Origin of the sequence: Kitasatospora sp. NPDC088351, assembly GCF_040685575.1 — a bacterium.
Taxonomy (GTDB): Bacteria; Actinomycetota; Actinomycetes; order Streptomycetales; family Streptomycetaceae; genus Kitasatospora.
In genome coordinates, this window is the sequence record NZ_JBFBIL010000054.1 from 1 (window position 1) to 53,975 (window position 53,975).

A 53,975-nucleotide genomic window follows, 5' to 3' on the forward strand; every position below is an offset into this window, starting at 1 on the left:
GCTCCCTCAAACCCGAAAGATCATCGCGTCCAACAGCCACGGCCCTCGCAACTCCCACAGATCGCGGGTGTTGCGAGGACCGTTAGAACCCAAGCGGGAGCCGGGGGCCTTCGGAGGACCGGGTGCTCAGGCGCTGGTCGCGGACCGGGTGGTCTCGGTGGCCTTGGTCACGGTGGTCGGGTTGACGGCGGCAGGGCGGGGCTGCTCGGCGGCCGGCGGCTGGGGGGCGGCGGTGCTCTGCGCCGTACCCGGAGCGGCGGCAGCGGCGGCGGCGTCGGCCGGGGCGTCGTCCTCGCGCAGAGCCTTGGTCTCCGCCTTGAGGATGCGCATCGACTTGCCGAGGCCGCGGGCCATCTCCGGCAGCTTCTTCGATCCGAACAGCAGGACAACGACAGCCAGCACCACGAGGAGGTGCCAGGGCTCAAGACCGTTCCGCAGCATCCCTGGCCACCGGTCCCTTCTTGTCTAGAGTCTCAGCAGGGCAAACCGCCCGACCTCGCCAGTATGCCTGTCCGCGGCGACGAACGTATACACCGGCTGGGAAACGCTGGTCAAAAACCAGGTGTTGCTCAAGCGGATCCCGAGCAGTGGTCTGGACCACATGATCGCCCCCGGCCGGACGGCACCCGCGGCCACGTGCGCGTCCTGTCCCGAGTCGTCGGCGACCCGCCGGGCCCGTCCTAATAGACGAACGGGATCAGCCGCTTCGAGCCCCGCCGGTAGGTCGCGTACTCGTCGCCGAACGCGGTCAGCAGCAGCCGCTCCTCGGCGCCGATCCGCCAGGTGTACGCGACCAGCAGCAGCGCGGCGACGATCAGCGTCGCCGGCCAGCTGCCCAGGCCGAGTGCGTAGCCCGTCCAGACCAGCAGGCTGCCGCAGTAGCCGGGGTGCCGGATCAGCCGGTACGGGCCCTCCCGGACGACCCGCTGGGCGTCGACGGTCCGCAGGGTGCGGGTGTAGTAGCGGCCGAGGGTGTGCATCCCCCAGGCCCGCAGGGCGAGCCCGGCGGCGAGCAGGACCACCCCGAACCAGCGCGCCCACCCGGGGAGTTCGCCGATCGACGCCCGGCCGAAGAGCACCACGACGGCCACCGAGGCGGCGTAGCAGGAGAGCAGCAGCCGGGTGGAACCCCGGTCGCGGCCGTCCGCCCGCCAGGTGCCGGCGGCGGCATCCTCGCGGCGGCGCAGCAGCAGCTCGTAGCCCACCCAGCAGAGGATGCCGAGAAGGGCGAGCAGGCTCGGCAGGGACATGGGGGGACTCCTGACGCTCGACGCCGGATCCGGGTACCCCACCAAGCTCCCGCACCCCCGCCCGGAACACACCCGCCCGGGGGTGGACACCGCCACCTCCACCCCCGGGTGGACCGCCCGCGGCCCAGCCGCCGGGCTGGCCGGTGCCCGCGTCGAGTCGGCGCTTCCTGCGGATAGTTGGCCCGCTCCAGCCGCGCCTCTACCGCGAGCCGGGCGCCCGCCGGCTTGCTCGGACCGCTCGGGCCCTTCGTTCGCTGACATGAAATCAGCTTGGCCTGCCGCGGGTGTTCGATCAGGCGAATGTGTTAGCGGGCGCCTGGTAGTGCGGTCGCCACTCGTTGGCAGGGTGTTCATCGCTTAGTGCTTTCTGACTCGGTCCTCCTCAATAGGCTTTAAGCGGTGCCACAAGTGCCTGGCCGACTGCTTGCTCCCCGCATGTGCGGGGTTGGTCCCGACGTAGAGGTGTGGCGACCGTGCTCCCCGCACCTGCGGGGTTCTGTTGTTGGGTGGCGACCCGCCCGCTGTGACGTGCTGGTCGGTCCGTGACCGCCCGAAGTCTTCATGCTTCAGGCGGTCATCCGCCTTCGCGGCGTGTGACCTTCAGACCTCGACGTCGTTAACCCCGGTGATCGCGCCCAGCGATCGTCTGATCCGAACGGATCCCTTGCGGGGAGGACGTAGCCATGTCAAGGCGTTGCGGGAGTGCTTTCAGGCCTCGGGTTTCAGTGTCCAACTGCGCCTGGTGTCACTCCCGGGGGCGAGGCAAAGGAGGCGTTCGCTGAAATTTGCACCCAGCCCCATGTACAACAGGTACATTCGTTACATGACCGAGCCGGTGATCGCCTCTATGGCCGAAGTGCGGAGCCACCTTGCGGATGTCCTTGACCGGGCCCACAGGGACGAGACTCCGACGATCATCACGCGCCGAGGCAAGCAGGAAGCGGTGGTGATCGACATCGCCGAGTACCGGCGGCTGACTCAACTCGCGGAGCAGTCCGAAGAGTCCTGGCTCAACCGCTTGGCCGACGAGGCGGAGGCCGAAGGCACTGAGGGGTCGGTCTCGTTCGAGGAGATGGCCGCCCTGCTCCGCGACCACCACAGTTGACCGCCATGGGCTATGTCACGCGGTTCACTCCGCACGCCCAGCGGGACCTGATCAAAGTCGCCCGGCCCGATGCCATGCGCATCCTCCGGCGCCTTGCCGAGTTCCAGGAAGCGTTGAACGCGGGTGACACCGCCGCCTTCGACATCAAGGTCATGCAGGGGCACAACGCGCGGTGGCGGTTGCGGGTGGGGGACTACCGCGTTGTGTACACGCTTGAGGACGGACAGCTGATCATCTGGGTCCTGGTCGTTGGCAACCGCCGCGACGTCTATCGAAATCTCCAGGCCTGAGCAGCGCGAGAGCCCCCGCCCGGGCCGAGGCCCGGGCGGGGGCTCCTGATGACGCGCGGGGGCGGGCCGGACCGGTCGGGGAAGGGCGGGGGTCAGGTGGGGCCGGCTCGGTGGGGCGGGCGGCGGGGAGGCGGTTCATCAGGCGGTAGGCGAGGGCGGCGGCGCCGACGGCGAAGACCAGGCCGACGACGGCGGCGACGTGCAGGCCGTCGGTGAAGGCGGCGCGGGCGGCGCCGAGGAGGTCCGTGCCGAGCTGTCCGGGGAGGTGGGCGGCGACGGTGACGGCGCCGCCGAGGGTGTCCCGGGCGGCGCCGGCGGCTTCGCCGTCCAGGCCTGCGGGGAGGGCGCCGTCCAGGTGGGAGCGGTAGACGGCGGCGCCGGCCGCGCCGAGCAGGGCGATGCCGAGGGAGCTGCCAAGTTCGACGGCGGTCTCGGAGGTGGCGGAGGCGGCGCCGGCCCGCTCGACCGGGGCGGCGGAGACCACCATCTCGGCGGTCAGGGTCATGGTGCCGACGGTGCCGGCCGCCAGGATGCCCGCCGCGGTGAGGACGAGCGCGAGCGGGGAGTCCGCGCTGACCCGGGTCATCAGGGCGAAGCCGGCCGCGCGGTAGGCGCCGAAACCGGCTACACGGTGACGGCGGTCAGCAGCACCACCGAGTCGACGTGGGCCAGCAGCCCGTGCCGCTCCTGCGGGATCGGGTACAGCTGGCCCGCCGACAGCTCCTGCAGGCGGCCGGCGATGGTCAGCGACACCCGGCCGCGCAGCACCTGGAGGCTGGCTGCGGTCGGCGCGTTGTGTTCGTCCAGCGCGGTGCCGGCGGTCAGCGCGATCACGGTCTGCCGCAGGACGCCGTCGTGGAGCGCCAGATGGGCACTGCGCCCGTGCGGGCTCTCGGCGGCCTTGGCGGCGTGCTCCACGACGAGCTGTTCGAGATCGACCATCGCGTGTCCTCCTGCGCCGGCCCGGCGGGGCGTCCGGGGCGGGGGCCGCCCGTCGCGGCGGGCCCTCCGGCCCAGCGTCGCGGACACGGTGCGCTCGCGCACCCGGAGCCGCCCGGAGCCGCCCGGAGCCGCTCGGGGCCGCCCGGAGCCGCTCGGCGTGCGGAGGCCGCCGACACCCTCCATGGTGGAGGCATGGCGAACGAGAGTTTCTTCAGCGGATTCCAGGTCAACCGCCCGCTGCTGGCCGGCGGTGCCATCCTCACAGGTGTCGGGGCGGTGCTGGGGCTGGCCGGTGCGGTGATGGTGTGCGCGGCGGTGGCCACGGCCGGCCGGAGCTGGCTGCAGCGGCTGGAGACCCCGCCCGTCGAGCTGGCGCAGCGTGCGCTGCACGGCGCGAAGGCGGCGTCCTCGGCGGGCTGGGAGGCCTGGCGGGCCGAGCACGGTTCACCCAACTGAGCCGTTCACCCGGGCTGAGTCGCTCACCCGACTGAGCAGCGCGCCCGGTTGAGCCGCGCGTCCGACCGGGCGGCCAGGCGGCCCCATGGCGGCCCGTGCGACGGCAGCGGCGGGCCGCCATGGGGGTGCGGCCCGCCGCCGGTCCGAACGTACCTACAGACCAAGCGACTTGGCGATGATGCTGCGCATGACCTCGCTCGTGCCGCCGTAGATCCGGAACACCCGGTTGTCGGTGTAGAGGCGGGCGATCGGGTACTCCAGGATGTAGCCGTAACCGCCGTGCAGCTGAAGGCACTTGTCGATCAGCGTCGAGGCCGACTCGGTGCAGAACAGCTTCGCCGCCGCCGCGTCCGCGACCGTCAGCTCGCCGTTCTGGTACAGCTCCAGCGCGCGGTCCACCATCGACTGCTGGGCCATCACCTGGGCCTCGCAGTCGGCCAGCGAGAACTTGGTGTTCTGGAACTCGGCCACCGCCTTGCCGAAGACCTTGCGGTCCTTGACGTACTGGACGGTGAACCGCACCGCCGCCGCCGAGGCCGCGTACGCGCCGACCGCGATCGCCAGCCGCTCCTGCACCAGGTTGTGGGTCAGGTACGAGAAGGCCCGGCCCTCCTCGCCGAGCAGGTTCTCCACCGGCACCTTGACGTCGCTGAACGCCAGCTCGGCGGTGTCCGACGTGCGCAGCCCGATCTTCTGCAGCTTGCGGCCGACGGTGTAGCCCTCGGACGTGGTGTCCACGCAGAGGATGGAGAGGCCGGCCCGGCGGTTCTCCGGGTCGTACGGGGCGGTGCGGCAGACCACCAGGACCAGGTCGGCCAGCACGCCGCCGGTGATGAAGGTCTTGGCGCCGTTGAGGACGTAGTGGGTGCCGTCCTCGGAGAGCCGGGCGGTGGTGGAGATGCCCGCGAGGTCGGAGCCGGCGCCCGGCTCGGTCATCGCGATCGCGGTCATGAGGTCGCCGGAGACGAAGCCGGGCAGCCAGCGCCGCTTCTGCTCCTCGGTGGCGTACTCCAGCAGGTACGGCAGCACGAGGCCGGTGTGCACGCCGGACGAGCCGAAGCTCACGCCCGCGCGGGCGACCTCCTCGGTGATCACCGCCTGGTACTTGAAACCGCTCTCGCCCGCACCGCCGTACTCCTCCGGCACCTCGATGCCGAAGACGCCGAGGTCGCCGAGCTTGCGGTAGAAGTCGCGCGGCGGGTGGCCCTCGGCCTCCCAGCTCTCGTAGACGGGGACGACCTCGTTGGCGACGAAGTCCCGGATGGTCTCCCGGAAGGCCTCGTGGTCCTCGGTGAACACGGTGCGGCGCACGGTGGCGCTCCCTTCGGTGGTGCCCGGCTGACGCCTGGCGGGGCCAGGTGATCGCTCCACAAGTTAATCGCGGGTAGTTTCGGCTGTCCAGGGTCGGCGCGAGGCCGCCCGGGCCCTGCGCGAGGCCGCTGTCCGGGGCGGCCGGAGTGCGACGCGGTGGAGGCCCGGATCCGGGTGCACGCGCTGTTCGCGCTGGTCAACGACGGGGTGCGGAACCGTCCGTGCGGCGCCCGTCCGGACCTCGGCGACTGCCTGCCGCGGGTCGTCCGGGCCGTCCTCGGGCTGCCCGAAGGCGGCGGCCGTCGGAGGTGGCCGTCGGAGGCGGCCGACGGCGTGCGGCCCTGAGGCGCGTACCGGGGGCGGTACCTCGCCGTCAATGTCCGGTTGACCGAGTCCCGACCTCCCCTCAGAAACAAATGGTCGCCGGATAGTCGCACTGGCACACTGAGGACCCATGTCTGAAGGTCTCCCGCCCGACCGCGTGCCCGCCGAGGATCTGCGTACGACCGAGGTCGATCTCGGCGGACTGGTGAACGTCCTCGCCACCCACCTCTACTCCACCCCGCTGGTCGCCCTGCGCGAACTCGTCCAGAACGCCCACGACTCGCACACCCGCCGCCTCCTGGAGGACCCGGACGGCGGCCACCGGCCCCTGATCCGGGTGCGCGGCGACATCGACCGGCGCACCGTCGGCATCGAGGACACCGGCGCCGGCCTCACCGAACCGGAGATCCACGCCTACCTCGCCACCGTCGGCACCGGCTACACCCGGATGCTGCGCGAACTCACCGGCAACCAGGAGCTCATCGGCGCCTTCGGCCTCGGCTTCCTCTCCGCCTTCTCGGTGGCCGACGAGGTCGTCGTCACCACCACCTCGCACCGCGAGCCCGGCCTCGGCCACCGCTACCGCAGCCACGGCGGCGAACAGTACAGCGTCGAACGGGTCGCCGCCCGGCCGCTGCCCGGCACCGTCGTCGAGCTGTCGCTCAAGGCCGAGCACGCCCACCTCGCCGACGAGCACGCGCTGCGCGAGGTGCTCGGCCGGTACTGTGTCCTGCTGCCGATCCCGGTCTACGTGGGCGACGACGAACACCCCGTCAACGGCGTCCGGGTGCCCTGGCGCCGGCCTTCCGACGGCGACCAGTACGCCGCCCGGATGCGGTTCGCCGCCGCCTTCGGCCGCCGCTTCGAACCGCTGACGGCCTTCCCGGTGCAGCCGGCCCCGGACGCGGCCGAGGACGGCACCGACGCGGTCGGCCTGCTCTGGGTCCAGGACGGCGGCACCTACGGCAGCACCGACAACCGCGACCTCGCCGTCTACCTGCGCGGCATGCTGCTCGCCGAGGACGCCCGTGACCTGCTGCCCAGCTGGGCCGGGTTCATCGGCGGCGTGGTCGAGTCCGGCCGGCTCACCCCCACCGCCAGCCGCGAGGACCTCCAGCGCGACGGGCACTACCGCGCCCTCCAGCAGGCCCTCGCCGACGCCATCGTGGACGGCCTCTACGAGACCGCCCGGCTGCGGCCCGCCGTCTGGCGCCGCATCCTCAGCCGACACGGCCAGGACCTGCTCGGGGCCGCACTCTGCGACGACCGGCTCTTCACCCTGCTCGCCGACGACGTCCCGGTGCCCACCTCGCAGGGCGACCTGACCGCGGGCGCGCTGCGGGCGGCCGGCGGGGGAGCGGTGCACGTCGCCCTCGGCAGCGGCGGCGGCTTCGAGGAGATGCTCTACCGGGCGATGCAGGTGCCGATCGCGCGCGGCGACCGCTACGCCGTACTGCCGTTCCTGCGCCGTTACGCCCAGCTGAGGGACTGCCGGATCGTCGAACTCGGCAGCGAGAGCGGCAACCGCGAGCTGTTCCGCGACCCGGAACGCCCGCTGCCCGCGGAGGAGGCCGCCTGGCTGTCCGGCGCCCTCGCGGACCCGGGCGAGCAGCTCGTCCCGGCCCGGTTCGATCCGCCCGGCCTGCCGCTGGTCCTCGTCCCGGACCGCGAGGCCGAGCTGAAGGCCAGGATCGAGGACGACCAGGCCGACGCCCGCATCCCGTCCGCCGCGCTGCGGCTGGCCCGGGCGTTCACCGCGCGCACCGACGGCGAGGTGAAGGCCCGGCTCTACCTCAACCTCGCCTGCCCCGCCGTCCAGGACCTGCTCACCGCCTACCGCGACGGGCACACCGGCAGCGCCACCGCGGCCGGGCTGCTCCGCTCGCTCAAGGTGATCATGGCCGCGGCCTCGGCCGGCTCGTCCGGCGGGGACCTCACCGCGGCCCTGTCCGGCATCGGCACCGCGGTCTCCGCGCTCACCGCCGCCCTGCCGGAGGGCCTGCCCGCCGTCCCGGACAGCCCGGACGGCCTGGCGGACGGGGCCTGACCGATGGCACCGAACGGATTGTCAGTGGGGGGCGGCACACTGCCCACCAGCACAGCGCACCACCCGCAGGGGGAGACGGAAGCGGTATGAGCACCGACATCTGGGCCTGGGTCCACGACACCCACCAGCAGCTGGCCGAGGCCGGCCACCGGCGGCTGGCCGACGCCATCTACGAGCTCCCCGGCCATGCCAACGAGGGGCGCAACGAGCAGCTCGACGCCGTCTACCCGGAGGCCGTCGCGGCCGCCCGGGCACTCGGCCTGCCCTGGGTCGAGGTCTACCTGCGGCACTGGCGGATGCAGAACCTGCTGAACAAGCGCCACCAGGGCGAGCAGGCCCTGCCCGAGGCGGTGGACCTGCTGGAGTTCGCGCACCGCGAGGAGACGGCCGGCTGCCCGCAGTCGGTCTGTGTGGTGCAGGACTTCGCGATCTGCCACGCCCGGGTCGACGGCCCCGGCTACGTGCCCGAGCGGCTCGCCGTGCTCGGCGAGACGCTGGAGCGGATCGAGCCCGCCCGGGCCTGCTTCGACTGCCTCTCCCGGGAGTACTCCGACGCCCTGGAGGACGACGGCCGCCCGGCCGAGGCGCTCAGCCACCTCGACAGCGCCGCCACCCGGATGCAGGCGGCCGGCCAGCGGCTCTCCCTGCACTTCCACCACGCCCGGGCCAGCACGCTGCACCTGCTCGGCCGGCACGAGGACGTGCTGGCCCTGCTGGACACCGCCGAGCAGGCCGAGCGTGCCCGCGGCCGCGGGATCGACGACAGCGACCGGCGCTGGGGCGCCCTGCTGCGGGCCCGCGCGCTGGCCTCCCTCGGCCGCACCGAGGAGGCGCTCGCCCTGCTGCCCTCCCTCGCGGACGCCGAGCGCCACGCCGACCTGCGGTCGGCCTGGACCAGGACCGTCGAGCTGCTGGTCGAGGCCGGCACCTGGGAGAACGACGCCGAACTCGGCGCCGCCGTGGCCGGCTGGGTCGCCTACCTCGACGGCACCGGCTCGCACCGGCCCTGCGTGGACCTGCTGCTGGCCGCCGGGCGGCTGGCCGTGCGGCGCGGCGCCCGGACGGTCGCGCTCACCCTGGCCGCCACCGGCGAGCGCAAGCTCACCCGGCTGCGCCGCACGGAGGGCGTCGCCGAGGAGGTCGCCGCGCTGCGGGCCGCCGCCGAGGCGCTGCCGGTACCCGAGCTGCCCGTCCCGCCGGCCGAGCTCGCGGCACACCTCGCCGAGGCGGGCGTGCCCTACGAGACCGGCGCCGACCTGCTCTCCGTCGCCCTGGACCGGTACCGGGGTGAGCAGGCCGGTGCCACCACACTGGCGATCAACCTGGCCGCGGTGCTGGGCGGTCTCGGCCACGCCCGGGCCGCCGCCGACCTGCTCTGGGCGCGGCTCGACGCCGACCCGGAGAACGAGGAGCTGACCGGCATGCTCGGCGCCACCCTGGTCGAGGCCGGGGACGGCGAGGGCGTCCGCCGGCTGGCCGACCGGCTGGCGCTGACCAGCCCGGGCGACGGGCACTGGATCCGCGCCCGCTGGGCCGCCGCCGAGGGCCGCTGGGCCGAGGTGCTGGAGCAGTGCGAGGCGATCCTGGCCACGCACCCGGACCGGATCAACACCCGCCGGCTGGCCGCCGCCGCGGCGACCGAGCTCGGCGACCACGGGACGGCGCAGCGGCTGTACCAGGAGATCCTGGAGCACGCGCTGCCGGCCGAGGGCACCCCGCCGGAGGAGCGGCACCGTACCGTCCAGGAGCCCGACCTCTGGCACCTGATCACCGCGGCCACCGTCAACCGGGACTGGACGGCCGTCCGTTCCACCGGCGCCCTGATCGGCATCGAGTTCGACGAGCCCGAGGGCCCGGTGGACGAGGAGTGGCAGCTGGTCACCGTCCGGGCCCCGCGGACCGACGGCTCCACCGCCGACCTCCCGGCCGTCCGCACCGGCCCGGCCACCGCCCGCCTCCTGCCGGTGCTCGGCGACGACCTGACGTTCAACCACGGCGACGTGGTGGTCTTCGCCCCGGCCCTGCTGGAGCGGCCGCCCGCCGACGACGCCCCGGAGGAGGAGAAGGAGCGCTGGCGCCCGGTGTTCCAGCTGCTGACGCTGCTCGACCCGGCCGGCTACACCACCTACTGGATCGACGGCGGCTGGCCCGGCGACGAGGCCTGGGCCGAACTCCGCGAGGAGCTGCGACAGGCCGGCTACGCGGTGTGGGCGTACAGCGGGGATCACTACAGCATCACCGACCCGGCGGACGACGACGGGTCGCTGCCCGGCATCTACGCCGCCGTCGCGGTGCCGCCCACCGCGCAGGCCGCCGAGGCCGACGCCCTGCTCCACCGGCTCACCGGCTCCTGGCCGCACCCGCTCTCCTGGCTCGACCTGGCCAGGGCGGCGGGCGCGGACACCGGCCGCCACGAGGAGATCGTCGAGCGCTACGGGCTCTGAGGCGCACCCGTACCCGGTACCGGCGGCCCGCCGGTACCGGGTACGGGAACCGCCCGCAGGCCCTCTTGAGTCAAGGATTCTTGGTCAATGCTTTACTGTTTCATTGCCAAGACCCGACCTCAGGAGTGCCTGCCCTGTGACCAGCCTCGCCCTCGGCCCGTCCTGGCTCGATCCGACCAGCCTGATCTCCACCTTCGGGCTGCTCGGCATCCTGGCCATCGTCTTCGCCGAGTCCGGTCTGCTGATCGGCTTCTTCCTCCCCGGTGACTCCCTGCTCTTCACCACCGGTCTCCTGGTGGCCGGCGGCACCTACCTGCACCAGCCGCTCTGGCTGGTCTGCGCGCTGATCGTGGCCGCCGCCGTGGCCGGGGACCAGGTCGGCTACCTCTTCGGCCGCAAGGTCGGACCGAGCCTGTTCCGGCGCGCCGACTCCCGGCTGTTCAAGCAGGAGAACGTGGAGAAGGCGGCCGCCTTCTTCGACCGGCACGGGCCGAAGGCGATCGTGCTGGCCCGCTTCGTGCCGATCGTGCGGACCTTCACCCCGATCGTCGCCGGGGTGAGCAGGATGAACTACCGCACCTTCGTCGTCTTCAACCTCGTCGGCGGCGTGCTCTGGGGCGGCGGCGTCACCGTGCTCGGCTACTTCCTCGGCCGGATCCCCTTCGTCCGGGACAACATCGAGGCGATCCTGGTCGGCATCGTGCTGCTCTCGGTGGTCCCGGTGGCCATCGAACTGCTGCGCGCCCGCCGCTCCGGCACGGCCTCCGCTGACCGCCACCGCGCCGGGTAGGCGCGCGTACGCCCCGCCGCCCGCCGGGACGTACATGTGCGTCCTGCAGTTCGATCAGGCAAGGTGTAAGCGGAGATCGAACGGCGGCCCGGGTGGCCCGGCGCCACCAGGGGCGGCAAGGAGCGGGAAGTGCCTAAGCGGGGCCGGCCGGGCGCAGGCAAGCGGGCCAGGGGCGGCAGGGCGGCACGCCAGGCACGGCAGGCGCGGCAGACACCGCCGGTCCGGCCGGTCCACCCCTCCGACGCGCCGCCCACCGAGGGCCTGCTCGGCCACCCGGCTCCGGCCGTCGAGCCCGCCACGGTGATCCCGCTCGCCCCGCCGGCCCCGCCCACCAAGGGGCTGCTGACCCCGGAGCCCACGCCCGAGGCCGAGGCGGAGCCCGCACCCGTGCCCGCCGCCGGGGCCGGCACCACCGGCCCCCGCCGGCGCTCGGTCGCCGAGGACACCCTCACCCCCGAGGAGTGGCGGGCCGCCGGCTACACGCCGCCCACCGGGATCGCCGTCCCCACCCTGCGGGCCGGCGCCCCCGGCGAGGCGCCCTGGCCGGACCGGATGCGCACCCTGCTGCGCACCCCGATGTCCGAGCGCCCGGCCTTCGAGCGGACGCCCCGCGAACTGCACCCCTCCGCCGCCCGGAACGTGCCGCGCATCCTCGACCTGACGCTGCGTATCGGCGAGCTGCTGCTGGCCAGCGGCGAGGCCGCCGAGGACGTCGAGGCGGCCATGCTCGGCATCGCCCACGCCTACCGGCTGGACCGCTGCGAGCCGCAGGTCACCTTCACCCTGATCGGCATCTCCCACCAGCCCTCGCTGGTCGAGCCCCCGGTCACCGCGGACCGGGTGGTGCGCCGCCGCACCTCCGACTACATCCGGCTCAACGCCGTGTACGAGCTGGTCGCCGACATCACCGCGGAGAAGGTCACCGTCAACGACGCGTACCGCCGCCTCGCCCTGATCCGCCGCAACCGGCACCCGTACCCGGCCTGGCTGCTCTCGCTGAACTCCGGCCTGCTGGCCGGCGCGGCGACCTTCCTGGTCGGCGGGCGGGCCGACGACAAGGCCTGGCTGGTCTTCGCCAGCGCCTTCATCGCCGCCGTCCTCGGCGACCGGCTGGCCTCGCTGGTCGCCCGGCGCGGACTGCCGGAGTTCTACCAGTTCGTGCTGGCCGCGATGCCCGCCGCCGCCTCCGGCATCATCCTGTCGCTCAACGACTGGGGCCTGCGCGGCTCGGTCGTGATCACCGGCGGGCTCTTCGCCCTGCTGCCCGGGCGGGCCCTGGTCGCCGCCGTCCAGGACGGCCTGACCGGCTTCTACATCACCGCCGCCGCCCGGCTGCTCGAAGTGATCTACCTGGTCGCGGGCATCGTCATCGGCGTGATGCTGATCCTCTACCTCGGCGTCGGCTTCGAGGCGAAGCTCAAACCGGACGAGAGCCTGGTCGGCGTCAACTACCCGCCGGTCCAGATGATCGCCGCGCTGGTGCTGACGCTCGCCTTCGCGATGCTGCTCCAGACCGACCGCCGCTCGCTCGCCCTGGTCACCCTGAACAGCGGCATCGGCTGGGCCAGCTACGGCGTGCTGGCCTACAACGCGGGGCTCTCCCCGATCGTCGCCACCGGGGTGGCGGCCGGCCTGGTCGGCCTCTTCGGCCAGCTGATGGCCCGTTACCGCTACGGCTCCGCGCTGCCCTACGTGACCGCCGCGATCGGCCCGCTGATGCCCGGTTCGGCGCTCTACCTCGGCATGCTCTCCTTCGCCCAGGGCCACGCCAGCGCCGGGCTGGTCTCGGTCAGCCGCGCCGCCGCGATCGCGATGGCGCTGGCGATCGGCGTGAACCTCGGTGGCGAGGTCGCCCGCCTCTTCATGAAGCTCCCGGGCGGCGCCGAGCGTCCGTCGCTGTACCCGGCCGTCCCACGGCGGGCGGCCAAGCGCACTCGGGGCTTCTGACCGCGCGTTGGACCGCTGTTGGCCCCCGGGTCATGTCGCGGCAGGCAGGACGCAGTACCAGGAACGAAGGTAAGACCCATGACCACACTGCTGGACGGCTACCGCGCGCACATCGTCGCGGCGCACAAGCAACCGCTGTTCCTGCTGCTGGTCGGGTTCATCACCTCGTTCGTCTTCATCCGGGTCAGCGTGCGGATGATCCGGGCCCAGGTGCGCTGGTGGCCGGGCAACGTCACCCCCGGTGGCCTGCACATCCACCACATGGTGTTCGGTCTGGGCTTTCTGCTGGTCGGCGGCGTCGGGGTGTTCGCGACCTACGGCGGGCACCCGTGGATCGACCTGTTCGGGCTGCTCTTCGGCATCGGTTGCGGTCTGGTGCTGGACGAGTTCGCGCTGATCCTGCACCTGGACGACGTCTACTGGAGCGAACAGGGCCGCAAGTCGGTGGACGCGGTGATCTTCGGCATCCTGTTCACCGCGCTGCTGCTCACCGGGTACGTGCCGCTCGGTGTGGTGCCGAGCCAGGAGACCAGGTGGGGCCTGGTCGCGGTGATCTCGGTGAACGCGCTGGTCTCGGTGGTCACCCTGCTCAAGGGCAAGATGTGGACGGGGCTGCTCGGCATCATGGTGCCCGGCCTCTCCTGGATCGGCGCGATCCGGCTGGCCCGCCCCAGCAGCCCCTGGGCACGCTGGCGCTACGCCACGCGCCCCCGCCGCCGGGCGCGTGCGCTCCGGCGCGAGCGACTGCTGCACGGGCGCGCCGACCGGGCCCGTACCTGGCTCTTCGACCTGATCGCCGGCGCCCCCGACAAGGTCCCGGCCCACCACCCCGCCGCCCAGCGGGTGGCCGAGCGGATGGCCGCCCGGGCCAGCGCCCACCTCGACGCGCACGCCGCCCGCTCGCTGGCCCGCCGCTCCGCCCGGCTCGCCGACCGCCGCTCGGCGGCGGCCGCCGGGCCCGGTGCCGCGCCGGCCGGGGGATACCCGCAGGCCGCGCCGGCCGACCCCCGATCCGCGTACGAACTCGGCCAGCAGCGGCGGGCGGAGCAGCGCCGCCGGACGGTCCGGGCCGGCCGCAACCGCACCTACGCGCTGCGTCCGACCGGTCTGGAGCCCCGGCCCGACCGCCACCCCCGGCTGCGGACGCACACCCCCCGGATCCACCGGTAGGCCGTCCACCCGGTACTCCCGGCCGAAGTTGACGTTCAGTCGGATCCGTCGGTCGGTCACCCGCCCGGCGGCGCAGGGCTGGTGGGGGCGGACCGAGCGGTCTGAGAATAATGCGAAGAGTGATGGGCCTGTCACGCGATGAGATGTTCTTCGGGGGATCGCCGGTCTCCCGGGCCCGTTCAGACCCGCTCAGACCCTGTCAGGCCTTGTCAGACCCGATCAGATCTCGTCAGCCCCGTCGGACCCCCGCTCGTCCCGTTCGTCCCGCTCGATCCGTCGGGGCCGGTGGCGGCGCGGCGTCCGACCAGTGAGAAGGATGTCCCGTGGCGCGCAGGCTCCTGCCGACCCTCCTGTTCTCCCTCGCCGCCCTCCTGGGGCTGCTCCCCGCCGCGGCGGCGGCACCGGCGGACCCGGAGCCGGCCCCGGCCGGCGCCCACGCCGACGAGGCGTACCCGTCCACCGAGGACATCGACCGCTCCCGCGCCGAGGCCGACCGCCGGGCCGACTCGGTCGGCACCATCGAAGCCGGCCTCACCGCCGCCAGGACGGCGCTGGAACGGGCCGGCCGGGTCGCGGAACAGGCCGTCGAGGCCTACAACGGCGCACAGCTCGCGCTCACCAGAGCCCGCGCCGAGGAGGCCGCCGCCGCCGGGCGGGCCGCCGCCGCCGAGGCCGAGCGGGCCGCCGCCGTCGAGGACGCCGCCCAGCTGGCCGCCGAAACGTATCGCCAGGGCGCCGGCGCCGAGCTCTCCGCCCTCAACGCCCTGTTCGGCGCGCACGGCCCGCGCGAGGCCGGGGACCGCGCCGCGGTGGTCGGCGTCGCCAGCGACCGCACCCGGCAGATCCTGGACGCCGCGACCTCCACGGCCGCCTCCGCCGCCCGCGCCTCGGCCGCCGCCCGCGCCGCCGCCGAGGCCGCCGGGCAGGCCGCCGCCGAGGTCGGCGCCGCCAGGGAACGCGCCGAGGCCCGGCTGGCCGACCAGCAGACCGAGGTCGGCGCCATCGGACAGCGCCGCGAGCAGCTGCTCGCCGAACTGGCCGCCACCCGGAACACCACGGTCGAGCTGGAGCGGCAGCGGCGCGAGGCCCTGGAGGTCATCGCCGCCCGTGAGGCCGAGGCCGCCGCCCGCGCGGCCGCCGAGCAGGCCGCCGCCGAAGAGGCCGCCGCGGAGCAGGTCGCCGTCGCGGCCGCGGCCGCCGCAGCAGCGGACGTGAAAGCCTCCAAGGCGGCCCCGCTCCCGGAGGCCGCCCCGTCCCCGGACGTCCGGCCGTGGTCCGCCGAGGCCGCGTCCGCCGCCGTCGCCTTCGCCCGCTCCAAGATCGGGCTGCCCTACATCTGGGGCGGCGAGGGCCCCGACGGCTACGACTGCTCCGGGCTGACCATGATGGCCTGGCGCCAGGGCGGCAAGCAGCTCAACCACTTCGCCGCCGACCAGTACGCCCAGAGCAGCCGGGTCGGCTACTCCCAGCTCCGCCCCGGCGACCTCGTCTTCTGGACCGACACCGGCCGCGCCGCCGACATCCACCACGTCGGCCTCTACATCGGCGACGACCAGATGATCGAGGCACCCCGCCCCGGCCGGGCGGTCAAGCAGGCCAGCCTCTGGATCATGGGCACCCCGGACTTCTACGCCCGCCCGTAGCGGGCCGGGCCTCCGGCCGCCAGGTGGCGGTGCGTCATCTCCTGTGGTGGCGGCCGGTGGTCCGTGCCGAAATAAATGAGATGCCGCCGTCGCGGGCCGGTCGTACGGTGGCTCAATGGGCAACGAAGTGAACGGCGAGTCCCGTGACCCGGGCCGTGGCCGGCTGAAGGAGACCGTCGACACCGTGGGCGGCGTCGAGATCCGTGCGATCGCCGAGGACGAGATCGCCGCGTGGGACCGGGCGCTCGCCCTGGGGTTCCTGCGCTCGCACGTGGAGAGCGCGGCCGACTTCCGGCGGCTGCAGTACGAGCCGGGGCGGGTGCTCGCGGCCGTGGACGACGGCCGGCACGTTGCCACGTTCCGGAGTTTCGACGTCGAGCTGACCGTTCCCGGCGGGGCCACCGTCCAGGCGGACGCCGTCACCGCCGTCACCGTGTCCGCCACCCATCGCCGGCGCGGTCTGCTCAGCCGGATGATGTCGCACGACCTGGCGGCGGCCCGCGAGCGCGGCTCGGCGGTCGCCATCCTGATCGCGGCCGAGTACAACATCTACGGCCGGTTCGGCTTCGGCCCGGCCACCCGCGGCCACGGCTGGAACATCGACCTGCTGCGCACCCGCGGCCTGCGCGAGGGCCTGCCCACCGTCCCCGGCGGGCGGATCGACTTCGTCGGCATGGAGGAGCTGCGCAAGGTCGGCCCCGAACTGCACGACCGCTGGCGGCTCACCCAGCCCGGCGCGATCGCCCGTGACGACATCTGGTGGAAGCGCACGACCGGCGAGACCAAGGTGCCCGGCTTCGACTGGAAGGAGCCCTTCGCCGCCGTCCACCGGAACGCCGAGGGCACCGCCACCGGCCTGGTCGTCTACCGGGTCGACGACAGCTGGGACGGCAGCTACCCGAACTGCACCCTCACCGTGGCCGACTTCCTCGCCCTCGACCGGGGTGCCGCTGCCGAGCTGTGGCGGTTCGTCCTCTCCGTCGACTGGGTGCGCAAGGTCGTCGCGGAGAACATCGGCGTGGACGACCCGCTGCCGCTGCTGCTCAGCGACCCGCGCGCCGCCACCCCGTACGTGGACAACGCCGACTTCACCTGGCTGCGGGTGCTCGACGTCGAGGCCGCCTTCAACGCCCGCACCTACGGCGCGCCGGGCCGGGTCGTGCTGGAGGTCGAGGACCGGGACGGCTATACGGCCGGGCGCTGGGCCATCGAGGTCGCCGCCGACGGCACCGGCCGCTGCACCCGCACCTCCGACGAGGCGGACCTCGCGCTGGACGCCTCCGCGCTCGGCTCGCTCTACCTGGGCGGCGAGACCGCCCCGAGGCTGGCCGCCGCGGGCCTGGTCACCGCGCTGCGCCCGGGCGCGGCCGCCGCCGCGGACCTCCTGCTGCGTACCCCACTGGCCGCCTGGAACCCGGACAATTTCTGAGCGGCGCACCCCTGGTGGGCTTCGGCCGGTCCGCCGCGGCCGTCGTGCGGGCAACCGCCGACGGCCGGGCGGGCCGGCCGTCGGCATGACCGGCCCGGTGGCCCGGATCCCGCTCCCGCCTCCGGTCCCGTCGGGAGCGGGCGCCTTTCCGGGAGCGGGCGCCTGATGGTGGCTCCGGGCCTACTTGGCGGCCGTCTTCCCGATGGTGGGGAGGATGAAGTCCTGGATCAGGCCCTTGGCGTCGCGGACGATCGGGCGGAACACCCGGTAGCGCGAGAGGTTGATGATCCGGGCGACCATCGGGGTCGAGCGGCGGACGTACTCGCGGGTGCGCTCGGTGTCCGGGGTGCGGTCGAAGACCCAGTAGAGGACGACGATCATCAGGTTGAGCCAGAGCAGGTCGGGCAGCAGCTCGGCCAGTTCGGCGTCCAGCTTGGGGGCGAGTTCCGACCCGGTCAGCACCTCGCGGAACAGCTCCACGGCGGTGGCCCTGGCCGGGTGGGACTCGTTGGAGAACGGGCTCAGCGCGCTGTTCGGGTCGGCCGCCGTGCGGAAGAACTGGGCGGCGAACTCGTGGTACGGCGCCGCGCAGTCGAGCCAGGAGCTCACGGCGATCTCCAGACGCTCCGTGAAGTCCTTGGTGCCGGCCAGCCGTCGGCGGGCGTCGGCGGCGTGCTCGTACGTCATCCGGTCGTAGAACCCCTGGATGAGGAATTCCTTCGACGAGAAGTAGTAGTAGGCGTTGCCGACCGAGACACCGGCCTCGGCGGCGATGGCGCGCATGGTGGTCTTGTCGTAGCCGCGCTCCTGGAAGAGCCGCATGGCGGTCTCCAGGATCAGCGCCCGGGTCTGCTCGCTCTTGTCGGTCTTCGGCTGGGCACGGCTGCCACGCGATTCGGCGGGCGGTGCCGCCGGGGGCGCCGCCGGTGCCTCTACCTGCGTCCCGTCCGCACCACGCGTACCGTTCGCGGCGCTCGTGCTGCCCGTACCGTTCGTCGCTGCCAGGTCGTCCACGGATCCGAGCCTAGCCGGATCGCTCAGTTCCAGCCGGTGTCGTGGCGTACGGCACCGGATGCCCCCTCCGCATCCGGTGCCGTCGCCTCGCCCCCGCTTATTTCGAACGCGTTCAAAAGCATGGCACGACTGTAGAGGTAAGCGTTGAACATGTTCAACCCGGGGTGTGTGGGAGGCTCGTCACATGACCGCATCCGATGACCGCGCCACGACGACTCCGGCCGTCGGGGCGACGGCCGCCACGGGCTCCCCGGCCTCGGCCACCACGATCCGGCGGGGCACCGCGCACGATGCCGGGACCGTCGCCGAGTTGCACAGCCTCAGCTGGCGTACCGCGTACACCGGCATCGTCCCGGAGGAGGCGCTCGGCGACGGGCTGCCCGCCGAGCGGCACGAGGTCTGGTCGCTGCGGCTGGCCGTCGACTACGGCGAACCGGCCAACACCCCGGAGCTGCTGATCGCCGAACAGGCCGGTGCCGCCGTCGGGTTCGCCTATCTCGTCCCGCAGCCGGACGGCCGCGTGCTGCTCGACAACCTGCACGTCCGGCCCGGCCGCACCGGCGGCGGCATCGGCCGCGCCCTGCTGGACACGGCGCGCGCGCACGTCGCGCGGCGGCACCCCGGCGCCGACCTCTACCTGGAGGTCCTGTGTGCCAACACCCGGGCGGTCGCCTTCTACGAACGCGAGGGTGGTCGCCGGACGGCGCAGCGGGAGGGCGTCTTCCCCGGTGGCCATGTGCTGCCGGAGTACGAGTACACCTGGCCGGCCGCCGGCTGAGACCGGCCGCCGGTCAGTCGTGGTCGTAGACCGTCACCGGCACCCCCCGATCCACCAGCCGGACCGTCACCAGCGGCTCGACCCGCTCCCAGCGCCCGCCCGCCAGACCGCAGCCGATCCGCGGCATGTGGACGGACGCGCCGAGCGCCAGCGCCTGCCCGGCCAGCGCCGTCAGCGCGGTGTCGATCGCCTCGTACCGGACCGGCACGCCCGTCGACCGGGCCGTCCGGATGCCGCGCTGGCCGACCATGTTCGCCACCCAGACGTACGGTTCGACCCGCACCAGCTGGACGGCACCCAGCCCGAAGTCGTTGCCCGCGCGCTCCCGGTGCCAGCGCCGGAACGCGGCCTCCGGCTCCGGCCAGCGCCGGGACAGCGCCAGCACGAACCCCTTGCCCCAGCCGCCGAGGTCGTTGCAGACGTGCGCGATCACCTTCACGCCCTTGGCCTGGGGCGCGGTGGCATCGCCGCGGACGTAACGGATGGTCGTCGCTTCCATGCCCCGACGCTAGGGCTTGTCTGACAATTCCCGCCGCGCGCACGGCGCCGGGCATCCCGCCTGGACGCACCGCCGAATCGGCCGAGTACGTCCAGTACGAGGCCGCTCCGGCGGCACGCCCAGCCGGGCGCCCAACGCCGCGCGCTGATGCGACGCGAACTGTCAGACAAGCCCTAGCCCGCAGTACCGACAGTCCGTTCGGAATTTCCGGCCGCGTTCCCGGCCGCGTTCCCGGCGGCAGGCGGCCGGTCCGGGCCCCGCAGGTGGCGGCGGCCGGACAGTGCGATCAGCAGGGCGAGGGCGGCGGCGCCGGCGGGCAGCCAGTAGCCGGTGCCGGGGGCGGCGTGCTCGGCGACCGCCCCGGCGAGGGCCGCACCGGCCGAGATGCCGACCACGATGCCGGACACCGCCACCGCCATGCCCTCGTTCAGCCTCCGCCGCGGCAGCAGCTCCTGGACCAGCGTCATGCCGGTCACCATGGTCGGCGCGGTGCCCGTCCCGGCCGCGAACAGCGCGACCCCGAGCGTGCCGAGCCCGGCCCCACCCAGCCCGGCGGCCAGCGGCAGGAGCAGCAGACCGGCCATCGCCCCGGTGCCCAGCAGGAAACGGACGCCCGGTGCCCGGCGCGGCCGCAGCAGTCCGAAGGCCAGCCCCGCCGCGCACGAGCCGGCCGCGACCAGTGCCAGCAGCCCGCCCGCCACCGGCTTGTGGCCGAGCGCGTCGGCGTACGCCACGGTGGTGATCTCCATCGAGCCGAAGACCATGCCGGTGGCGAGGAAGGTCAGCAGCAGCACCCGCAGGCCGGGCACCCGCAGCGGTGAGCCGTGGCGTTCGCGCGACGGGCGCTCCGCGACCGGCGGTTCGGTCCGCCGCTGGGCCGCGAAGAGCAGGGCGCCGGTGGTGCCGAGCACACCGGCGGTGACCATCCCGGCCTCCGGGGCCAGCGTGGTGCTGAGCGTCATCGCGAGCACCGGCCCGGCCATGAAGCAGAGTTCGTCCAGCGCCTGCTCGAAGGAGTTGGCCAGGTGCCGGGCCGCCGGGTCGTCCCGGTACAGCTGCGCCCAGCGGGCCCGCGCCATGCCACCCAGGTTCGGCGCCGCCGCGCACGCCGCCCAGCAGGCGTACAGCGTCCAGTCGGGAGCCCCGAGCCGGACGCAGAGCAGCAGGCCGGCGAACGGGACGGCGTTGTACAGCGTCGCCGGGACGGCGACCCGCGCCTGCCCGTACCGGTCCACCAGCCAGCCGAGCAGCGGCATGCCGATCGCCCCGGTGACCAGTCCGGCCGCCGCGACGGTGCCCGCCAGCGCGTAGGACCCGCGCCGTTCGGCGAGCAGGACCACCAGCGAGACGCCGGTCATCGACATCGCGAGCCGGCCGAGGAGCCCGGCCAGGGTGAAGGCGGCGGTGCCGGGGGCGGCGAACAGGCGTCGGTAGGAGGCGAACAGGGCGGGGGCGCGCGCGGGCATGGGGCTCCAGGGCAGAGAGGTCCCGGCGGCGGGGGTTTCCGGGGGAGCCCTCAGCTTCGCGGGGCGGACCGGCGCCCGTCCAACACCTGTTTCGCCGGACTCACAACACCCTGTTGTTAATCTGCCGCCATGCCCCGTGACCTGCACCCCCGCCTGCTCCGAGGCTTCGTCGCGACCGCCGAGACGCTGCACTTCGGCCGGGCCGCCGAGCGGCTGCACGTCGCCCAGCAGGCGCTCAGCCGGGACATCCGCGCGCTGGAGCGGCTGCTCGGCGACGCGCTCTTCACCCGGACCACCCGCAGCGTCGAGCTCACCCCGGCGGGGCTGCGGCTGCTGCCGAAGGCGCGCCGGCTGCTGGCCCTGCACGACGAGATCGTCACGGACGCCGCGCACCGTCCGCTGCTGCTGGACCTCAACAGCGACGTCACCGGACCGGACCTGACGGCCTGCCGGGTGCTCGAACGGGCCCGGGCCGCCTGGCCGGAGGGTGAGATCCTGGCGCGCTTCCTCGGCGGACTCGCGGCGGCCGCCGGCGAGCTGCTGACGCACCGGCTGGATGTCTCGTTCGGCCGATTCGCCGGCCTGTCGACCGGTCTGCGTTCCCAACTCGCCCAGGTGCCGGTTCGGTTGGAGCCGATCTCGGTGATGATGGCGGTCGGCCACCCGCTGGCCGGCCGGTCGGTGCTGCGCCTCGCCGAGCTGGCCGGTCACCCGGTGGACGTCTGCGCCGGCAATCCGGCCACCACGGAGTGGGCGGACCTCGGCGCCCGGCTGCTGGCCGAGCACGGCCTGGTGGCCGCCGCGCCGTACGTCCCGCCGGTCGGCGTGGACGAGACCGCCCGCTACCTCGCCCGGCACGGCGATCCGATGCTGACCACCACGGGCGGCCCGCTGATCCCCGGTGTGGTGAACGTGCCGCTGGTCGAGCCGGTGCCGCTCAGCCTGGTGAGCCTGGTGCACCGCCCCGACCTGCGTCACCCCGGGCTGACCGCACTGGCCGCCGCGGCCGCCGAACTCGGCTCCCGCGAAGGCTGGTTGCATCGCCCGCCGGGCAGCTGGCTGCCGACGGCCGACGCCGGGCTGGTGGCGCGGGCCTGAGCGATCGGAAGTCTCCCGCCCCGGGCGGAATGGCCCGCCGCCCGGCCGTTGTTGAGGCCGGAGACGAACCCGCCCCTGCCGTTCGGGGGTCGGCAGGGGCGGGGCGTGCGGGTACGTGTTGCGGCGGCGCGGTGGTGAAGCGCCGCGGAGGCGAAGCGGTGCGGTGGCCGTGGTCGGCCGGTTCAGGCCGCCTTGACGGCGGAGATGTCGAAGCTGAGCTTCACCTTCTCGCCGATCAGCACGCCGCCGGTCTCCAGCGCGGCGTTGTAGGTCAGGCCCCAGTCGGTGCGGTCCAGGACGGCGGTGCCCTCGAAGCCGACCCGCTCGGCGCCGTAGGCGTCGGTGGCGCTGCCGGTGTAGTCCAGGTCCAGGACGATCGGGCGGGTGGTGCCCTTGATGGTCAGCTCGCCGGTCAGCCGGTACGAGTCGCCGCGCAGCCGCTCGGCGGAGGTGCTGCGGAAGCGGATCTCGGGGTGGGTCTCGGCGGCGAAGAAGTCGCCGGTGCGCAGGTGTTCGTCGCGCTGCGTCTGGTTGGTGTCGATGCTCGCGACCTTGATCACCAGCTCGGCGGTGGAGTTGCCCGGGGTGGTGCCGTCCAGGTGGAGCTTGCCGTCGTACTCGGTGAAGCGGCCCTTGACGTTGGTGACCATCGCGTGCCGGACCGAGAAGCCGACCTCGCTGTGCGTGGTGTCGATCGCCCAGTCGCCGGTGAGGTGGCCGAGGTCCGGGCCGGCGGGGGCCTTGACGGCGGTGACGGTGGTGGCGGTGTTCTTGGTGCGGTTGAAAAGGCCCATGGCTCCTCCTCGGGTTCGAAGCCATTTGTTTAGGCTTCAACTTGTTGGCTTCAGCCTAGGGCAGTTTCGTTCAAAGTTCAACCATGCTGTCCGGGTGATTCCCGGAGTCGGCGCCCGCGCCCGGCCGGCCTCTCGTCGGTGGCGCTTTCCGCTTCGGGGGGCCGAGGCGTCGGCGAACCAGGCCAGTTCCTGTCCGCATTGAGCGCAGGGCCGCCGGATAGTCTTCGAACGTCGGTTCCGCAGACCCCGGGAGGGCCCCGCCCATGTTCGTGCTGCACGCGCTCTGGCGGGCGGACGGGCAGCTGGCGCTCTGGGCCGAGGATGCCCGGGCCTATCCCGCCGCGACGGCGGGTGACGCGCCCGCCGACCGGCCGTCCCCGCGCGCCCACCCGTACGCCTGCCCGGCCGCGGAGGTGGCCGCCCTGCTCGGCGGGATCGGCCCCGGCCTCGGCTGGCTGGCCGGACAGGCCCCCGAGCGGTGGGCCACCTTGCTGCTGCCCGCCGTCGGCGGCCGGCCGGCCCCCTCGCCCGACCTGCCGGTCACCCCCGTGCGCGGCGGCGCGGTCCTGCTGCCGTGGCGGGTGCCCGCCCTGCTGTTCGACGCGGCGGCGGCGGCCCAGCTGCTCGGGGAGGTGTTCGACCCGCACTGGGCCGTGACCGGCGCCGAACTCCCCGGTGCCGGGACCGTCGAGGTCACCTACGGCCCCTCGCTGCGCTGGCTCACCGCCGTGCACGACCTCGCCTGGCGCGTGGTCGGGCGAGGCCGGGTGCTGCCGGTGGCCGTCCTGGAGGGCGGCGTGCCGTCCGCCCGCTGGCGGCCGGACCCGGGGCCGGCCGAACGCCGGGAGGCCGCCGCGCTGGCGGCCGGCTGCCCGCCGGTCTGCCGGGGCGAGTGGCCCGCCGACCCCGGCGCTGCAGCCCTCGCCGCTTGGGCTGTTCCCGCCGCCCCCGCCGATCCCGTCCATGTGCCGGGGCGCAGCGGGGAGGCGCTGGTGGAGGCCGTTCTGGCCGCCCTGGTGGACGCCGAGGCCCGCGCCGTGCTCGCCGCCGAGCCCCCACTGCTGAAGCCCGCCGGTGTCGCCCGCCCGGGGGCGGCTGAGCGCTGGCTCGCCGCCCTGGCGGCCCCGGACGGGCGCCTCGCCCCGGAGGGCGGTCCTGTCCCCGGCGCCGGACCGGTCCCGGCCGACCTGGCCGACCTGGCCGAGCCGCCGGAGTTCGCCGAACTCCGGCGCCGGATCGCCGCCTGGTACGCCGCCGCCGAGCCCGCCTCAGCCGAACTGCGCCTCTGCTTCCGGCTGGTGGAACCGCTCGGCCCTGACCCGGACGACCCGGAAGGGCGGCCGTCCGACGACCACTGGCGGGTCGAGTTCCTGCTCCAGGCCGTCGACGAGCCCTCGCTGCTCGTCCGGGCCGCCGACCTGCACGAGGGCGGTGCCGCGCTGGCCGCGCTGGCCCGCAAGGCGGACGACCCGGCGGAGGTGCTCGCCGCCGAACTGGCCCGGGCCGCCCACCGCTGGCCCGCACTGGACGGGCTGCGCCACCGCGCCCGTCCGGCCGCGCTCCCCCTCGGCCGGGCCGGTGCGCTGGACTTCCTGCGCGACGCCGCGCCCGCGCTCGCCGAGGCCGGCTTCGGCGTCCTGCTGCCCGCCTGGTGGCGCCGCCGCCCCCGGCTCGGGCTCGCCCTGCAGGTCACCACGGTCCCGGCCCCCGGTTCGCTCGCCGTCGCCAGCCAGGTGGACCGGGACGCGGTGGTCGCCTTCCGCTGGCAGGCGGCGCTCGGCGACGGCGGTGACCCGCTCAGCGAGGCGGAGCTCGCCGACCTCGCCGCCGCCAAGCAGGGCCTGGTCCGGGTGCGTGGCAAGTGGGTCGAGGCCGACCCCGCGCAGATCGCCGCCGCGCTCTCCTTCCTCGCCCACCGGCGCGACGGGGTGATGTCCGCCGGCCACGTCCTGCGTACGGCGCTCGACCCCGATGCCATGGTGGCCGGTCTGCCGGTCACCGCCGTCAGGGTGGACGGCCCGCTCGGCGAACTGCTCGCCGGCCGCGCCGTCCCGGCCCCCGTGCCCGCCCTCCCCGCGGGCTTCCGTGCCGTCCTCCGCCCTTATCAGGAGCGGGGGCTGGCCTGGCTGAGCGGGCTGGCCGGCCTCGGTCTCGGCGCCGTCCTGGCCGACGACATGGGCCTCGGCAAGACCGTCCAGACCCTCGCCCTGCTGGCCGCCGAGCGGGCCCGGGGCGTCACCGGCCCGACCCTGCTGGTCTGCCCGATGTCCCTGGTCGGCAACTGGCAGCGCGAGACCGAGCGCTTCGCACCGGGACTGCGACTGCACGTCCACCACGGCTCGGGCCGGCTCGGCGAGGACGAACTGGCCGCCGCCGTGAGCGGGGTGGACCTGGTCATCACCACCTACGGCCTGGTCCAGCGCGACCTCGCCGCGCTGCGGGCGATCCGCTGGCGGCGGGTGGTCGCGGACGAGGCGCAGCACATCAAGAACCTCGGCACCGCGCAGTCCCGGGCGATTCGCTCGCTGCCCGTCACCGTCCACCGGATCGCCCTCACCGGCACCCCGGTGGAGAACCGCCTCGCGGAACTGCACGCCGTGCTGGACTTCGCCAACCCCGGACTGCTCGGCTCGGCCGAGCGTTTCAAGGAGCGCTACGCGATCCCGGTCGAGCTGCACCGCAACCCGGACCTCACCGCCGAACTCCAGCGCCGGACCGGGCCGTTCGTCCTGCGCAGGCTCAAGTCCGACCCGGCGGTGGCGGCCGAACTGCCCGCCAAGCAGGAGATGACCGTCTGGTGCAACCTCACCGCCGAACAGGCCGGCCTCTACCAGGCGGTGGTGGCCGACCTGTTGCAGCGGGTGCAGGGCATCAAGGGGGTGCAGCGGCGCGGCACCGTCCTGGCGTCCATCGGCAAGCTCAAGCAGGTCTGCAACCATCCGGCCCAACTGCTGCACGACGGCTCGGCGCTGGGGGAGCGGTCGGGCAAGGTGGCCCGGCTCGCGGAGCTGCTGACGGAGGCGCTGGCCGAAGGGGACCGCGTTCTGGTCTTCACCCAGTACGCGGAGTTCGGCGCGATGCTCCAGCCCTATCTGACCCGGCGGCTCGGCGAGGAGGTGCTCTATCTGCACGGCGGGGTCTCCCGGGCGCGCCGCGAGGAGATGGTGGCGCGCTTCCAGTCGCCGGACGGGCCAAGGGTGTTCCTGCTCTCGCTGCGGGCCGGCGGCACCGGCCTCAACCTGACCGCCGCCAACCAGGTGGTCCACCTCGACCGCTGGTGGAACCCGGCGGTCGAGGAACAGGCCACCGACCGCGCGTTCCGGATCGGCCAGCGCCGCGACGTCCAGGTCCGCCGGCTGGTCTGCGTGGGAACGGTCGAGGAGCGGATCGACGAACTGCTGGCGGCCAAGCGGGCGTTGGCCGAGGCGGTGGTGGGGGAGGGCGAGCAGTGGCTCACCGAGCTGCCCGCCGACGCACTGCGCGAACTGGTCGCGCTCTCCCGTGACGCGGTGGCCGAGGAGGAGGACCGATGACCGGGCAGCACCCGTCCGGGCACCAGCCGGAGCACGGACCGGACCGCGAGTCGACGCGTGAGCCGGAGCGGGGACAGGCGGCGCCCACGACCGTCGCCGACTACTGGCGCGGTGACTTCACCCTGCGCGCCGAGGCGGTCGAGGACCGGATCGAACCCTCGCTGAGCCGCCTCGGCCCGTCCGGGATCACCGTCCGCGGCCGGGACCTCGCCACCCTGCTCGCCCCGGCGTACGACGCCTTCCGGGCCTGACCCCGCCGCCCGATGTCACAGACCGGGGCCCTGTCCGGTCCTCGTGATGGCCCCCGCCCGGTCGACGGCGTGGCGGCGTGACGGCGTGGCGGTGTGGCGGTGTCCGGGTTCGGCGAGGCGGACGGCGGCGGCCGGATCACCGGGATCCGGGCCCTGCGCGACCCCGGCAGCCCACCCACCGCTGCGGCCCGCGCTCCGCTCCCTACGGCGGATCCCACGGCCGGTCCCGGCCGGCGTTGACCCTCGACCTGGTCGAGACGGCAGAGTCGGCGGCATGGAGAGCGACCTGCGCAGCATCGGCGCACTGGCCCGCGACAGCGGTCTCAGCGTCAGCACCCTGCGCTTCTACGACGGCGCCGACGTGCTCACCCCGGCCTGGGTGGACCCGCAGACCGGCTATCGCTGGTACCGGCCCCGGCAGCTCGCCGACGCCCGGCTGCTCTGCCGGCTGCGGCGGGTCGGTCTGCCGCTGGCCGGCATCCGGGCGGTGCTCGGCGCCGATTCCGGCTCCGGCGCCGCCCACCGGGTGGTGGACGCACACCTGCGCAGGCTGGAGGACGGCCTCGCCGACGCCCGCCGCGAGCTCTCCCTGATCCGAGCGCTGATCGACCAGAGGGAGAACCCCGTGACCACCACACCCACCGAACTCCGCTTCACCGTCCCGGCCGGTGAGCTGGCCGCCGCGCTGGACGCGGTCCGCTTCGCGGTCGGCGGCGATCCCGAACTGCCGGTCCTGGCCGGCGTGCTGTTCGACCTGGACGGTGCACTGCTGCGCCTGGTCGCCACCGACCGGTACCGGATGGCGCTCGCCGAGGTCCCGGTGCGGGGCGCGTCCCCGGCCGAAGAGGCGGCGACCGAGGGTCTTCCGGCCGGCGCGATCGTTCCGACCGCCCTGGTGGACGGCATCCGCGCGCTGCTCGGCGCGGGTGGCGAGGAGGCGGAGCTGACCCTGGGCGGCGGCCTGGTCCGGGTCGAGACCGGCGGGCACCGCATCGAGGGTGCCACCCCGGACCACGACTACCCCGACTACCGGTCGCTGATCCGCCTCGACCCCGTCCACCGGGTCGGCCTGCCCGCCGCCGAACTGCGCGGCGCCGTCGAGTCCGGCGCCACCCGGACCCTGCCCTCCGGGCCGCACGGGGCCGCCTGCGAGGTCACCGTCCTCGCCCTCGGCCAGGACGGACGGCTCACCGTCGCCCCGGCCGACACCGCCGCCGCACCCGGCGAGGTCCGGGTGGCCGTCAACCGCGACTTCCTGCTGGAGGCGCTCCGGGCCGCCGGCCGACCCGAGCAGCTCGTCCTCGAACTGACCGGTCCGATCGCCCCGTTGGCCATCCGCTCGGCGGACCGGGACGGCACCTTCTCCATCCTGATGCCGATCCGGGTCCCCGACCTCGGGTGATCCGCCGGGCGCGGTCCCGCCCTCCCCGGCCCGGCCCCACCGGAAGCACCGGGGGCCACTGCGCCCTGCGGCGACCTGTCCAGCGGATCTTCCGGGGCCCAGCGCGTCGGCGGGGACGGTGGTGCGCAGCTGGGCGAACTGCGCCGGCCCGGCGCGTTTGCTGTTGTTAGCACCCTGCTTGCACATGCAAGCAGGGTGGGGCAGGGTGGTCGCATGGCCTCACTGAATGTCGGCTCGTTGGGCGAGTACATCCGCGAGCAGCGGCGAAATGCGCAGTACTCGTTGCGGCAGTTGGCGGAGGCCGCCGGCGTGTCCAACCCCTACCTCAGCCAGATCGAGCGAGGGTTGCGCAAGCCGAGCGCGGAGATCCTGCAGCAGATCGCGAAGGCGCTGCGGATCTCGGCGGAGACGCTGTACGTCCAGGCCGGGATTCTGGAGGAGCGGCGGGACGAGGGCCTGGAGCTTCGGGCCTCGATCCTGGCCGATCCGCTGATCAACGAGCGGCAGAAGCAGGCGCTGCTCGCGGTCTACGACGCTTTCCTCAAGGAGAACGCCGCTCATCAGGGCGCGGTCTCCGACGGCCCGGAAACCGGTGGCCCGCAGGCCGACGGTTCGAAGGCCGATCGCCTCGGGACCGCAGGTCCCACGACCGATGGCCCGAAAACCGTCGGCCCAGCAACCTAGACACCGGGAGGACCGGTCATGCCGATCACTGACGAGATCAAGAAGACCCTGAGCGACCCGACCCCGCTCTACGCCCTGGCCGGCGCGGGAGACCTCGCCTACGAGAAGCTGCGCGAGGTCCCGGGGAAGGTCGAGGCGATCGCCGCGGACCGCAGGGGCACGCAGGAGAAGGCCACGGTCAAGCTCCAGGAGGCGCAGGCCAGGCTGGTCGAGGCGCAGGCGAAGGTCGCGGGTACCGTGACCACCCTGCCCACCGACCTCAAGGTGCTCCAGGAGAAGGCACAGACCTTCGCCCTCCAGCAGGTGGGCCGGGCGGTCGAGCTGGCGGTGAAGGCCAAGGAGACGTACGACGAGCTGGCCGAGCGCGGCAAGGGCGTGGTGGACCGGGGCCGTCCGGGTGGCGCGGACGCGCTCACCGAGCCGGCGCGGGACCAGCAGCCGGAGCGGGCGGAGACCGAGCAGGAGCCGGTCGAGGCCGGACTGGTCGAGGCCGAACTGGTCGAGGCAGAGCTGGTCGAGGACGGTGCGCCGGCCGGGGCCGCCGAGGAGTCCGGGCCGAAGAAGGGCCCCCGCGCCCGGAAGAGCAGCGGGGCGGCCGAGTAGCCGCTCCGGCCCGGACCGGTCGAAGGCCGGTCGCGGAGCAGTGGTCCGGGGCACATCCGGTGGCCCCGGGACGTTGACACCTCGGCGGACGGTTCACCGTGCCAGGATGGGTGGGACCGGGACGCCGGAGCCGAGACACAGAGGAGACCGTGATGGGCGGAGTGGGTCAGATCCTGGACTTGGCTTACCTGAATCCGTTCTGGTGGCTGGCCGTGGCGATTCTGGGCTTCAAGCTCTTCGCACTGATCGACGCGGCCGCCCGCCCGGAGGACGCCTACCGGGCGGCGGACAAGAAGACCAAGCCGTTCTGGTTGGCGATCCTGGGGATCGCCTTCGGTCTCGATCTGCTGTTCGGGGCGAACTTCCTGACCAGCTTCCTGACCCTGGGCGGCCTGGTCGCCGCGATCGTCTACATGGTCGACGTGCGCCCGGCGATCCGGGAGCTGACCAACCGCGGCGGCGGGCGCGGCGACCGGCGCAACATGGGGCCGTACGGACCCTGGTAGACCGGTCGGCCCAGACGAACAGCGAGCCCCGGCGCGCGGGACCACCCCGAGCGCCGGGGCTTTGTGCGCAGGGCTCCGGTCACCGGGACGGTCAGCCGGACGCCGCTGCTCCGGTGCCGCGTCAGCCCAGGATCAGCTGGACCGGGTTGCGCTCCAGCAGCAGGACGGCGACGTCGTCCGTCAACGCGCCGCCGTTCAGCTCCTCGACCTCGGCGATCGCGCTGTCCACCAGCCGACCCCTGGTCAGCCCGGCGGACTGGTGGTCGCCGACCAGATCCGCCAGCCCGTCCTGGCCGAGGCGGCGGGAGCCGGCTCCGACCCGGCCCTCGATCAGCCCGTCGGTGTACAGCAGCAGCCGCCAGCCGCGACGGAGTTCGAACCGGTGCGACGGCCAGACGGCCTGGCCGTCGTCGCACGGCAGCAGGCCGAGCGCGGGCCCGGCGAGGTCGGACGGAAGCATCTCGGGCTTGTGGTCATGGCCGAGCAGCAGCGGAGCGGGGTGCCCGGCGAGGTAGAGCCGGGCGTGCTCGACAGCACCCAGCGAGTCCAGCTCGCCGGACGCACCGCCGGGCTCGATGACCAGCATGCAGAGCGTCGCGAAGATCTCGTCGCTGCGTCGTTCGTGCTCCAGGACGTGCTGGAGGGTGGTCAGCAGCGTCTCCCCGGTGAGACCGGCGAAGACGAGGGTGCGCCACGCTATCCGGAGCGCCACTCCGAGGGCGGCCTCGTCGGGGCCGTGCCCGCAGACGTCCCCGATCACCACGTGGACGCTGCCGTCGTCGGTGCGGACGGCATCGTAGAAGTCGCCGCCGAGCAGGGCGCGGCGGCGACCCGGGCGGTAGCGCCGGGTGAAGGAGAGACCGGCGCCGTCCAGCAGCGGGGTGGGCAGCAGATGGCGCTGGAGCCGGGCGTTCTCCTGGCCGCGCAGCTCCGCCTCGACCAGTCGGCGCTGCGACTCGTCGGCGCGTTTGCGCTCCACCGCGTACCGCAGGGCCCGGGCCAGCAGGGGGCCGTCCGTCTCGTGCTTGATCAGGAAGTCCTGGGCTCCGGCGGCCACGGCGGCGGCGCCCAGTTCGGCCCCGGCGGCGTCGGTGAGCACCACGACCGCGGTGTGCGGGGCTCGGCGGAGCAGCTCGTGCAGGCCCTCCAGACCGTCGGAGGCGTCCGAGGGGTGCGGCAGGTCGGCGGGTGCGGCGAGGTCGAGCAGGACGCAGCTGAAGTCGGAGCCGCGCGGTCGGCCGCGCCGGTTCCACGGCGGGGCGGGGGCCAGCAGCTCGGTGGCCTGGTCCAGGCCGCGGGCCCAGTGGATCTCGATGGAGGTGCCGCTGTCGGCCACCGCCGCCCTGATCAACTGGGCGTCGGAGGCGTCGTCCTCGATCACCAGCAGCTTGAGCGGGGCGGCGGAGGGTGCGGAACGTCCGGCCGGGGAGTGCCAGAGGGAGGTGGCGGCCGCGGCGTCCGACCGGGGGTGCGGTATCGGCGCGGTGGCCGTGGCCGGGCCCACGGACCGTTCGGCGGGGCCTGGGCGGTTGCGGGCATGGCCGGAGAGAGCGCCGTTGAGGGCGCCCGTCAGGTCAGCGGCACCAGGTGCCCGCCCGTCTCCCGTTGCGGGCATCGGTCGATCCTCCCTTTCCCCGAGTGCGTAACGGCCGGCGCCCGTCCGCAGTGCCCGCCTGGCACGGTGCGGCGGGGAACTTCTCGCGACCATAACGTGATCTCCGGGGATTTCTCTGGCCGACCGGCACCGTTGTGGCTATTGCCACGCCGGTGGCGGTGTGGTGAATGGACGTGGACGACGGATGAGGCCCGTACCGGGGACGCGCGGGCGGGCGGAGAAGGAGCGCACGATGGTGACGCGGATCACCCTGGTCGAGGGTGACATCACGGAACAGCGGGTGGACGCGGTGGTGAATGCGGCCAACTCCTCTCTGCTGGGCGGTGGCGGGGTGGACGGTGCGATCCACCGCAAGGGCGGGCCGCAGATTCTGGAGGAGTGCCGCCGGCTTCGAGCCTCGCATTACGGCAAGGGGCTGCCCACCGGGCAGGCGGTGGGGACGACGGCGGGGCGGCTGCCGGCCCGCTGGGTGGTGCACACCGTGGGGCCGGTCTACTGGGCGGACGAGTACGACAAGAGGGCGGAGCAACTGGCCTCCTGCTACCGCGAGTCGATCCGGGTGGCGGTGGAACTCGGCGCGGGCACGGTGGCCTTCCCGGCCGTGTCGGCCGGGGTGTACGGGTGGCCGCTGGAGGATGCGGCCCGGATCGCCGTGGGCACCGTCGCCGAGGTGGTGCGCGGCGACAGGACGGGCGAAGCGGTAGAGCTGGAGGAAGTGCGGTTCGTGCTGTTCGGAAGGGAGGCGTACGGGGTGTTCGAGCGGGCGTTGCGGGTGGCGGACGAGTTGCGCGGGTTCGAGCGGAACGACTGAGCAGGGTGGGGCCCGAGCGACGGTGGTGGCGCCGATCGGATGCCTCCATGGTGGCGTGACAAGGCGTCAACATGCCAGAGGTATTCGATAACTCGTTCGAGTGAATCCCTGGGATCGCTCACCAGCTCCTGCCGGTGCCGCCCCGCCGCCCGCCATCGTCTGCCGGCTGGAGGCAACGCCCGCTACGGCGCGAGCGCCGTCCACGGCACGGTGACCTCGCCCTGGCGCCATCGCCCGCGCGCGTCCACCAGCGGCCAGCTGCCCGACAGCGCCGTGCACGCCGCCACCCAGCGCTGCCGGGCGCCGAACGCCCCGTACGGCGCGGCCGCCGCCCAGGCCCGGTCGAAGTCGGTGAGGAAGGCGTGCACCGGCCGGCCCGGCACATTGTGGTGGATCAGTGCTTTCGGGAGCCGTTCGGCCAGGTCGGACGGTTGCCCGAGGCCGCCGAGCCGGGCCGCGAAGGTCACCGTGCGGGGCCCCTCCGGGCCGAGCGCGACCCAGACGTGCCGCCGCCCGATCTCGTCGCAGGTCCCCTCGACCAGCAGCCCGTCCGGCGCCAGCCGGGCGCAGAGCCGCTTCCACACCCCGGCCACCGCCGCCTCGTCGTACTGCCGCAGCACATTGGCGGCCCTGATCAGCCGGGCGGGCGCGCCGCCGTCCAGCGGCACCTCGAACCCGCCGCGCCGGAAGGTCAGCAGCGGCGGCTGGGCGTACGGCAGTGCCGCCGCGACCCGCTCCGGCTCGATCTCGATCCCCACCACCCGGACGTCCGGCCGTACCGCGCGCAGCCGTCCGGCCAGCTCGACCGCCGTCCAGGGCGCGGCGCCGTATCCGAGGTCGACGGCCACCGGGGGCCGGTCGGCGGACCGCAACGCGTGGCCCAGCGTGTGCGCGATCCAGCGGTCCATCCGCCGCAGCCGGTTGGTGTTGGTGGTGCCCCGGGTGACCGTCCCCACCGGCCGCCCCGCCCGCCCTCGGGCGGGCGCGGTCACGGAGTCGAAGGAGGCGGCCATGCCCAGAAGGGTACGCGCGCGCCCACCCGCCCTCCGCGTCCGAGCCCGGCCGCCGGCCCTCCGGACCCGCCCGCTCCCGGCCCGCCTCGGGCCGGGCCCCGACCACCGGCCGCCCCGCCCGCTCAGGGCGTGCGCCATCTCATGTGCCGGGACGGGAATGCCGATCGATGACCTGGTGGTTGGCACACTGGTGGCGATGTCTGCCCGGACGGGGCAGCACGCCGCCGCGCCGCACCCGCGACGCGGCGGTGTGGCGCCGGCGGCAGCGCACAGACCGAACAGCAGGCAGCAGGCAGGCTGCAGCGACCGGGCAGCACAGAGGAGGCTTCAGCCAGGTGATCCAGCACCCCGTCCGTTCGGTACGCCGTGCCCAGCCGACCCCGCCCGTACGCGGCCGGCTCCAGTCGCTCGTCACCGGCCGCCAGCGCCGGCCCCGCCGGATAGCCATGCTCAGCGTGCACACCTCGCCGCTGCACCAGCCCGGCACCGGCGACGCGGGCGGGATGAACGTCTACATCGTGGAGCTGGCCAAGCGGCTCGCCGACCTCAACATCGAGGTCGAGGTGTTCACCCGGTCGATCTGCTCGGACGACGCGCCCACCGTCGAGCTGGCCCCGGGCGTGCTGGTGCGGCACGTCACCGCCGGGCCGTACGAGGGCCTGCTCAAGGAGGACCTGCCGGCGCAGCTCTGCGCCTTCACCCACGGGGTGCTCCGTACCGAGGCCGGCCACCGCCCCGGCCACTACGACCTGGTGCACTCGCACTACTGGCTCTCCGGCCAGGTCGGCTGGCTGGCCGCCCAGCGCTGGGGGGTGCCGCTGGTGCACACCATGCACACCATGGCGAAGGTCAAGAACGCCGCGCTGGCCGAGGGGGACACCCCCGAGCCGGCCGCCCGGGTGATCGGCGAGACCCAGGTGGTGGAGGCCGCGGACCGGCTGATCGCCAACACCACCGAGGAGGCCGCCGAGCTGGCGCTGCACTACTCCGCCCGGCCGGACCAGCTCGCCGTCGTCCACCCGGGCGTCAACCTGGACGTCTTCCGCCCGGGGGACGGCCGCGCCGCCCGGGCCCGGCTCGGCCTGTCGCAGGACTCCGCCGTGCTGCTCTTCGCCGGCCGCATACAGCCGCTGAAGGCGCCGGACGTGCTGCTGAGGGCGGTCGCGGCGCTGCTGGAGCGGCGGCCCCGGCTGCGGGAGCGGCTGGTGGTGCCGGTGGTCGGCGGCCCGTCCGGCACCGGGCTGGCCAGGCCGGAGAGCCTGCACAAGCTCGCCGCCCAGCTGGGCATCGGGGACGTGGTCCGGTTCCACCCGCCGGTCGGCCAGAGTCAGCTGGCGGACTGGTACCGCGCGGCGACGGCGCTGGTGATGCCCTCGTACAGCGAGTCCTTCGGGCTGGTCGCGCTGGAGGCGCAGGCCTGCGGCACACCGGTGGTGGCGGCCTCGGTCGGCGGTCTGCCGGTCGCCGTCCGGGACGGTGTGACGGGCACACTGGTCCACGGCCACGACCCGCAGGCCTGGGCACACGCGCTGGAGCCGTACGCCACGGAGCCGGGCCTGGTCGCCCGGCGGGGCGAGGAGGCGGCCCGGCACGCGGCCGGCTTCGGCTGGGACACCGCCGCGGCGGCCACCGCCGAGGTGTACGCGGGCAGCCTGTCCAGGCCGGCGGGCCGGCTCACCGGCTCCCGCCTGCGGCTGGCCTGAGCGCGGGCACCGGTCGGGGCCGGTCGCTGCTGCGCGCGGCCGGTACCGCCGAGTAACGTCACCCTCATGGCTATCCGCACCAAGGACGAGGCCCTGACCCTCCTGCGCACCGCCCTGGACGACGCCGGGGTGGCCTGGGAGCCGGCCACCGCCGATCCGTACACGCTGGTCGCGACCCTCCCGGGCACCCGCAAGCTGAGCACCACCTGCGCCCTGCGGGTCGGCGACCACACCCTCTCGGTGAACGCCTTCGTGATCCGCCGCCCGGACGAGAACCACGAGGGCGTCTACCGCTGGCTGCTGGAACGCAACACCCGGCTGTACGGCGTCGCCTACGCGATCGACCAGCTCGGGGACGTCTACCTGGCGGGCCGGCTGCCCCTGGAGGCGTTGGCCGCGGACACCGTCGACCGGCTGCTCGGGACGGTGCTGGAGAACGCCGACGAGCCCTTCAACACACTGCTGGAGCTGGGCTTCGCGTCGGCCATCCGGCGCGAGTGGGAGTGGCGGACCAAGCGCGGGGAGTCCACCCGCAACCTGGCCGCCTTCGCCCACCTCGCCGCCCCGGCGGCCGAGTAACGATCGGCCCGGCCGCCGCTCAGGAGCCCGTGGAGGCCGACGCCGACGCCGACGCCGGCTCGGGCCCGGTGTCGGCGGGGCCGCCGACCGCCGTCGTGCCGTTCCGGCGGCCCGGGACGGCGGCGGCCGCCGCCGCTCCGGGCCGCCGGCCCAGCACCGCGTACCCGGCCGCCGCCACCGTGCCGCAGACCGCGCAGGAGCCCCACACCGCCGTGCTGCCGACCCACTCCAGCAGCACACCGCCGACCGCCGGGCCCAGGAACGAGGCGAGCGACCAGGAAAGCGAATAGACGCCCTGGTAGCGGCCTCGGGCGTGGGTCGGTGACAACTCCGCGATCAGGCCCATCATGGTCGGCGCGTTCAGGATCTCGCCGATCGTCCACACCGCGACGGTGAACGCGTAGAACCGCGCGGACGACCCGGCGAGCGCGGTCAGCCCGAAGCCCCAGCCGATGAACAGCGCGCTGGCGACCAGCAGGGCCGTCCGGTCGCGGCCCTCCATCCACCGGGTGAGCGGGATCTGAAGCAGCACGATCAGCAGACCGTTGAGCCCGATCACCAGGCCGTACTGGACGGAGGTGATGCCCGCCAGGCCCATGTCCACGGCGAGCGTGGTGCTGCCCTGCTGGGCGACCAGGGCGAGCAGCAGGTTGAGCGCCACCACCGTCATGAAGCGGGTGTCCCGGAACACCGTGCCGAGGCCGATCCTCGGTTCGTCCGGTCGGCCGACCGGCTCGGCCGGCCTGGTCTCCGGGATCCGGATGAAGATCACCACCGCGCAGATCAGGGTGGAGAGCGCGTCCAGCAGGAAGAGAGTGAGGTAGCCGTGGGTGGCGATCAGGCCGGCGGCCGCCGCCGAGAGGCCGAAGCCGATGTTGATCGCCCAGTAGTTCAGCGAGTAGGCGCGGACCCGGTCCTCGGGGGGCACGATGTCCGCGATGATCGCCGAGGTGGCCGGCCGGGTCGCGTTGTTGCAGAGGCCGACCAGGAAGACGACCACGGCGATGGCCACCTGACCGTCCGTGAAGCCGAGCACCGCCGTGAACAGGGCGGTGCCCAACTGGGCGGCGACCAGTGTGGGGCGGCGCCCGATCCGGTCGGTCAGCACGCCGGCGCCCACCGCCGAGATCGACGAACCCAGGCCGAAGAGCGCCGCGACCAGGCCCGCGTACGAGGGCGGATAGCCCCGGCTGGTGGTCAGATAGAGCGACAGGAACGGGACCACGAACCCGCCGAGCTTGTTGATCAGGGTCGAGGTGCCAGAGCCACCAGAACTGCCGGGGCAGCCCGCCCGTCGTCTCGCCCGCCGCTCTTCGGATCCGGTCGGTGAGGGGCAGGTCGGACGAGGCGGGCATGCGGGGCTCCCCGGGGCGGCAGGCGGCGTTGGCAGGGTGTCCGCTGGGCGGGGCAGGCGGAACCGCCCAGCAGATAGGTAAGAGTCAAAACTGCTGAGCACACATTACACATGGCCATAGGTCCCGACCAGGGGTTTTCCGGGCTCCACTAAGCTGGGGGCCATGGCTGACACGACGTACCGACTCATCCTGCTCCGTCACGGCGAGAGCCAGTGGAACCAGAAGAACCTGTTCACCGGTTGGGTCGACGTCGACCTCAACGAGAAGGGCGAGAAGGAGGCCGCGCGCGGTGGCGAGCTCCTCGCCGCCGAGGGTCTGCTCCCCGACGTGCTGCACACCTCGCTGCTGCGCCGCGCGATCCGGACCTCGCAGATCGCCCTGGACAAGGCCGACCGCCACTGGATCCCGGTCAGCCGCAGCTGGCGCCTCAACGAGCGGCACTACGGCGCGCTCCAGGGCAAGGACAAGGCCCAGACCCTGGCCGAGTTCGGTGAGGAGCAGTTCCAGCTCTGGCGCCGCTCGTACGACACCCCGCCGCCGGTGCTCGCCGACGGCGCCGAGTACTCGCAGGCCGGTGACGCCCGTTACGCCGACATCCCGAGCGAGCTGCGTCCGCGCACCGAGTGCCTGAAGGACGTCGTCGAGCGGATGCTCCCGTACTGGTACGACGCCATCGTGCCGGACCTGGCCGTCGGCCGGACCGTCCTGGTCACCGCGCACGGCAACAGCCTGCGCGCGCTGGTCAAGCACCTCGACGGCATCTCGGACGAGGACATCGCCGGCCTCAACATCCCGACCGGCATCCCGCTGGTGTACGAGCTGGACGCCGACTTCAAGCCCGTCACCAAGGGCGGCCGCTACCTCGACGCGGAGGCCGCCGCCGCCGCCATCGAGGCGGTCAAGAACCAGGGCAAGAAGTAAGCCCGAAGACGTAACGGCCCCTCACCTGCGCGTATGGCGCTGGTGAGGGGCCGTCGTCATTTCCGGGCCGGCTGTGGGCCGTCAGCCTTGGTGATCCCGGGGCTTGAACACCTCCCCGATCGCCTTCCGGGCCCGGTGCCGGCTGTTCCGGCATCAGGTGGACGTAAAAGCGGCCGCGCAGGCGCTCAGGGCCCCGGGGTGCGGGGCCTCGGGGGTGCAGGGTTCTCAGTGACCGCAGCAGCCGCCGCTGACGCCACCGCACTGGCAGGGGGCGCCGGACTGGCAGCCGCAGCCGCAGCCCGGGCCACAACCGCAGCCGGCCGCGAGGACGGGCAGCAGGTTCGGGGTGGGCGGCTCAACGGTGGCGTGTGCCGGTGCCGGTCGGGTCGGGTTTGCCTTCATCGCGCTGGCTCCTCCTTGTGACGGGCACACTTCGGTGCCTACGGCATCGAGTGAAACCGCCAATCGGAGGGAGCGTCAACAGGCGCGCAGTGGTGGGGAGCCCGAGAGGTCGTGCGCCCCCACCACTCCTGTTCGAGGTTTACTCACCCTCCGGGGGGAGCCCCGTCGCCGGGGCCCCACCCCTGAGGCCCCACCCCGGGGGGCCCAGGCGCCGAGGCCCCCGGCGGCCTCACTCCCCAGCGGCGGCGGCGGCCTCCGTGGAGGCCACGAACTCGTCCACGTGCTCACCGGTGACCAGGTACACCACCCGCTTGGCGACCGACACCGCGTGGTCCGCGAACCGCTCGTAGTAGCGGCCGACCAGGGTGACGTCGACGGCCGTCTCGATGCCGTGGTGCCAGCGGTCGTCGATCAGGTGCGCGAACAGTTCGCGGTGCAGCGCGTCGATCGCGTCGTCGTCCTGCTCCAGCTCCAGTGCCTTGTCGACGTCCTTGGTGGCGATCACCAGGCCGACCTTGGCCACCAGACGCTGGGCGAGCTGCCCCATCTCCAGCACCGTCGCGTGCAGGTCCGCCGGCACCGCCGACTCGGGGTAGCGCAGCCGGGCCACCTTGGCCACGTGCCGGGCCAGGTCGCCGCAGCGCTCCAGGTCGGCGCTCATCCGCAGCGAGGTGACGACGATGCGCAGATCGGTGGCGACCGGCTGCTGGCGGGCGAGCAGGTCGATGGCCCGGTTCTCCAGGTCATGGTGCAGGTCGTTGACCTTCTCGTCGGCGGCGATCACGCTCTCCGCCAGCGCCAGGTCCGCATCGAGGAGCGCGGTGGTGGCCCGGCCCAGGGCCGAACCGACCAGCCGGGCCATCTCGACCAGGCTGTCGCCGATCGAGTCGAGTTCCTCGTGGTACGCGTCGCGCATGCTCTCTCCTCAGTAGCTGTGTCGGTGGCGGTGCCGACCGGTCGTCCCGTACGACCGTCGGTCCGGCCTTCGGGTAACCGCTGCTGGTGGCGCGAATCGTACGCGCGCACCGGGGGCGACAGGCGGGTGTCCGGTCCGTCGCCCCTTCCCGCACTGGCTGCCCGGCCAACTCTGGGCCGTCCGGGCGACCACGCACGACCCGTGCGGTGAACCGGCAGCTACGTGAAGGTGAATTCTCGGCAACGTCCAGCCGATGCCTTGATCCGATCCTTGGGGAGCGCCCTGGCCGTGCGCTTAGGCTGGCCGCATGGACGTGAATGTGGCCGCCGCCGCTGCCTGCGCCATAGCCGGGCTCGGAGTCGGCCTCACGGCCTCCATCGCATTCCGCTGGAGCGAGCGCGAACAGGCCAGGGGCAGGAACAGCGGCACCAGCGGCAGAAGCAGTGGTCGGCACCAGGGGCTGAGCGCCCCCACCCATGAGGCCCCGCTGCCTCCGGGGGTCGACACGGTGCTCTCCGTGCTGCGCTCCTGCGCGATCGTGCTCGGCGACGGCGACGAGGTGGTCAAGGCCAGCTCGGCGGCGTACGCGATGGGCCTGGTGCGGGGCGGCGCGGTCGCCGTCGACCAGATGCTCTCGCTGGCCCGCGCCACCCGCCGGGACGGCGAGATCCGCCAGGTCGAGCTGGAGCTGCCGCGCCCGGGCACCGCGCGCGCCGTCGAACCGCTCGCGGTGTCGGTGCGGGTGGCCCCGCTGGGCTCCCGGCTGGTCCTGGTCCTGGTCGAGGACCAGACCGAGCGCCGCCGGGTCGAGGCGGTCCGGCGCGACTTCGTCGCCAATGTCAGCCATGAGCTCAAGACCCCGGTCGGCGCCCTGTCGCTGCTCTCCGAGGCGGTCGCCGACGCGGCGGACGACCCGGAGGCGGTCCAGCGCTTCGCCGGCCGGATGCAGATCGAGGCGACCAGGCTGGCCAGCCTGGTGCAGGAGATCATCGACCTCTCCCGGGTCCAGGACGACCGGCTGATGGTCGACCCCGAGCCGGTCGCGGTGGACGAACTGATCGTCGAGGCGATCGACCGCTGCCGCCAGCAGGCCGCCGCCAAGCAGATCCTGATCGCCGCCGGCGGCATCGCCGGCCTCTACCTGTACGGCAACCGCGGCCAGCTGGCCGCCGCCCTCGGCAACCTGGTCGAGAACGCCGTCAACTACAGCCCGCCGCGGACCAGGGTCGCGATCGCCACCCGCCGGATCTCCAGCGCCGCCGCCCTCGGCGAGGCCGACGGCGAGCTGATCGAGATCTCGGTGACCGACCAGGGCATGGGCATCTCCGAGAAGGACCGCGAGCGGGTCTTCGAACGCTTCTACCGCGTCGACCCGGCCCGCTCCCGGGCCACCGGCGGCACCGGCCTCGGCCTCTCCATCGTCAAGCACGTGGCCGCCTCGCACGGCGGTACGGTCTCGGTGTGGAGCGTGGAGGGCCAGGGTTCCACCTTCACCCTGCGCCTGCCCGCCGGTCAGGCCCCCGCCACCGACACGACCGACGCCGGACCGACCGCCACCACGGCGTCGCCGGCGGCACCGAGGACCCTCACCACGGACCGGACGGCCAGCACGGGCCGCGCGGACCGGTCGCTCCCCGCCGGGGAGCGGGAAGAACCCCTGTCAGAGACAACCCAGCTTGCCCCGGAGGCCTGATCGTGACCCGAGTACTGGTGGTCGAGGACGAGGAGTCGTTCAGCGACGCTCTCTCGTACATGCTCCGCAAGGAAGGCTTCGAGGTGGCCATCGCCGCCACCGGCCCCGACGCGCTCGAGCAGTTCGAACGGAACGGCGCCGACCTCGTCCTGCTCGACCTGATGCTGCCGGGGCTGCCCGGCACCGAGGTCTGCCGCCAGCTCCGAGTGCGCTCGAACGTCCCGGTGATCATGGTCACCGCCAAGGACAGCGAGATCGACAAGGTGGTCGGCCTGGAGATAGGCGCGGACGACTACGTCACCAAGCCGTACTCCACCCGGGAGCTGGTCGCCCGGATCCGCGCGGTGCTGCGCCGCCGCGGCGAGGACGGCGGCGCCGGTGACAACGGCGGCGGCCCCGGCGCGCTGGAGGCGGGCCCGGTCCGGATGGACGTCGACCGGCACGTGGTCACGGTGGACGGTGCCAAGGTCGACCTGCCGCTGAAGGAGTTCGACCTGCTGGAGATGCTGCTGCGCAACGCCGGCCGGGTGCTCACCCGGATGCAGCTGATCGACCGGGTCTGGGGCGCGGACTACGTCGGCGACACCAAGACCCTGGACGTCCACGTCAAGCGACTGCGGGCGAAGATCGAGCCGGACCCGGGCGCGCCGCGCTACCTGGTCACCGTGCGTGGCCTCGGCTACAAGTTCGAGCCGTAAACCGCGTCTGGCCCGGCACCGGCCACCGAACCGGTGCCGGGCCGGACGAAAGACCCCCTCCGGCAAGCGCCGGAGGGGGTCTTCTCGTACTGCCGCGCCCGGGCGGGCGGACGTCAGTGGGTGCCGGCGGGGGTGGTGGTGGCACCGGACGGCGTGGTCGCACCGGCGGGCGTCGTCACCGGGGTGGTGGCGGCCGGGGAGCCGGCGGCCTTGGACGGCGCGGCCGCCGGGCCGGCGGCCGGGCCCCAGCCCTTGTACAGGCCCTTGTTCGGGCTGACGGCGGCCTGGGTCTCGACCTTGCTCCCGTCCTTGAAGGCGAAGGCGGTGGGCACGAAGCCGCCGACGTTCACGCTGACGGAAGCGACCTTGGCGGACGGGTTGCCACTCCCGCCGAGCAGCACCGCGCCGCCGGCCGGGACGACGATGCTGCTCAGCGGAGCGCCCTTGTCGTCGGCGAAGACCGCGCCGGCACCGTTGCCGACGGTGATGGACTGCAGCTCGGCCGGCTCGGTCCCGGTGTTGCTGATGTTCACCGTCACATTGGCGGGGCCGGTGTGCTCGCCCGAGGACTCGTCCCCGGTCACGACGACGATGTTGTTCAGTCGGAGGGTGGTGCCGAGTGTCGCCGAGGCGTTGTCGGGCTTGATCTCCAGAGTTTCCGGCGTGTTGCCGGCCGCGCAGGAGGACAGCGAAACGATGGCAAGGGCGGCGATGGCGGCGATGCTGCCGCGTCGAAGGCTGCGGCTCACGGCGGCGGCTTCTCCTAGGTCGCGTGGCGGATGGTCAGGCCTCAGATTATCGACCCCACTTATACGCCCCTCACGGGGTGGTCCCCCGTGTCGTGCGCCGAAGGTTCGTGGGGCCCCCATACGGCGGCACTTCCGCGTGTTCAGGTCAACAGTCGACCAAGATCGGATCACGATCGGGAAACGGCCCGATAAACGGTGAAAACCCAAGATCCAATCACGGTTTCGGGAGTGTTGCCGCAGGTTTCGGCAAGCGCCGGAACCGCCTCCGACCTGCGGGAAGCCCCCACCGAAGGCCGGTCGCAGCACGTCATGGGGGTCCTTGTCAAGCCCCGAGACCGGCCCTGACCTGCGAAAACGCCCTTCGGGTGCGCCGAAAAGCGTGTTATTCTGGAAAGCCACGGAAGGGGTCCTGTCACATGACGTTCAAGGTTGGCGACACGGTGGTCTACCCCCATCACGGGGCCGCGCTGATCGAGGCCATCGAAATTCGCCAGATCAAAGGTGTGGACAAGACCTACCTGGTGCTCAAGGTGCAGCAGGGAGACCTGACGCTCCGCGTGCCCGCTGAGAACGCGGAGTTCGTCGGCGTTCGCGATGTGGTCGGCCAGGAAGGTCTGGACCGGGTCTTCGAGGTGCTCCGCGCACCGTACACCGAAGAGCCGACCAACTGGTCCCGTCGCTACAAGGCGAACCTGGAGAAGCTCGCCTCGGGTGACGTTATCAAGGTCGCCGAGGTTGTGCGCGATCTCTGGCGTCGCGAGCGCGAGCGCGGTCTCTCGGCCGGCGAGAAGCGCATGCTCGCCAAGGCTCGCCAGATTCTCGTCAGCGAGCTGGCGCTGGCCGAGAACACCAACGAGGACAAGGCGGAGACGCTGCTCGACGAGGTCCTCGCCTCGTAGCGCAGTCGGGCTGCCGCCCGCCCGCTCACAGCGCCCGATGTCGGCGCGCCACTCACCGGATGTGATGTCCTGCGAGTGGTGCATTGACACCTCGGGCGCTGAGGCGTGTCCGGACGACGCCTCTCACCCCGAGCCGACCCGGGCATGCAAGATCGTTTCTGCTGTTCTGCGGGCGGCGGGACCATGGTTCTTCGGAAGGGGTCCACCCGCCCGTCGTGCACGCCATGGCCATACCCACTTCGCCGAAGGAGTGAAACCTGAACGCCACAGCAGCAGTCGCAGCAGCAGTGGTGCCCGCCGCCGGACGCGGCGAGCGGCTGGGGCCCGGCGCCCCCAAGGCCCTGCGGGAACTGGGCGGAGTGCCGCTCCTGGTGCACGCCGTGCGGGCGCTGGCCCGCAGCCGGGCGGTCGGCCTGGTCGTGGTGGCCGCGCCGGCGGACGGGGTGGCCGAGGTGGCCGCCCTGCTCGACAGCCACGGTCTGGACGGCAAGGACATCCGGGTGGTGGCCGGCGGGGCGACCCGCCAGGAGTCGGTCCGGCTCGGCCTCGCCGTGATCCCGGCCGAGGTGGAGATCGTCCTGGTGCACGACGCGGCCCGCCCGCTCGTCCCGGTCGAGGTGGTGGACGCCGTCGCGGCCGCCGTCCGGGGCGGGGCCGAGGCCGTGGTGCCCGCCGTGCCGCTCGCCGACACCGTGAAGCGGGTCGAGCCGAGGTCCGGCGGGCCGGAACCGGTGCTCGACACGCCCGACCGGGCCACCCTGCGCGCGGTCCAGACCCCGCAGGGCTTCCGCCGGACGACGCTGGTCGAGGTGCACGCCAAGGCGCTGGCCGAGGAGAGCGCGGGCGGCGCGGGCGCGCTGCCGCCGGTCACCGACGACGCCGGCCTGGTGGAGCGCTTCGGCGGCCCGGTGGTCGTGGTGCCCGGCCACGAGGAGGCGTTCAAGGTGACCCGTCCGCTGGACCTCGTGCTCGCCGAGGCCGTACTCGCCCGCAGGAGGGCCTCCGATGGCTACTGACCCGGTCCTGCCCCGTATCGGCATCGGCACCGATGTGCACGCCTTCGAGGCCGGGCGCCCGCTCTGGGTGGCCGGCCTGGAGTGGCCGGGCGCCGAGTACGGCCTGGCCGGGCACTCGGACGCCGACGTGGCCGCGCACGCCTCCTGCGACGCGCTGTTCTCGGCCGCCGGGATCGGCGATCTGGGCGCGCACTTCGGTACCGACCGGCCGGAGTGGTCCGGCGCGTCCGGCGTGACGCTGCTCGGCGAGGCGGCCCGGCTGGTCCGCGCGGCGGGATTCGAGATCGGCAACGTCTCGGTCCAGGTGATCGGGATCCGGCCGAAGATCGGCAAGCGCCGGGACGAGGCGCAGGCCGCGCTCTCGGCGGCGGTGGGCGCGCCGGTCTCGGTCTCCGGCACCACCACCGACGGTCTCGGCCTGACCGGCCGGGCCGAGGGGCTGGCGGCGATCGCCACCGCCCTGGTCTACGAGCGCCGCTGAACCCGAGGGGCCGCGGGCGGGCCCCTCGGGAATAACCGTCGGGTGACGGGTGTTCAGAAGCCTTTGCCGGGGCCCGGGTCGCTACCGTTCGACGCGGGCCCCGCGAGGCCAGGCCCTCGCTACCGGGCCCGCGTCCGACGCCGCGTGACGAGAAGAGGTTCCCGATGACCGCCCATCTCACCGACCAGGCCAAAGCCCTGATCGACGGCAAGAGTTTCGCCGTGGTCTCCACCGTCCAGCCGGACGGCGGCCCCCAGTCCTCCGTGGTCTGGGTGGCGCGGGACGGCGACGACATTCTGTTCTCCACCGTCGAGGGCCGCCGCAAGCACCTCAACCTGGTGAAGGACCCGCGGGCCTCCCTGCTGGTCAACCCGCCGGAGAACCCGTACTCCTACGTCGAGGTGCGCGGCTCCGTCACCGTCACGCGGGAGGGCGGCAGGGAGCTGATCGACCAGCTGGCGCGGAAGTACCAGGGGGCGGACTCCTACGGCTTCGACGGCCCGGACGACGTCCGCGTGGTCGTCCGGCTCACCCCGCACAAGGTGGTCGGCCACCTCTGAGCCGACCCTGAGCGGAGGGGGTGCCTCCTCCCCGTCATGGAGAAGAAACGGCGCTGCCGCGGTATTGACATTTGAGAATGTCGCGGGGCACCCCCTGCTGCCCACTACGCTTGACGCTGTGAGCATTCGCCTGTACGACACCAGCACCCGCCAGGTACGCGACTTCGTCCCGCTTGTACCGGGTTGTGTCTCGATCTACCTGTGTGGCGCTACCGTCCAGGCGGCCCCGCACATCGGGCACATCCGGTCCGGCCTGAACTTCGACATCATGCAGCGGTGGTTCGCCTACCGCGGCTACCAGGTGACCTTCGCCCGGAACGTCACCGACATCGACGACAAGGTCATCGCCAAGGAGCGCCAGCTCGGCACGCCCTGGTGGCAGATCGCCTATGCCAACGAGCGGGCCTTCAACGACGGCTACTCGGTGCTGGGCTGCCTGCCCCCGACCGTCGAGCCGCGGGCCACCGGGCACATCCCCGAGATGATCGAGATGATGCAGGCGCTCATCGCCAAGGGCCACGCCTACGCGGCCGACGGCAACGTCTACTTCGACGTGAAGTCCTTCCCCGAGTACCTGTCGCTCTCCAACCAGAAGCTGGAGAACCTGCGCCAGCCCGAGGGCGAGGGCGAGACCGGCAAGCGGGACCCGCGCGACTTCGCGATGTGGAAGGCCGCCAAGCCGGGCGAGCCCAGCTGGAACACCCCGTGGGGCTGCGGCCGTCCCGGCTGGCACCTGGAGTGCTCCGCGATGGCGCACAAGTACCTGGGCCGGGCGTTCGACATCCACGGCGGCGGGATCGACCTGATCTTCCCGCACCACGAGAACGAGATCGCGCAGTCCAAGGCGTACGGCGACGATTTCGCCAATTTCTGGGTCCACAACGCCTGGGTCACCATGAGCGGCGAGAAGATGAGCAAGTCGCTCGGCAACTCGGTGCTGGTCTCCGAGATGGTCGGGCGCTGGCGTCCGATCGTGCTCCGCTACTACCTGGCGGCCCCGCACTACCGCTCGACCATCGAGTACAGCGAGGAGTCGCTGCGCGAGGCCGAGGCCGGATTCGGCCGGATCGAGGGCTTCGTCCAGCGCGTGGTCGAGCGCTTCGGCCCGGTCGACGCCGCGCCCGAGGTGCCGCCGGCCTTCGCCGAGTCGATGGACGACGACCTGGGCGTGCCGCAGGCGCTGGCCATCGTGCACACCGCCGTCCGCCAGGGCAACAGCGCCCTCACCGCGGACGACAAGGAGAACGCGGTGGCGCGTCTGGCCGAGGTCCGTGCGATGCTCGGAGTGCTGGGTCTCGACCCGCTCGACCGGCAGTGGGCCGGGGCGGAGCGCGGCGAGGACCTGCACGGCGTGGTCGACTCGCTGGTCCGCCTCGTCCTGGAGCAGCGACAGGCGGCCCGGGCCCGCAAGGACTTCGCCACCGCGGATGCCATCCGCGACCAGCTCGGCCTGGCCGGGCTGGCGATCGAGGACACCCCGTCCGGCCCGCGCTGGACGATCAACAGCCAGTAACCCCATCTGACCATGGGGTGAGGGTGGGCCGTACCGGACCGGTGCGGCCCTCCCGCATGACGTAGCGCATGCCGTCGGCCGTCACCGGTCTCACCGGGGCGGCCGGGCATGCCGGACAGACAGGAAGTACAGCCATGGCCGGCAACAGCCAGCGCAGGAACCGCCGCAACGCCGGATCGAAGAAGGGCGCGTCTGTCGGTACCGGCGGCCACAGCCGGAAGGCACTCCAGGGCAAGGGCCCGACCCCGCCCGGCGCCGAGCGCAAGGGCCACCCGAAGCAGCGTGCCGCCAACGCCGCGGTCAAGCGCGAGCGCGACGCCAAGGCGCGGGCCGGCATGCGCCGCAGCGGTGGCGGCGGTCGTGGCGGCCGGGGCGGGGCGGGCGCCGCCGAGCTGGTCGTCGGCCGGAACTCGGTGGTCGAGGCCCTGCAGGGCGGCGTACCGGCCACCGCGCTGTACGTCATGCAGTTCATCGACACCGACGACCGGGTCAGGGACGCCTTCCAGGCCGCCAACGACCGCGGCATCCCGCTGATGGAGGCCCCGCGCCCGCAGCTGGACCAGATGACCGGCGGCCTGAACCACCAGGGCCTGGTGCTCCAGGTCCCGCCGTACGAGTACGCGCACCCCGAGGACCTGCTCGGCGAGGCCGCGGACGCCGGCCAGGACGCGCTGATCATGGCGCTGGACGGCGTCACCGACTCGCGCAACCTCGGCGCCGTGGTCCGCTCCGCCGCCGCCTTCGGCGCGCACGGCGTGGTCATCCCCGAGCGCCGGGCGGCCGGGATGACCGCCGGTGCCTGGAAGACCTCCTCCGGTGCCGCGGCGCGGCTGTCCGTCGCCCGTGCCACCAACCTGACCCGGGCGCTGGAGGCCTACCAGAAGGCCGGCCTGCTGGTGGTCGGCCTGGCCGCCGACGGCGAGGCCGAGATCGGTGACCTGGAGGCGCTGACCGGCCCGGTCGTGATCGTCGCGGGCAGCGAGGGCAAGGGCCTGTCCCGGCTGGTCTCGGAGACCTGCGACATCCGGGTGCGGATCCCGATGCCGGGTGCCACCGAGTCGCTGAACGCCGGTGTCGCGGCGGGCATCGTGCTGTACGAGGCCGCGCGGCTGCGGAGCAAGGTCGGCTGAGCCGCCGGGCCGGAGGAACGTCAGCGGAGTGCCTGACGCCGCCGCGTCCGCGCCGATCACACGGGGTGTGCGGCGCGCAGGAGATCTTCTGAACTCTCCGCAATCCTGGTGAAAGCGATCGGGCCCGACCGGGCCCGATCGCTTTTCTCATGATCACTTCAAGTGTGCGCCGGATGTCCACTCGGGAGAGTGTCCTAACCGGGGGTCACCCGTTAGACGGGCGTGGACACCAGAACACCTCGGCGCCCCCTGTTCGGCGAAGGCAGCACCGGGATAGACGCGGGCCCCGGCCTCAATACGGTCAAGGTGCCGTCCGACCCCGCGCGCCTCAGCATCACCCAGGCGAGCTTCCGGCTCCGGCTCGGCGCCCCGGTGGCGCCGCTGATCGAGGCCCCGGCCGGACTGCTGTCCACCGGTGCCGCGTTCGGCGACCCGTACGCCACCCAGGGCCTGATCCGCCGTCCGCTGGTCACCCCGCAGGTGATCGTGCCCGCCTCCGCCGTGCCGGCCCTCGCGGGGGCCGGCGGCGGGGCCGCGCCGCGCCGCAAGGGCCGGGTCACCGCCGTCACCTGGACCGGCCAGGCACCCCCCGGGGACCTCGCGGCCACCCAACTGCTGGAGGCCGTCCGGCTGACCGGCGTACCGGCACCGGCCAGGGGCGGCACAGCCGTGGTCGGCGACGACACCCGGCTGATCCCGCCGTACGCGGGCGCCCGCACCGTCCCGCGCCAGCCGCGCGAGGGCGCGGGCACCGCCACCGAGGCCGGCCACGGCCCGGTCGGCGCGCCGCAGGGCTGGACACCCAGCGGCGAGCTGCCCGAGGTCTCCGCGACGGCGGGCGACGCCAGGCAGCCCTGGTACCCCGGCCGTCGGGTCGACCTCGGCCTGGTGCTGCTGCCGCTGCGCGCCGTACTCGGCTCGCTCTCCGTCTACGCCGGGTTCAGCAAGCTCTGCGACCCGGTGTACTTCGACGGCGGCGAGCGCGGCTCGATGATGCGCTGGCTCTCCTCGCTGCACCCATGGAAGGTCGCCGAGCCGCTGCTGGCCTTCGCCATGGCGCACCCGGTGGGCTCCGGCCTGGTGGTGTCGTTCGCCGAGATCGTGGTCGGCGTGCTGACCGTCCTCGGCCTCTGGCAGCGACTCGCGGCCGGCGCGGCGATGCTCCTCTCCGCCGTGCTGCTGTTCACCGTCAGCTGGCGGGCCGTGCCGGTCTACGACACGCCCGACCTGATCTTCCTCGCGGCGTGGAGCCCGCTGCTGATCGCCGGTGCGCCGTTCGCCTCGCTGGACGGGCGGCTCAACCTGGAGGCCTGGCGGCGGCACGGCTCCGGGGCCCCGGCGGCGCTGCGCCGCCGGGTACTGCGCCGGGGCGCGGTGGTCACCGCGGTGGTCGTCGGTCTGACCCTGCTGCTCGGCTCCATGCTGGGGGCGGCGGTACGGACCGGCAGCCGGCCGCACCCGGCGCCGTCCCGGCCGGCCACCGACTACGGCACCCCGGTCTGGCCCAGCGGCGGACCGTCCGTCGCCCCCGGCGGGCCGGGCCCGTCCGCCTCGCCCTCGCCCGGGGGCCCGCGCCCGGGAGCTCCCGCGCCCAGTGGTTCGTCCGGACCGCCGTCCACCGCCCCGGCCTCGCCGAAGGCCGCGACGGCCACCCCGACCGGCAAGGCGCGTTCGACCAAGCCGGAGGGCGGTGCGAGCCCGGCCCCGTCGACGGCGGCGTCGGGCGGCCCGGCGTCGGCCGGGGCGGCGCCCGCGCAGCGCAGCAGTCCGGCCCCGGGCGGCGGCTCGGGGTCGGCGTCCAGGCCCAGCCCCAGCGGTGGTGCGGCCTCCGGGTCGGGCCCCGGTCTGCTCGGCGGGGTGCTGGGCAGCGGGCCGCTGGCCGAGCTGTCCGGTGCCGACGGCCGGTCCTCGCGGCCGGGTTCGCCGACGTCCACCTGACGGGCCGTCCGGCCCCTCGGGGTGGACACACCGGCCGGGTGCTCCCCCATGGAGCACCCGGCCGGTGTGCTGTCCGCCGCGCGGGGCCTTGAGCCGGTCCTGGCGGCCTGCCCTACTGCGGGGCGCGGCCGGCCCCGGCGGCGAGCTCCTTGGCCGCCTCGGTGAGGTCCTTCGCGGTGTCGATGGCGCGCCAGTAGACGCCCTGCGGCAGCTGGTAGCCCGCCAGCCGCTTGCCCCGGGCCAACTGGGGGAAGGTGGTGCGCTCGTGGTCGCCGACGTCCGGCAGCAGCTCCGCGAACTCCGGGCTGAACACGTACAGGCCGGCGTTGATGAGGAACGGCGAGGGCGGGGCCTCGATGAAGTCCAGCACGTTGCCGAACTGGTCCGTCTCCACCGCGCCCCACGGGATGCGCGGGCGGGCCAGCGCGAGCGTCGCGACGGCGTCCCGCTCGTAGTGGAAGGCCGCCATGTCGCGCAGGCTGAAGCGGGTCCAGATGTCGCCGTTGGTGGCGTACCAGGGCTCGTCCGGGCGGGGCAGCGCCTTGGCGGCGTGCTTGAGGCCGCCGCCACGGCCGAGCGGCTCGGCCTCGACGACGGTGCGGACGTTCAGCGGCAGGTCGGCCTTGTCGAGCCACTCCTCCAGCACGTCGGCCAGATGCCCGCAGGAGATGACCACGTCGGTGACGTCCTCGGAAGCGAGCCAGGCCAGCTGGTGCCCCAGGATCGGCGTGCCCGTGCCCGGTATCTCCACCAGCGGCTTCGGGCGGTCGTCCGTGTAGGGCCGCAGCCGGGAGCCCTGGCCGCCGGCCAGGATGACGGCCTGCGTCACGGCCGGGCGGGCGCTCGCCCCGGCGGACGGGGCCGACAGGGGCTGCGGGGACGCGAGGTCGGCGGTGGGGCCGGAGTCAGCGGTCATGCCTGAACAATAGGCGCGCCCCGCGATGGACTCATAGGGCTGTCTGACAAACCCTAGCCCGCGATACCCGATGCGAACGAGCCGTCGCAGACCGGGCGGGCGAAGGAGCGGGCCCGCTGGACGTCGCCCTGGTACTTGCGCACCGCGGCCTTGCCCAGCTCGGTGGCGAGCGAGGAGCAGTACGGCGTCAGCGACGGCTGCTCCCGCATCGAACGCTCCAGCAGGTCCAGCGCGGAGCCCGGGTTGTGCGCGCGCAGCTCGTCCAGCAGCGCGACGCGCAGCGACTCCTGGGGAGCCAGGCCGTCCTGGGGCTTGCCGGCTCCGGAGGCCCGGCCGATCCCGGCGCCGTCGCCGCTGGACGCGGCCACGACCTGCTGGTCGAGCCCGGTCGGCGGGGCCCACGGCACCCTGGTCACGGCGAGGGTGCCGGTGGTCACCAGGACGACGGGCAGGGTGAGGGCGATGGTCTGGCCGATACGGCGAACAAGCTGCTTCACGATCAGGAGAGTAGCGCTGAGTGTGGCCTGGATTGCCCTCCGTTACCCCATCGAGTGACATCGTGTCCGGGTTCGTCCCCTCACCGTGTTGACGCGGCGGCGCTCCGGGCGGGGAAGCGGGTGCCGGTGACCCTGCGGGCCCGGGGTCGGCCGAGGGCTGCCGAGGCGACGGAGCACCCCCGACACGACGGAGCCCCGTCGGACCACGGGTGGTCCGACGGGGCTCCGGCCGCTGTCCTGCGCGGGCCTCAGCTGGAGAGGCGGGCGCCGGTGCTGGTGGAGAAGACGTGGGTCTCGTTGGCGATCGGCACCACGTGAATGGTCTCGCCGCGCTGCGGGACCTGACGGCCGTGCACGCGCACGACCAGGTCCCGGTCCTCGCCGCCGATCTTGGTGGTGCCGTAGACGAAGCCGTCCGAGCCGAGCTCCTCGACCACGTTGACGGTGACGGCGACGCCCTCGATGCCGCCCGACGGGACGACCTCGAAGTGCTCCGGGCGGATGCCGACGGTCACGGTCTTGTCGGTGCCGGAGCCGGCCAGGTCCTCGCGGGAGATGTTGACGACCGAGCCGCCGAACTTCACGCCGCCGTCGACCAGGGGCACCTCGACCAGGTTCATCGCCGGCGAGCCGATGAAGCCGGCGACGAAGAGGTTGGCGGGCCGGTCGTACATGGTGCGCGGGCTGTCCACCTGCTGCAGCACGCCGCCCTTGAGCACCGCGACGCGGTCACCCATGGTGAGCGCCTCGGTCTGGTCGTGGGTGACGTACACCGTGGTGATGCCCAGGCGGCGCTGCAGGCCGGCGATCTGGGTACGGGTCGAGACGCGGAGCTTGGCGTCCAGGTTCGACAGCGGCTCGTCCATCAGGAAGACCTGCGGCTCGCGGACGATGGCACGGCCCATCGCGACACGCTGGCGCTGACCGCCGGAGAGCGCCTTCGGCTTGCGGTCCAGGAACTCGGTGAGGTCGAGGATCTTCCCGGCCTCCTCGACCTTGGCGCGGATCTCCGCCTTGTTGACGCCCGCGATCTTGAGCGCGAAGCCCATGTTCTCGGCGACGGTCATGTGCGGGTACAGCGCGTAGTTCTGGAACACCATCGCGATGTCCCGGTCCTTCGGCGGCAGGTGCGTGACGTCGCGGTCACCGATGCGGATCGCACCGCTGTTGACGTCCTCCAGGCCGGCCAGCATCCGGAGGCTGGTCGACTTGCCGCAACCCGAGGGGCCGACCAGCACGAGGAACTCGCCGTCCTCGATCTGCAGGTCCAGCGCGTCCACCGAGGGCTTGTCGGCCCCGGGGTAGACACGGGTCGCCTTGTCGTACGTCACAGAAGCCATGGCTGTGCTCTCCTTCACCGGCAGGAACGTGCCGGACGATCCGAGTAAAGGGCGGATGTCGTACCCGTCGGCCCGTCAAGTGGTCTGAACCACTGTGCGAACCGACTCCCGGCGACGCTACCTGCGCTTCCGCCGCTTGTCAGCCCCCAGCAAGCCCGATTTCGGCATCGGTTCCATCACGCCCACCCGTCCCGCCAACCCCCGGATATGCCAGCACCGCCCCGCCCCGGCCCGGTAGACTGCCCCCGGTGCCGCCGTGATCCGTCGCGGACGGCCACCATGCCTCCTTAGCTCAGCTGGCCAGAGCACCGCTCTTGTAAAGCGTAGGTCGTCGGTTCGAATCCGACAGGGGGCTCTCGTTGCCACCCCGGATGAGCTGCAGCTTTGGCCTTCTGGGAGCTTGATCACCGGCCTCGGACTTCGCGTCCGAGGCCGTTTGCGTGAGCGATGCGTGAGCGGATGGCCCGGTGGCGGCTGATGCCGGGCTGGACTGGGCATCCTTGCGCGGCCTGTTCGCCCGGGGGACGAGCCGGGCCGCCGCCTCCGCGATCGCCCGGTCAACCTGCGGGAGCAGGGTCGTGTACGTGTCCGAGGTGATGCCGATCGAGGAGTGGCCGAGTATCTCCTTGATCGAGTGCAGGTCCGCGCCCGCCGCGTGAGCGAGCGTGGCCGCGCCGTGCCGGAGGTCGTGCAGCCGGATCGGCGGGAGGGCGGCCTCCTCGATCAGCTCGCGGAACCGGTCGGTCACGGCGGTGGGGTGCAGCCACTCGCCGTTCTCCTTGGTGAAGACCCGGCCGGTCTCGACCCAGGCGTCGCCCCACTGCTCGCGGTCGGCCCGCTGCCGCTCGCGATGGGCCTCAAGGACGGCCACGGTCTCGGAGTCGAGGGCGATGGTGCGGGCGCCCGCGTCAGTCTTGGGGTCGTCCTCGTAAACCGCCCAGCCGTCCACGACGAGCTGCTTGGCCACGGTGAGGAGCCCCGCCTTTAGGTTGGTGTCAGCCCACCGCTGGCCGCAGGCCTCGCCCCGTCGGAGTCCCCGGAAGGTGACGAGGTGGAACAGCGCGTAGAGGCGATCCTCGGCGGCCTGGTCGAGGAACAGGCCCGTCTGCTCCGGCGTCCAGACCATCACCGGGGACGGCCGCTCGCCGGTGAGCTCCCAGTGCTCGATCCGCTCCTCGGTCCACACGAGCGGCTTGGGTCGCCTCGCCGACTCCAACTCGACGGGGGAGGCCGGGTTGAAGGTGATGATCTGCCGCCGGATTGCAGCGTTGAGACCGGCTCGGAGCGTGGAGCGGATCCGCTGGCAGGTCGACGCGCTGACGGTCCGGCGGAACGGCTCCATCTCGGTGATGGCAGCCTTGAGAGAGCGGTTTGTGAGTGTTTGACTGGTTCTGGTGTCACCTGATGGTGTGAGTGTGGACTGGAGTTCGCTCGCTCGGCGCCGCTGCTCTGCT

At 73.5% G+C, this 53,975-nt stretch carries 49 protein-coding genes, 1 tRNA gene and 1 pseudogene; 33 read left to right on the forward strand and 18 right to left on the reverse strand.

The genetic code is table 11. From position 1 onward, the window contains the following. Positions 1–126: 126 nt before the first annotated feature. Both tatA and AB0P06_RS28965 read right to left on the reverse strand, forming a co-directional pair. Positions 127–441 carry a Sec-independent protein translocase subunit TatA gene (gene tatA, locus AB0P06_RS28960; protein WP_363612422.1) on the reverse strand — a complete coding sequence of 105 codons (315 nt, stop codon included), beginning with the start codon at positions 439–441 and terminating at the stop codon, positions 127–129. A gap of 239 nt (positions 442–680) precedes the next feature. Continuing rightward, positions 681–1,250, reverse strand: a complete 570-nt coding sequence (locus AB0P06_RS28965) for an isoprenylcysteine carboxylmethyltransferase family protein (RefSeq protein WP_363612424.1) — start codon at positions 1,248–1,250, stop codon at positions 681–683. An 823-nt stretch (positions 1,251–2,073) separates the two neighbouring features. Here AB0P06_RS28965 and AB0P06_RS28970 point away from each other — a divergent pair. After that, entirely contained in the window at positions 2,074–2,355 is a 282-nt protein-coding gene (locus AB0P06_RS28970; protein WP_363612426.1) for a type II toxin-antitoxin system Phd/YefM family antitoxin, read from the forward strand. Between the two features lie 5 nt (positions 2,356–2,360). Then, complete coding sequence (locus tag AB0P06_RS28975) at positions 2,361–2,645, forward strand: type II toxin-antitoxin system RelE/ParE family toxin (RefSeq protein ID WP_363612428.1); 285 nt, start codon at positions 2,361–2,363, stop codon at positions 2,643–2,645. Here the strand turns inward: AB0P06_RS28975 and AB0P06_RS28980 are convergent. Together AB0P06_RS28980 and AB0P06_RS28985 are read right to left on the reverse strand one after the other, a co-directional pair. Then, a complete protein-coding gene (locus tag AB0P06_RS28980) occupies positions 2,587–3,231 on the reverse strand; it encodes a hypothetical protein (protein WP_363612429.1) in 645 nt (214 codons plus the stop codon). The genes AB0P06_RS28975 and AB0P06_RS28980 overlap by 59 nt on opposite strands. A 38-nt stretch (positions 3,232–3,269) precedes the next feature. After that, positions 3,270–3,587: a cupin gene (locus AB0P06_RS28985; protein WP_363612431.1), complete on the reverse strand. Its 318-nt coding sequence runs from the start codon at positions 3,585–3,587 to the stop codon at positions 3,270–3,272. A gap of 192 nt (positions 3,588–3,779) precedes the next feature. On the opposite strand from AB0P06_RS28985, the gene AB0P06_RS28990 reads away from it, so the two are divergent. Then, entirely contained in the window at positions 3,780–4,043 is a 264-nt protein-coding gene (locus tag AB0P06_RS28990; RefSeq protein WP_363612433.1) for a hypothetical protein, read from the forward strand. A 153-nt stretch (positions 4,044–4,196) separates the two neighbouring features. Here AB0P06_RS28990 and AB0P06_RS28995 read toward each other — a convergent pair whose 3' ends face one another. Further along, positions 4,197–5,354 (reverse strand): acyl-CoA dehydrogenase family protein, encoded by a 1,158-nt coding sequence (locus AB0P06_RS28995; RefSeq protein WP_363612434.1) that lies wholly within the window; start codon positions 5,352–5,354, stop codon positions 4,197–4,199. Positions 5,355–5,510: 156 nt separating this feature from the next. Between AB0P06_RS28995 and AB0P06_RS29000 the strand changes: the two genes are divergently transcribed. From AB0P06_RS29000 to AB0P06_RS29035, 8 genes are all read left to right on the forward strand, one after another. After that, positions 5,511–5,699: a hypothetical protein gene (locus AB0P06_RS29000; protein ID WP_363612436.1), complete on the forward strand. Its 189-nt coding sequence runs from the start codon at positions 5,511–5,513 to the stop codon at positions 5,697–5,699. 109 nt (positions 5,700–5,808) lie between these two features. Continuing rightward, on the forward strand, positions 5,809–7,725 hold the full coding sequence (locus tag AB0P06_RS29005; RefSeq protein WP_363612438.1) for an ATP-binding protein: 1,917 nt from the start codon (positions 5,809–5,811) through the stop codon (positions 7,723–7,725). 86 nt (positions 7,726–7,811) lie between these two features. Then, positions 7,812–10,169, forward strand: coding sequence for a hypothetical protein (locus AB0P06_RS29010; protein ID WP_363612440.1), 2,358 nt, complete (start codon positions 7,812–7,814; stop codon positions 10,167–10,169). Positions 10,170–10,305: 136 nt separating this feature from the next. Beyond that, entirely contained in the window at positions 10,306–10,959 is a 654-nt protein-coding gene (locus AB0P06_RS29015; RefSeq protein WP_363612442.1) for a VTT domain-containing protein, read from the forward strand. A 129-nt stretch (positions 10,960–11,088) separates the two neighbouring features. Further along, positions 11,089–12,906 carry a threonine/serine exporter family protein gene (locus tag AB0P06_RS29020; protein ID WP_363612443.1) on the forward strand — a complete coding sequence of 606 codons (1,818 nt, stop codon included), beginning with the start codon at positions 11,089–11,091 and terminating at the stop codon, positions 12,904–12,906. A gap of 78 nt (positions 12,907–12,984) precedes the next feature. Beyond that, positions 12,985–14,076, forward strand: coding sequence for a hypothetical protein (locus AB0P06_RS29025; protein ID WP_363612445.1), 1,092 nt, complete (start codon positions 12,985–12,987; stop codon positions 14,074–14,076). A gap of 323 nt (positions 14,077–14,399) precedes the next feature. Continuing rightward, complete coding sequence (locus AB0P06_RS29030; RefSeq protein WP_363612447.1) at positions 14,400–15,719, forward strand: C40 family peptidase; 1,320 nt, start codon at positions 14,400–14,402, stop codon at positions 15,717–15,719. 115 nt (positions 15,720–15,834) lie between these two features. Further along, positions 15,835–17,148 carry a GNAT family N-acetyltransferase gene (locus AB0P06_RS29035; RefSeq protein WP_363612449.1) on the forward strand — a complete coding sequence of 438 codons (1,314 nt, stop codon included), beginning with the start codon at positions 15,835–15,837 and terminating at the stop codon, positions 17,146–17,148. 180 nt (positions 17,149–17,328) lie between these two features. On the opposite strand, the gene AB0P06_RS29040 is transcribed toward AB0P06_RS29035, so the two are convergent. Then, on the reverse strand, positions 17,329–17,988 hold the full coding sequence (locus tag AB0P06_RS29040; protein WP_363612511.1) for a TetR family transcriptional regulator: 660 nt from the start codon (positions 17,986–17,988) through the stop codon (positions 17,329–17,331). A 358-nt stretch (positions 17,989–18,346) separates the two neighbouring features. On the opposite strand from AB0P06_RS29040, the gene AB0P06_RS29045 reads away from it, so the two are divergent. Beyond that, the gene (locus AB0P06_RS29045; RefSeq protein WP_363612451.1) at positions 18,347–18,940 is read left to right on the forward strand and encodes a GNAT family N-acetyltransferase; all 594 of its coding nucleotides are present in this window, start codon (positions 18,347–18,349) and stop codon (positions 18,938–18,940) included. A gap of 13 nt (positions 18,941–18,953) precedes the next feature. Here the strand turns inward: AB0P06_RS29045 and AB0P06_RS29050 are convergent, their stop codons facing one another. Next, complete coding sequence (locus AB0P06_RS29050; RefSeq protein ID WP_363612453.1) at positions 18,954–19,439, reverse strand: macro domain-containing protein; 486 nt, start codon at positions 19,437–19,439, stop codon at positions 18,954–18,956. 173 nt (positions 19,440–19,612) lie between these two features. Further along, positions 19,613–20,905, reverse strand: coding sequence for an MFS transporter (locus AB0P06_RS29055; RefSeq protein WP_363612455.1), 1,293 nt, complete (start codon positions 20,903–20,905; stop codon positions 19,613–19,615). A 129-nt stretch (positions 20,906–21,034) separates the two neighbouring features. Between AB0P06_RS29055 and AB0P06_RS29060 the strand changes: the two genes are divergently transcribed. Next, the gene (locus tag AB0P06_RS29060; RefSeq protein ID WP_363612457.1) at positions 21,035–22,003 is read left to right on the forward strand and encodes a LysR family transcriptional regulator; all 969 of its coding nucleotides are present in this window, start codon (positions 21,035–21,037) and stop codon (positions 22,001–22,003) included. Between the two features lie 182 nt (positions 22,004–22,185). Here AB0P06_RS29060 and AB0P06_RS29065 read toward each other — a convergent pair whose 3' ends face one another. Beyond that, complete coding sequence (locus AB0P06_RS29065) at positions 22,186–22,797, reverse strand: YceI family protein (RefSeq protein WP_363612459.1); 612 nt, start codon at positions 22,795–22,797, stop codon at positions 22,186–22,188. A gap of 263 nt (positions 22,798–23,060) precedes the next feature. Between AB0P06_RS29065 and AB0P06_RS29070 the strand changes: the two genes are divergently transcribed. The 6 genes from AB0P06_RS29070 to AB0P06_RS29095 all read left to right on the forward strand — a co-directional run bounded on the left by AB0P06_RS29070 (position 23,061) and on the right by AB0P06_RS29095 (position 29,776). Next, positions 23,061–26,330, forward strand: coding sequence for an SNF2-related protein (locus tag AB0P06_RS29070; RefSeq protein WP_363612461.1), 3,270 nt, complete (start codon positions 23,061–23,063; stop codon positions 26,328–26,330). Continuing rightward, positions 26,327–26,581, forward strand: coding sequence for a hypothetical protein (locus tag AB0P06_RS29075; RefSeq protein ID WP_363612463.1), 255 nt, complete (start codon positions 26,327–26,329; stop codon positions 26,579–26,581). Before AB0P06_RS29070 ends, AB0P06_RS29075 begins: the two co-directional genes overlap by 4 nt. 274 nt (positions 26,582–26,855) lie before the next feature. After that, positions 26,856–27,983, forward strand: a complete 1,128-nt coding sequence (locus AB0P06_RS29080; protein WP_363612465.1) for a MerR family transcriptional regulator — start codon at positions 26,856–26,858, stop codon at positions 27,981–27,983. Between the two features lie 213 nt (positions 27,984–28,196). After that, the gene (locus tag AB0P06_RS29085; RefSeq protein WP_363612467.1) at positions 28,197–28,667 is read left to right on the forward strand and encodes a helix-turn-helix transcriptional regulator; all 471 of its coding nucleotides are present in this window, start codon (positions 28,197–28,199) and stop codon (positions 28,665–28,667) included. Positions 28,668–28,685: 18 nt separating this feature from the next. Continuing rightward, positions 28,686–29,270, forward strand: coding sequence for a hypothetical protein (locus AB0P06_RS29090; RefSeq protein ID WP_363612469.1), 585 nt, complete (start codon positions 28,686–28,688; stop codon positions 29,268–29,270). A gap of 152 nt (positions 29,271–29,422) precedes the next feature. Then, a complete protein-coding gene (locus tag AB0P06_RS29095) occupies positions 29,423–29,776 on the forward strand; it encodes a DUF2516 family protein (protein ID WP_363612471.1) in 354 nt (117 codons plus the stop codon). Between the two features lie 121 nt (positions 29,777–29,897). Here AB0P06_RS29095 and AB0P06_RS29100 read toward each other — a convergent pair whose 3' ends face one another. Further along, positions 29,898–31,391 (reverse strand): SpoIIE family protein phosphatase, encoded by a 1,494-nt coding sequence (locus AB0P06_RS29100; protein WP_363612473.1) that lies wholly within the window; start codon positions 31,389–31,391, stop codon positions 29,898–29,900. Between the two features lie 232 nt (positions 31,392–31,623). Here AB0P06_RS29100 and AB0P06_RS29105 point away from each other — a divergent pair, with 232 nt between their 5' ends. After that, complete coding sequence (locus AB0P06_RS29105; protein ID WP_363612475.1) at positions 31,624–32,202, forward strand: O-acetyl-ADP-ribose deacetylase; 579 nt, start codon at positions 31,624–31,626, stop codon at positions 32,200–32,202. A gap of 182 nt (positions 32,203–32,384) precedes the next feature. On the opposite strand, the gene AB0P06_RS29110 is transcribed toward AB0P06_RS29105, so the two are convergent. Next, positions 32,385–33,215 (reverse strand): class I SAM-dependent methyltransferase, encoded by an 831-nt coding sequence (locus AB0P06_RS29110; RefSeq protein ID WP_363612477.1) that lies wholly within the window; start codon positions 33,213–33,215, stop codon positions 32,385–32,387. Between the two features lie 335 nt (positions 33,216–33,550). On the opposite strand from AB0P06_RS29110, the gene mshA reads away from it, so the two are divergent. Next, the gene (mshA, locus tag AB0P06_RS29115) at positions 33,551–34,918 is read left to right on the forward strand and encodes a D-inositol-3-phosphate glycosyltransferase (protein WP_363612479.1); all 1,368 of its coding nucleotides are present in this window, start codon (positions 33,551–33,553) and stop codon (positions 34,916–34,918) included. A gap of 66 nt (positions 34,919–34,984) precedes the next feature. Next, complete coding sequence (locus AB0P06_RS29120) at positions 34,985–35,497, forward strand: YbjN domain-containing protein (RefSeq protein ID WP_363612481.1); 513 nt, start codon at positions 34,985–34,987, stop codon at positions 35,495–35,497. A gap of 19 nt (positions 35,498–35,516) precedes the next feature. Here the strand turns inward: AB0P06_RS29120 and AB0P06_RS29125 are convergent, their stop codons facing one another. Further along, positions 35,517–36,722 (reverse strand): MFS transporter, encoded by a 1,206-nt coding sequence (locus AB0P06_RS29125; protein ID WP_363612483.1) that lies wholly within the window; start codon positions 36,720–36,722, stop codon positions 35,517–35,519. A 292-nt stretch (positions 36,723–37,014) separates the two neighbouring features. Here AB0P06_RS29125 and AB0P06_RS29130 point away from each other — a divergent pair, with 292 nt between their 5' ends. Then, on the forward strand, positions 37,015–37,773 hold the full coding sequence (locus AB0P06_RS29130) for a phosphoglyceromutase (protein ID WP_363612485.1): 759 nt from the start codon (positions 37,015–37,017) through the stop codon (positions 37,771–37,773). Between the two features lie 631 nt (positions 37,774–38,404). On the opposite strand, the gene phoU is transcribed toward AB0P06_RS29130, so the two are convergent. Beyond that, positions 38,405–39,091 (reverse strand): phosphate signaling complex protein PhoU, encoded by a 687-nt coding sequence (gene phoU / locus AB0P06_RS29135; protein ID WP_363612487.1) that lies wholly within the window; start codon positions 39,089–39,091, stop codon positions 38,405–38,407. 307 nt (positions 39,092–39,398) lie between these two features. Between phoU and AB0P06_RS29140 the strand changes: the two genes are divergently transcribed. Both AB0P06_RS29140 and AB0P06_RS29145 read left to right on the forward strand, forming a co-directional pair. Next, positions 39,399–40,784 (forward strand): ATP-binding protein, encoded by a 1,386-nt coding sequence (locus AB0P06_RS29140; RefSeq protein WP_363612489.1) that lies wholly within the window; start codon positions 39,399–39,401, stop codon positions 40,782–40,784. Positions 40,785–40,786: 2 nt separating this feature from the next. After that, positions 40,787–41,482, forward strand: a complete 696-nt coding sequence (locus AB0P06_RS29145; protein ID WP_363612491.1) for a response regulator transcription factor — start codon at positions 40,787–40,789, stop codon at positions 41,480–41,482. A gap of 113 nt (positions 41,483–41,595) precedes the next feature. Here AB0P06_RS29145 and AB0P06_RS29150 read toward each other — a convergent pair whose 3' ends face one another. Continuing rightward, on the reverse strand, positions 41,596–42,231 hold the full coding sequence (locus AB0P06_RS29150; protein WP_363612493.1) for a DUF461 domain-containing protein: 636 nt from the start codon (positions 42,229–42,231) through the stop codon (positions 41,596–41,598). Between the two features lie 416 nt (positions 42,232–42,647). On the opposite strand from AB0P06_RS29150, the gene AB0P06_RS29155 reads away from it, so the two are divergent. The 7 genes from AB0P06_RS29155 (at position 42,648) to AB0P06_RS29185 (ending at position 49,768) form a co-directional block, all read left to right on the forward strand. Beyond that, a complete protein-coding gene (locus AB0P06_RS29155; RefSeq protein WP_030244332.1) occupies positions 42,648–43,130 on the forward strand; it encodes a CarD family transcriptional regulator in 483 nt (160 codons plus the stop codon). A 257-nt stretch (positions 43,131–43,387) separates the two neighbouring features. After that, on the forward strand, positions 43,388–44,146 hold the full coding sequence (gene ispD, locus AB0P06_RS29160; RefSeq protein ID WP_363612513.1) for a 2-C-methyl-D-erythritol 4-phosphate cytidylyltransferase: 759 nt from the start codon (positions 43,388–43,390) through the stop codon (positions 44,144–44,146). Next, a complete protein-coding gene (gene ispF / locus AB0P06_RS29165) occupies positions 44,136–44,627 on the forward strand; it encodes a 2-C-methyl-D-erythritol 2,4-cyclodiphosphate synthase (RefSeq protein ID WP_363612495.1) in 492 nt (163 codons plus the stop codon). The genes ispD and ispF overlap by 11 nt, the downstream gene beginning before the upstream one ends. A gap of 164 nt (positions 44,628–44,791) precedes the next feature. Continuing rightward, the gene (locus AB0P06_RS29170) at positions 44,792–45,187 is read left to right on the forward strand and encodes a PPOX class F420-dependent oxidoreductase (protein WP_363612497.1); all 396 of its coding nucleotides are present in this window, start codon (positions 44,792–44,794) and stop codon (positions 45,185–45,187) included. 118 nt (positions 45,188–45,305) lie between these two features. After that, the gene (cysS, locus tag AB0P06_RS29175) at positions 45,306–46,700 is read left to right on the forward strand and encodes a cysteine--tRNA ligase (protein WP_363612499.1); all 1,395 of its coding nucleotides are present in this window, start codon (positions 45,306–45,308) and stop codon (positions 46,698–46,700) included. Between the two features lie 134 nt (positions 46,701–46,834). Beyond that, positions 46,835–47,830 carry a 23S rRNA (guanosine(2251)-2'-O)-methyltransferase RlmB gene (rlmB, locus tag AB0P06_RS29180; RefSeq protein ID WP_363612501.1) on the forward strand — a complete coding sequence of 332 codons (996 nt, stop codon included), beginning with the start codon at positions 46,835–46,837 and terminating at the stop codon, positions 47,828–47,830. Positions 47,831–48,136: 306 nt separating this feature from the next. Then, positions 48,137–49,768, forward strand: coding sequence for a DoxX family membrane protein (locus AB0P06_RS29185; protein ID WP_363612503.1), 1,632 nt, complete (start codon positions 48,137–48,139; stop codon positions 49,766–49,768). A 112-nt stretch (positions 49,769–49,880) separates the two neighbouring features. On the opposite strand, the gene AB0P06_RS29190 is transcribed toward AB0P06_RS29185, so the two are convergent. The 3 genes from AB0P06_RS29190 to ugpC all read right to left on the reverse strand — a co-directional run bounded on the left by AB0P06_RS29190 (position 49,881) and on the right by ugpC (position 52,521). Then, on the reverse strand, positions 49,881–50,684 hold the full coding sequence (locus AB0P06_RS29190; protein ID WP_363612505.1) for a nucleotidyltransferase family protein: 804 nt from the start codon (positions 50,682–50,684) through the stop codon (positions 49,881–49,883). 53 nt (positions 50,685–50,737) lie between these two features. Next, positions 50,738–51,181 carry a hypothetical protein gene (locus AB0P06_RS29195; RefSeq protein WP_363612507.1) on the reverse strand — a complete coding sequence of 148 codons (444 nt, stop codon included), beginning with the start codon at positions 51,179–51,181 and terminating at the stop codon, positions 50,738–50,740. A gap of 248 nt (positions 51,182–51,429) precedes the next feature. Beyond that, entirely contained in the window at positions 51,430–52,521 is a 1,092-nt protein-coding gene (gene ugpC / locus AB0P06_RS29200; RefSeq protein ID WP_363612509.1) for a sn-glycerol-3-phosphate ABC transporter ATP-binding protein UgpC, read from the reverse strand. Between the two features lie 281 nt (positions 52,522–52,802). Between ugpC and AB0P06_RS29205 the strand changes: the two genes are divergently transcribed. Beyond that, positions 52,803–52,876 (forward strand) — tRNA-Thr (locus AB0P06_RS29205). Positions 52,877–53,104: 228 nt separating this feature from the next. Here AB0P06_RS29205 and AB0P06_RS29210 read toward each other — a convergent pair. After that, positions 53,105–53,863, reverse strand: a pseudogene (locus AB0P06_RS29210) (site-specific integrase); the annotation flags it as partial. Positions 53,864–53,975 lie beyond the last annotated feature (112 nt).

What these genes read in the sequence shown, in the direction of transcription:
- AB0P06_RS28965 (WP_363612424.1), bottom strand. Translation starts at nt 1,250, where the DNA reads ATGTCCCTGCCGAGCCTGCTCGCCCTTCTCGGCATCCTCTGCTGGGTG.
- AB0P06_RS29050 (WP_363612453.1), bottom strand. Translation starts at nt 19,439, where the DNA reads ATGGAAGCGACGACCATCCGTTACGTCCGCGGCGATGCCACCGCGCCC.
- AB0P06_RS29085 (WP_363612467.1), top strand. Translation starts at nt 28,197, where the DNA reads ATGGCCTCACTGAATGTCGGCTCGTTGGGCGAGTACATCCGCGAGCAG.
- AB0P06_RS29155 (WP_030244332.1), top strand. Translation starts at nt 42,648, where the DNA reads ATGACGTTCAAGGTTGGCGACACGGTGGTCTACCCCCATCACGGGGCC.
- rlmB (WP_363612501.1), top strand. Translation starts at nt 46,835, where the DNA reads ATGGCCGGCAACAGCCAGCGCAGGAACCGCCGCAACGCCGGATCGAAG.
- AB0P06_RS29010 (WP_363612440.1), top strand. Translation starts at nt 7,812, where the DNA reads ATGAGCACCGACATCTGGGCCTGGGTCCACGACACCCACCAGCAGCTG.
- ugpC (WP_363612509.1), bottom strand. Translation starts at nt 52,521, where the DNA reads ATGGCTTCTGTGACGTACGACAAGGCGACCCGTGTCTACCCCGGGGCC.
- AB0P06_RS28975 (WP_363612428.1), top strand. Translation starts at nt 2,361, where the DNA reads ATGGGCTATGTCACGCGGTTCACTCCGCACGCCCAGCGGGACCTGATC.
- AB0P06_RS29055 (WP_363612455.1), bottom strand. Translation starts at nt 20,905, where the DNA reads ATGCCCGCGCGCGCCCCCGCCCTGTTCGCCTCCTACCGACGCCTGTTC.
- ispF (WP_363612495.1), top strand. Translation starts at nt 44,136, where the DNA reads ATGGCTACTGACCCGGTCCTGCCCCGTATCGGCATCGGCACCGATGTG.
- AB0P06_RS29095 (WP_363612471.1), top strand. Translation starts at nt 29,423, where the DNA reads ATGGGCGGAGTGGGTCAGATCCTGGACTTGGCTTACCTGAATCCGTTC.
- AB0P06_RS29045 (WP_363612451.1), top strand. Translation starts at nt 18,347, where the DNA reads ATGACCGCATCCGATGACCGCGCCACGACGACTCCGGCCGTCGGGGCG.
- AB0P06_RS28970 (WP_363612426.1), top strand. Translation starts at nt 2,074, where the DNA reads ATGACCGAGCCGGTGATCGCCTCTATGGCCGAAGTGCGGAGCCACCTT.
- AB0P06_RS29075 (WP_363612463.1), top strand. Translation starts at nt 26,327, where the DNA reads ATGACCGGGCAGCACCCGTCCGGGCACCAGCCGGAGCACGGACCGGAC.
- AB0P06_RS29100 (WP_363612473.1), bottom strand. Translation starts at nt 31,391, where the DNA reads ATGCCCGCAACGGGAGACGGGCGGGCACCTGGTGCCGCTGACCTGACG.
- AB0P06_RS29190 (WP_363612505.1), bottom strand. Translation starts at nt 50,684, where the DNA reads ATGACCGCTGACTCCGGCCCCACCGCCGACCTCGCGTCCCCGCAGCCC.
- AB0P06_RS29065 (WP_363612459.1), bottom strand. Translation starts at nt 22,797, where the DNA reads ATGGGCCTTTTCAACCGCACCAAGAACACCGCCACCACCGTCACCGCC.
- AB0P06_RS29070 (WP_363612461.1), top strand. Translation starts at nt 23,061, where the DNA reads ATGTTCGTGCTGCACGCGCTCTGGCGGGCGGACGGGCAGCTGGCGCTC.
- AB0P06_RS28990 (WP_363612433.1), top strand. Translation starts at nt 3,780, where the DNA reads ATGGCGAACGAGAGTTTCTTCAGCGGATTCCAGGTCAACCGCCCGCTG.
- AB0P06_RS29090 (WP_363612469.1), top strand. Translation starts at nt 28,686, where the DNA reads ATGCCGATCACTGACGAGATCAAGAAGACCCTGAGCGACCCGACCCCG.
- AB0P06_RS29120 (WP_363612481.1), top strand. Translation starts at nt 34,985, where the DNA reads ATGGCTATCCGCACCAAGGACGAGGCCCTGACCCTCCTGCGCACCGCC.
- AB0P06_RS29110 (WP_363612477.1), bottom strand. Translation starts at nt 33,215, where the DNA reads ATGGCCGCCTCCTTCGACTCCGTGACCGCGCCCGCCCGAGGGCGGGCG.
- AB0P06_RS29035 (WP_363612449.1), top strand. Translation starts at nt 15,835, where the DNA reads ATGGGCAACGAAGTGAACGGCGAGTCCCGTGACCCGGGCCGTGGCCGG.
- AB0P06_RS29105 (WP_363612475.1), top strand. Translation starts at nt 31,624, where the DNA reads ATGGTGACGCGGATCACCCTGGTCGAGGGTGACATCACGGAACAGCGG.
- AB0P06_RS29130 (WP_363612485.1), top strand. Translation starts at nt 37,015, where the DNA reads ATGGCTGACACGACGTACCGACTCATCCTGCTCCGTCACGGCGAGAGC.
- AB0P06_RS29170 (WP_363612497.1), top strand. Translation starts at nt 44,792, where the DNA reads ATGACCGCCCATCTCACCGACCAGGCCAAAGCCCTGATCGACGGCAAG.
- AB0P06_RS29080 (WP_363612465.1), top strand. Translation starts at nt 26,856, where the DNA reads ATGGAGAGCGACCTGCGCAGCATCGGCGCACTGGCCCGCGACAGCGGT.
- AB0P06_RS29060 (WP_363612457.1), top strand. Translation starts at nt 21,035, where the DNA reads ATGCCCCGTGACCTGCACCCCCGCCTGCTCCGAGGCTTCGTCGCGACC.
- AB0P06_RS29140 (WP_363612489.1), top strand. Translation starts at nt 39,399, where the DNA reads ATGGACGTGAATGTGGCCGCCGCCGCTGCCTGCGCCATAGCCGGGCTC.
- AB0P06_RS28985 (WP_363612431.1), bottom strand. Translation starts at nt 3,587, where the DNA reads ATGGTCGATCTCGAACAGCTCGTCGTGGAGCACGCCGCCAAGGCCGCC.
- phoU (WP_363612487.1), bottom strand. Translation starts at nt 39,091, where the DNA reads ATGCGCGACGCGTACCACGAGGAACTCGACTCGATCGGCGACAGCCTG.
- AB0P06_RS28980 (WP_363612429.1), bottom strand. Translation starts at nt 3,231, where the DNA reads ATGACCCGGGTCAGCGCGGACTCCCCGCTCGCGCTCGTCCTCACCGCG.
- AB0P06_RS29025 (WP_363612445.1), top strand. Translation starts at nt 12,985, where the DNA reads ATGACCACACTGCTGGACGGCTACCGCGCGCACATCGTCGCGGCGCAC.
- tatA (WP_363612422.1), bottom strand. Translation starts at nt 441, where the DNA reads ATGCTGCGGAACGGTCTTGAGCCCTGGCACCTCCTCGTGGTGCTGGCT.
- AB0P06_RS29005 (WP_363612438.1), top strand. Translation starts at nt 5,809, where the DNA reads ATGTCTGAAGGTCTCCCGCCCGACCGCGTGCCCGCCGAGGATCTGCGT.